This window comes from Streptomyces albiaxialis, from assembly GCF_039530985.1.
Classification (GTDB): Bacteria; Actinomycetota; Actinomycetes; order Streptomycetales; family Streptomycetaceae; genus Streptomyces; species Streptomyces albiaxialis.
On the sequence record NZ_BAAAPE010000021.1, the window covers coordinates 1 to 42006 of the forward strand.

The window sequence follows — 42006 nt, forward strand, 5'->3', positions numbered from 1 at the left end:
GGATCTGCGGCCCCCATGGCCGCACCCCACCAGATTAACTTGACCACCGGGTCAAGTCGCGTGCGGCAAGGAGTACGCCCTGTGTCCCTGGCGCAGACTGCCCAAGCTTCGCGGAAGGGAGCAGCGAAGGTGCCCCGTCAGGGGCGCGGGGAACTGCGCGACCAGCCACGACGGCGGCGTCACCCGGCAACGGCGAGCGGGCCCTACGGCGAGGGCCCGCACACGGCACAGCCGCACCCGGCAGCGGAGAGCGGGCCCCCGGTACTCGTGGGGCCCGCTCGGAGCTCGCGGGAGGGTCAGGAGTTCGCCGAGGCCACTTTCTGGTGGGGGATCCCTTCTCCGGGTTCCATGGGATGGGTCACCGTCTCCTCGTCACGGCGGCCCCTCCCCACATGGTTGAAGACAAGGTTGAGCAGCACGGCGGTGACGCACCCCGTGGAGATCCCGGAGTCGAGGATGATCTTCGCGCTCTCCGGGAACGCGTGGTAGAACTCCGGCGCCGCGATGGGGATGACGCCGACCGCCAGCGACGTGCCGACGATCAGCACGTTGTTGTCCTTGTCCAGGCCCGCCTTCTGCAGCGTCTGGATCCCGCTGGCCGCGACGGAGCCGAACAGCACGACGCCCGCCCCGCCCAGCACCGGCTGCGGAACGCTCGCGATGAGCGCGGCGGCGATCGGACAGAGGCCCATCACGATGAGGATGCCGCCGCCCGCGGCGACCACGAACCGGCTGCGTATGCGCGTCATCGCGACGAGCCCGATGTTCTGCGCGAAGGCGCTGCACATGAAGCCGTTGAAGAAGGGGCTGACGAAGGAGCCCGCGGTGTCGGCGCGCAGGCCCGCGGCGATGGTCTTCTCGTCCGCCGGGCGGTCGACGATCTCGCCGAGCGCGAGCATGTCGGCGGTCGACTCCGTCATGGACACCAGCATGACGACGCACATGGAGATGATCGCGGCGACGGCGAACTGGGGGGCGCCGAAGTGGAAGGGCGTGGGGAAGCCGACGACGTCGGCCTCCTTGAGGGCCGTGAAGTCGGTGATGCCCACCGGTATGGCGATGAGCGTGCCGACCAACAGGCCCAGCAGTACCGCGATCTGCTTGAGGAATCCGCTCGTGAAGCGGCGCAGCAGCAGGACGATCAGGAGGGTGAGGCCCGCCATGCCGATGTTGTTGAAGTCCCCGTAGTCCGGGTCCTTGTCGTTGCCGCCCTGGGCCCAGTTGAAGGCGACGGGCATCAGGGAGATGCCGATCAGGGTGATGACGCTGCCGGTGACGACCGGCGGGAAGAACCGGACCAGTTTGCTGAAGAACGGCGCGACGACGAAGCCGATGGCCGCCGCCACCATCGTGGCCCCGAAGATCACGGGGAGCGCGTCCTCGGGGCCCTCGGACTTGTTGATGGCGAGCATGGGCGCGACGGTCGCGAACGTGACGCCGTTGACGAAGGGGAGGCGGGCGCCGATCTTCCAGACGCCGAGCGTCTGGAGGAGGGTGGCGATGCCCGCCATGAAGAGGCTGGCACCGGTGAGGAACGTGAGTTCGGTGACGGAGAGGCCGACGGCCGCGCCGATCACGAGGGGCGGCGCGACCACCCCGGCATACATCGCCGCGACGTGCTGGAGCCCGGTGGTGAAGAGCTTCAGCGGCGGCATCCCCTGGTCGACAGGGTGTTTCTGCGGTTCTTCCCCACTCCCGTCCGCGTCCGTCGTCGTTCCCTGCGCGGTGAACCTGGGCGTCTTGGCCACTGCGGTCCTCCTGTCGTTTTCCTGTGTCCTGGCGCGGACACGTGAGTTTCGGGAGGTCGTGCGTCGTACGGGCTCACACGCCGTACGAGGTCGTGCCGGTGTGCAGTTGTTGCGCCCATGACATGTGTGCGGAGTGGAGGGGCGGAGAAGACCGGCCGGGAGCCGTCCCTCCCGGCCGGTGGCTCTCAGTGCGCGGCGATACGGGCGAGGCGCCGGGCCTCGTCCCGCGCGTCGCGCGCGATCTCGTCCTCGTCGGCGGTGACCAGGCGGCCGTCCTCCACGACCGGCCTGCCGCCCACGAGGGAGAGGGTGACCGGCGCCGCGGCGCCGAGGACGAGCGCGGCGACCGGGTCGGCGATCGACGAGTGGCCGATGCCGTCGAGCTTCCAGAGCACCAGGTCGGCGAGCTTGCCGGGCTCCAGCGAGCCCGTCTCGTCCGCGCGGCCCAGCACCTGGGCGCCGCCGTGGGTGCCGAGTCGCAGCGCCTGGCGGACGTTCAGGGCGTTCTCCCTGTGGCCGCCGAGGCGGTTGATGAGGAGCGCGTTGCGCAGTTCGGTGTGGAGTTCGCCCGACTCGTTGGAGGCGGTGCCGTCCACGCCGAGGCCGACGGGGACGCCGGCGGCGAGCATGTCGGGGACCCGGGCGATTCCCGCGGCGAGGCGGGCGTTGGAGGACGGGCAGTGCGCGGCGCCGGTCCTCGTCCGGCCGAACGCCTCGATGTCCGCGTCGGTCATGTGGACGCAGTGCGCCATCCACACGTCCTCGCCGAGCCAGCCGGTCGACTCGAAGTAGTCGGTCGGCCCCATGCCGAACAGCTCGTGGCAGAACTTCTCCTCCTCCGCCGTCTCCGAGCCGTGCGTGTGCAGCCGTACGCCCTTGCGGCGGGCCAACTGCGCGCCCTCACGCATCAGTTCGGTGGAGACGGAGAAGGGGGAGCAGGGGGCGACCGCGACGCGCAGCATCGAGTCGAACGAGGGGTCGTGGTGGGTGTCGACGGCCTCCTCGGTCGCGCGCAGCGCGTCCTCGGTGGACTCGACGGCGAAGTCCGGCGGCAGCCCGCCGTCCGACTCGCCCCGGTCCATCGAGCCGCGCGCGGCGGTGAAGCGCACGCCCAGCTCGCGCGCCGCGCGGATCTCGGCACCGAGCAGGTCGCCGCTGCCGCGCGGGAAGACGTAGTGGTGGTCCATCGCGCTCGTCACGCCGCCGCGGGCCATCATCCCGAGGGAGCCGCGCGCCGCCGCGTAGACCATCCGCTCGTCGATGCGGGACCAGGTCGGGTAGAGCGCGACGAGCCAGTCGAAGAGGTTGGAGTCCGTGGCGAGGCCGCGGGTGAGCCACTGGTAGAAGTGATGGTGGGTGTTGATCAGGCCGGGCGTGACGAGGTGTCCCGTGCCGTCGATCCGCCGGGTCACCCCCTCCAGCCCGGCCGGTGCCCTGCCGGGGCCGACCGACTCGATCCGGCTGCCCTGGACGACGACGTGGCCGGAGGCGTGCTCGGTGTCCTCGGCGTCGACGGTCGCGACGGCGCAGTTCTCGATGACGACGCGTGCTGGTGCTGAATCCGCCATGGTGGTCCTCGCTGCGGGTGTGTGTCGGTGGCGGCAGGGTTCCCCTGTCCCGCCCTTTCACCGTTTCGGAGGGGGGTCCGACGGGCGGAGCCCCCGAGAAACGGGAAGGGACGGGACTCCGGCAGGGCTCTTACAGGTTGGTCATGTCCACCGGTATGCGCGGCTCGCACCCGTCACGCAGCACGGTGGCCTCGATCAGGCCGTACGGCCGGTCGGCGGCGTAGTACACGGCGCCGTCCTTGGCCTCGTTCTCGACGCCGCAGTACGAGAGGTCCACCCGGAAGTGGTGCTTGTTCGGCATCGAGAAGCGGATCTCGTCGATCTCGGAGCGGGCGTTGATGACGCGCGAGCCCATCTGGTAGAGCGTCTGCTGGAGCGAGAGCGAGTACGTCTCGGCGAAGGCGTGCAGCATGTGCTTCTTCGCCTGTGCGTAGGACTTCTCCCACTGCGGCGGGCGTTGCTCGTCGCCCGTCCAGTTGTGCCGCCACCAGGAGGAGACCGAGGTGGCGAGGATGCGGTCGTAGTCCTCCTGGAGCGTCGTGTACCTGTCCTTGATGTAGCCCCAGAACTCCGACGCCGTGCTGTTCATGACGGTGAGGTCCTTGAGGCCCGAGAGGACCTCGAACTCCGTGCCGTCGTAGGTGATCTGGGCCGTCCTGGTCTCCTGGCCGTTGCGGACGAAGGAGTGCTTCACCTCGTCGGCGCCGATGAACTTCGAGTTCGCGTCGGAGGTCTCGATGCGCTCCCAGGCGTACTCCTCTACGCGGATGCGCGCGCGGCCGATCGGGGCGCAGGAGTCCACGAAGTGGCGGGCCAGCGCGATGCCGAAGTCCTCGGCCGAGTCGATGCCGTGCTCCTTGGCGAAGGCGAACACCGTGTTCTTGGTGGTGTCGGTCGGCAGGACGTGGGCGTTCGAGCCCGAGTAGTGGACCTCGTCGAGGTCGCCGCTGAGGGCGACCGAGACGTTGAGGTCCTTGATGTGGTGCGTGTCGCCGTCCCGCGTGATCTTGACGACGCGGTTCTCCGCCTTGCCGTACTGGTTCTGGCCGAGAATCGTGGGCATAGGTTGTCAGCTCCCTCGGTACACGGAGTAGCCGAACGGGTTGAGCAGCAGCGGCACGTGATAGTGCTCCCCCGGGGCGACGGCGAACGTGATCGTCACCTCGGGGAAGAACGCGCCGCTGTCCCGTAGCGCGGGGGCGTCCTGCTGTGCCTCGGCTTGCTGGTTGCGCTGTTCGCGCTGTCTGCCAATGAAGTACGGCTCCGTCTCGAAGAGGAGCCGCACGTGCGTGGTGCCTTCCGGCAGCGCCGGAAAGTCCTTGCAGCGCCCGTCCGCGTCGGTCGTGGAGACCCCGTGCTCCACCCACTTGTCCCCGTCTCGCACGGAGAGGCGCACCCCGACGTGCGCGGCCGGGCGGCCGACGCTGGTGTCCAGGATGTGCGTGGACACCGAGGTGCTCGTGTCGCTGCTCGTGGCGCTCATGCCGTGGGTGCTCCTTCCTCCGCGAGCCGGGACAGGCGGATCCGGTTGATCTTGATCAGCTCCTGCCGCACGATCTCCCGCTCCCGTTGCCGGGAGTTGTCGATCCTGTTGCGTACGGCGTCCCTCATCTGCTCGCCGGTCAGGCCGGTGGCGCAGATGAGGAAGACGTGCCCGAACTTCTCCTGGTACGCCAGGTTCAGTTCGAGCATCTCCGCCTTGAGCGCGTCGGACGCTCCGGCCATGCCGCGCTGTTCGCGGCTGGAGGCCGGGTCGCCCGGCTTGGGGCGGCCGATGGGAGGGTGTCCCGCCATCGCCTCGTCGAGGCCCTCGTCGGAGAGTCCGGCGGTGGCCTCGTCGCTCGCACGGAAGAGGTCCTCCGCGGTGCCGTAGGGGCGGTGGGAGAGCAGGGCGCTCCCCCAGGCCCGTGCGGCGCACATCTCGTGGAGTGCGGCGCGAGCGGCACTTTCCTCGGCTGAGTTGAACCAGGAAAGACCTGGCGTGGGGCGCGAAGTCACGGAACCTCCGTGGCCGGTGCTGTTCGGGCTGGGAATAGCTAAGTCCTCGGACAACAACGCGTCAACACTTTGTTGAATGCCAATCGAAGATTTGCTGCCGACATACGGAAAACGAAGACCGCCATCCGGAAGGATGACGGTCCCGTTACGCGGTCATATGCCCGAGTCAGTCACCCTTCGCGGCATTCTCCCGGTTGAGGTAGTTGTAAACGGTGAACCTGGAGACCCCCAGCGCGGCGGCCACCGTCTCCACCCCGTGCCGCACCGAGAACGCGCCCCGCGTCTCCAGGATCCGCACCACGGACTGCTTGGTCCTGCGGTCCAGCTCCGCCAGCGGCACTCCGTGCCGCCGCTCCAGCTCGGCCAGGATGTGATCGAGCGAGTCGGACAGGTGCGGCAGCCGTACGGCGACCACGTCCTCGCCCTCCCAGGCGAGCACCACGTCGTCGCCCCGCGCCTCGTCCGGCGCGACCATCTCGCCGCCCATCGCGTCCACCAGCGGCTTCACGGCCGCGACGAAGGGGTGCCCCGAGCTGCCCGGCATCAGGCCTCGTCCTCCCCGAGCACGTTGACCTGCAAGGAGACGCGCGTCGCGCCCGCCTCCAGCGACTCGCGCAGCAGCCGCTGCACGGCGTCCAGCACGGCCTCGGCCCCGCCCTCGGCCGTATTGCCGAACGGCCCGACGTCCACCGCGTCCAGCGCCGCCCCCTCGACGATCTCCCGGGCCACGAGCGCGTGAGCCGGCGCCTCGTCCAGGTCGAACGGCTCGGTCGTGAACTCCACTCGCAATCGCGTCATGGGCCCACATTAACGAGGGGGCGGAGCCCCGGCGCCGGTCACTCCTCCAGCAGACCCCGCAGGAAGCGCACCGTCTCGTCCGGCTGATGAGCCTCCGCACTGAGACGGTTCATGATCAGCGTGTACTGGTCGACATCGCTCTGCTTGTCCAGATAGACCGCGCTGGTCAGATGCTCCAGATAGACCTTGTCCGGCAGATCCGGGTCGCCGAAGCGCAGGATGGTGAGCGAGGACCCGGCCGCGGCGGCCGTGACGGTGAACGGGGCCACCTGCAGCGTCACGTTCGGCAGCTCCACCATCTTCAGCAGGTGCTCGATCTGGCCGCGCATGACCTCCCGGCCGCCGAACGGACGCCGCAGCGCCGCCTCGTCCACGACCGCCCACAGCTTGGGCGCCTCGGGCCTGGCCAGCAGCCGCTGCCGCTCCATCCGCAGCTTGACCAGCCTGCTGATCCTGCGCGGCGCGGTGTTCGGATACCCCAGCCGACTGACCGCGTACGCGTACTCCTCGGTCTGGAGCAAGCCGGGGATGAACTGCACCTCGTACGACCGGATCATGGAGGCCGCGTCCTCCAGGCCGATGTGCAGCTCGAACCAGTCCTCCAGCACATCGCTGTACTGATGCCACCAGCCGGGCGAGTTGGCCTGCTGGGCCAGGGCGAAATACTCCGCGCGCTCGTCCGGGTCCAGCACCCGGTAGAGCGTCAGCAGGTCGGCGAGGTCGCGCTCCTTGGAGCCGACCTGGCCGCGCTCCAGGCGCGTGATCTTCGCGTGGGAGCCGCGGATCGCCTTGCCCGCCTCCTCGCGGCTGATCTCCAGCTCCTGGCGCAGCCGCCGCAGCTTGGCGCCGAGCACGATGCGCAGCGCCGTCGGGCCCGCCTGCTGGTCCTGGACCGCCAACGGCCGGTGCGCCCGAGGCGAGGGATCGCCACTCGGCTGCGTCATGGCGGTCATGCGTGCTCCCCTGGTTCTGGCGTACCCCCGCCGTACGAAGCTCGGGGGAAGTCTCCACAGTCTGACACCGGCTCACCGGCCGGGTACAGACTACGATTTCGCGCACCGGCGAATCCGGCGGCGAGAATCACGAGATCTGACGAAAGGGCCCGGCAATGGCCACGACCGATGAGAATCTGGGCGAGCGCGATCTCGGGCTCGACCGGCATCACAGCGCGCGGATCTACGACTACTTCCTCGGCGGCAAGACCAACTTCCCCCCGGACCGCGAGGTCGCGGAGAAGCTCCTCGCCGCCTTCCCGGGTTTCCGGAACGCGGCGCGCGCGAACCGCGCGTTCATGCACCGCGCGGCGCGCTTTCTCGTCGAGCGCGGGGTCCGGCAGTTCCTCGACATCGGCACCGGCATCCCCACCTCGCCCAACCTCCACGAGGTGGCGCAGAGCATCGCCCCCGACGCCCGGATCGTCTACGCGGACAACGACCCGATCGTCCTCGCCCACGCCCGCGCCCTGCTGACGGGATCGCCCGAGGGGCGTACGGCGTACGTCGAGGCCGACATCACAGACCCGGACTCGATCCTCACCTCGCGCCAGCTCACCGAGACCATCGACATGTCGCGGCCGGTGGCGCTCTGCCTGGTGGGGCTGATGCACTACATCACCGACGAGAAGGACGCGCACGGCATCGTGGAGCGCCTGATCGACGCCCTCGCGCCCGGTTCGTACGTGGTGCTCTCGCAGTGCACGCCCGACTTCGCGCCCGAGGAGTGGGAGCGGGCCATGGACGTCTACAAGATGGACGGCGGCAGCGCGCAGGTCCGCAGCCGCGAGGAGATCACCCGCTTCTTCGGCGACCTGGAGATGGTCGAGCCCGGCGTCGAGGTCCCCCACCGCTGGCACCCCGACGCCGACACCGGCCAGGTCACCAGCATCGGCGACATGGACGACGCCCTGGTCAGCATGTGGGCGGGGGTCGCGATCAAGCGTTAGGCGGCACCGCCGCACCGAAGACCGGGGTCTGTCGGCCCCGGTCTTCTCTATGTGACACTATTCTGAAACTGAGAATAGTCGGAGAAGCGAGAGAGTCGGGGTGCCGCCGGTGACGGGGACGTCGTCCTGGACACGCGCCGTGCTGCCGCTGTGCCTGCTCGGGGTGCTGGCGGACGAGGAGCGGAGCTACGGGTACGCGCTGCTGGGCCGCCTCACGGACGCCGGGCTGGCGAACGTCAAGGCCGCCACCCTCTATCCGGCGCTGACGCGCCTGGAGGAGGAGGGCTCGGTCGACGTCGAGTGGGGCGCGGGCGAGGGCGGCCCCGGGCGCAAGTACTACCGCATCACCGAGACGGGCCGGGCACGGCTGCGCGACGAGGGCGCCGCTTGGGCGCGGTTCGCCGCCACCGTCGGGACGCTCGTCGGGGAGCACGCGGACGAAGCGGAGGGAAGGTCATGACCGCGAAGGAGACACCGGAGTGGCCGCGCGAGGACGACGCGCGGTGGGCCGCCGAGGTCGAGCTGCGCCTCGTCCTCGACCACGACGCCCCGTCGGGGCTGGCCGACAGACTCCTCCCCGAGGCGCGCGAGGCCGTGCGGGAGGAGGACAGACCCGCCCGCGAACTGTTCGGCGACCCCCGCGCGTACGCCCGTACGCTGGCGCGCGAGCACATCGGCGAGGAGCGGCGCGCGCTGCGCGACGCACGCGGGCTGACCCCCGGCGAGCGCCTCGTCGGCGCCGTCCTCACGCTCGCCTTCCTGGGCACCCTGCTCCCGGTGCTGCGCTGGATCACCGACGGGCTCTGGGCGCGGCCCGGCTGGTCCTCGGTCGCGGGCGGCGCGACGGTCACGGGCGCCGCGCTGCTGGTCGCGCTCGCGGTCACCGCCTGGTCGGCGGGCCGCCGCACGGGCACCTGGGCCTTCGCGGGCGGCGCGGTCGCGCTCGTCGTCGGGGGCGCGGCGGCCATCGTGTCGCTGCCCGAGGAGCCCGTCCTCTCCGTGCCGATGCCGGTGCTGTCGGCACTCGGTGCCGCCGTGGCGGTGGGGGCGCTGCGGTTCCCGGCGCGGATCGCGGACGAGTGGTTCACGCCCGCGTTCGACGCGGCCAGGGAAGGCGGGAGCGGCGAGGACGCGGACGAGCGCTGGCTGCGGCACCTGGAGCATGTGCTGCGCGGCAGGCACGCGCTGCGCGCCGCCGAGGCGCGCGGCCACGCGGAGGAGGCCCGGCAGCATCTCGCGGAGTCCGGGGAGCGCGCGCATGAGGCGTTCGGCTCCCCCGAGGTCTACGCGCTGCGGCTCGCCGACGGCGCGCGCAACCAGGAGCGCACCTCGCGCCGGAAGCTCTACGGCTCGACGCTCACCGGGCTCGCCCTCGTGCTGCTCGTCGCGGGCGAGCTGGGCGACGAGGGCCCGACGTCGTTCGTGTTCTGGTTCTACGTCGTCCTGCTCGTCGTCTGGACCGGCTCCACGGCGCGCATGTGGCAGCGGGCACTGACGGCACGGCGGCGCCCCGCCTGAGTAACCCTCTCCGAGCACGCCCTCGCCGAAGGCCCCGGGAAGACCCCCCGGGGCCTTTTCGCATGCCGGAAGAGGCGGAGAGCCCTTGACAGGCGGGGAGACCACGGAGCAATCTTCCAGTACACAGAATCTTACTTCCGCATTACGGAAATCTAAGAACCCCACGCAGAACTCTGAAGGGAGTGCGGTCGCCGTGCGGTACACCGTCAACGCCTCGATCCTCCTCACCGAACTACCGCTCCTGGAGCGCCCCGCCGCCGCGGCCGCCGCCGGGTTCGGCGCGATCGAGCTGTGGTGGCCGTGGCCCGACGCGCCGGTGCCCGAGCGCGCCGAACTCGACGCGCTGCGCGGCGCGCTGGAGGACGCGGACGTCCGGCTCACGGGCCTCAACTTCTACGCGGGACAGCTTCCGGGCCCGGACCGGGGTGCCCTGTCGATCCCCGGCGAGGAGTCCGAGAAGTTCCGCGCGAACGTCGAGGTGGCGGCCGAGTTCGCCCGCGAGGTCGGCTGCGGCGCGCTCAACGCGCTGTACGGGAACCGGGTCGAGGGCGTCCCCGCCGCGAAGCAGGACGCGCTGGCGCGCGAGAACCTCGCGCTCGCGGCGCGCGCCGCGGACCGCGCGGGCGCGGTGCTGCTCGTCGAGGCGCTCAACGCGCCGGAGTCGCCCCACTGTCCGCTCGTGAGCGCGCCGAGCGCGGTCGAGGTCGTCGACCGGCTCAACGCCGACACCGGCCTGGACAACGCGCGTTTCCTGATGGACCTCTACCACCTGTCCATGAACGGCGAGGACCTGCACGGCGTGATCGACACGTACGCGCCGGTGACGGGGCATGTGCAGATCGCCGACAACCCCGGGCGCGGAGCGCCGGGCACCGGCGGACTCGACTTCTCCGATCTGCTGGGCCGCGTGGAGAAGACGGGCTACGACGGCTGGGTGGGCCTGGAGTACAAGGCGCCGTACGGCGAAGGGTCCGACCCCTTCGCCTGGCTGCCCCGAGCCCGGCGAAAGGGCTGAGGCGCACCCGGCGTTCGAGCCGCACCCGGCGTGGGGGCTGCGCTTGCCAGCCCTGCGCCTCCGCGCAGACCTCCCAAGCACAGGAGGCCTCAGCGGGAGTGCCCCGTCAGGGGCGCGGGGAACTGCGCGGCCGGCCCACCACGCTCCGGCACCCTGCGAAGCACAGCAAGGGGCACCCCCTCATCAGCCCCTCGGCAGAGCGAAAGGCACATGATGACCAGCTACACCCCCGGCAACGCCAGGATCGCCTTCATCGGGCTCGGGATCATGGGCGCGCCCATGGCCCGTAATCTCGTCAAGGCCGGTTACGAGGTCACCGCGTACAACCGCGACAGCGCGAGGGCCGAGGCCTTCGCCAAGGACGGCGGCGACAAGGCGAGCGCCGCGCCCAGCATCGCGGCGGCCGTCCAGGACGCGGACGTCGTCATCACGATGGTCCCCGCCTCCCCGCAGGTCGAGGAGGTGATCCTGCACGACGACGGCGTGCTCGACCACCTCAAGCCGGGCGGCCTCGTGATCGACATGTCGTCCATCACCCCGCAGACCTCGATCGAGGTCGCCGAGGCCGCGAAGGCCAAGGGCGTCAAGGCGCTCGACGCCCCCGTCTCCGGCGGCGAGGCGGGCGCGATCGAGGGCGTTCTCTCGATCATGGTCGGCGGCGACCAGGAGGCGTTCGACGCGGCGCGGCCCGTCTTCGACGCGCTCGGCAAGACTGTCGTGCTGTGCGGGCCGCACGGCGCGGGCCAGACCGTGAAGGCCGCCAACCAGCTCATCGTGGCCGTCAACATCGAGGCCGTCGCCGAGGCCGTGGTCTTCCTGGAGAAGTCCGGCGTCGAGCTGTCCACCGCGCTGGACGTGCTGAACGGGGGCCTCGCCGGGTCCACCGTCCTCACCCGCAAGAAGGACAGCATCCTCGCCGGGAACTTCCAGCCCGGCTTCAAGATCGACCTGCACCACAAGGACATGGGCATCGTGACGGACGCGGCCCGCGCCGTCGGCTCCGCCGTACCGGCGGGCGCGCTCGTGGCCCAACTGGTCGCCGCGCTGCGGGAGCAGGGCGACGGCGGGCTCGACCACTCGGCCCTGGTCCGCGGCGTCCAGCGCCTCTCGGGCGGCACTCCGCCCACGGCCTGACGGCCCCGAACTCCCGGGCGGCGGCGTTGACACTGTCCTGTCGCGCCCATGGCGCCGCCGCCCGGGCCCCTTTCTCCAGAACTCTCCAGGAGCAGTCACCATGCCTCGTATGACCGCTGCCCGCGCGGCAGTCGAGATCCTCAAGCGGGAAGGCGTGGACACCGCGTTCGGCGTGCCGGGTGCGGCGATCAACCCCTTCTACGCGGCGCTGCGCGCCTCCGGCGGCATCGACCACACGCTCGCCCGGCACGTCGAGGGCGCGTCCCACATGGCCGAGGGCTACACCCGCGCCCAGGACGGCAACATCGGTGTGTGCATCGGTACGTCGGGGCCCGCCGGCACCGACATGATCACCGGGCTCTACTCCGCGACCGGCGACTCGATCCCGATCCTGTGCATCACGGGCCAGGCGCCCACCGCGGTGATGCACAAGGAGGACTTCCAGGCCGTCGACATCGCGTCCATCGCCGCGCCGGTCACCAAGAAGGCGACCACCGTGCGGGAGGCCGCGCAGGTGCCGGGCGTCTTCCAGGAGGCGTTCCACCTGATGCGCTCGGGCCGTCCGGGCCCGGTGCTGATCGACCTGCCGCTCGACGTCCAGCAGACGGAGATCGAGTTCGACATCGAGACGTACGAGCCGCTGCCCGTGCACCGGCCCGCCGCCTCGCGCAAGCAGATCGAGAAGGCGCTGGCCATGCTGGGCGCCGCCGAGCGCCCGCTGATCGTCGCCGGGGGCGGCATCATCAACGCGGGCGCCTCCGAACTGCTGGTCGAGTTCGCCGAGCTGACCGGGATCCCGGTGATCCCCACGCTGATGGGCTGGGGCACGATCGCCGACGACCACGCGCTGAACGCGGGCATGGTGGGCCTCCAGACCTCGCACCGGTACGGGAACGCGACGTTCCTGGAGTCGGACTTCGTCCTCGGCATCGGCAACCGCTGGGCCAACCGCCACACCGGCCAGGTCGCGGCGTACACCGAGGGCCGCACCTTCGTGCACGTGGACATCGAGCCGACGCAGATCGGCAAGATCTTCGCGCCGGACTTCGGGATCGTCTCCGACGCGAAGGCCGCGCTCGCCCTCTTCGTGGAGGTCGCGCGCGAGCTGAAGGCGGCCGGGAAGCTGCCGGACCGCTCCGCGTGGGCCGCCTCCGCGCAGGAGCGGAAGGCGACGCTCCAGCGGCGTACGCACTTCGACGACGTGCCGCTGAAGCCGCAGCGGGTGTACGAGGAGATGAACCGCGCGTTCGGCCCCGAGACGCGGTACGTCTCGACCATCGGCCTCTCGCAGATCGCGGGCGCCCAGTTCCTGCACGTCTACCGGCCCCGGCACTGGATCAACTGCGGGCAGGCCGGGCCGCTGGGCTGGACCGTCCCCGCCGCGCTGGGCGTGGCCACCGCCGACCCGTCGGCGAGCGTGGTCGCGCTCTCCGGGGACTACGACTTCCAGTTCATGATCGAGGAGCTGGCGGTCGGCGCACAGCACCGGATCCCGTACGTCCATGTGCTGGTCAACAACTCCTACCTGGGCCTCATCCGGCAGGCGCAGCGCAACTTCGACATGGACTTCCAGGTCAACCTGGAGTTCGAGAACATCAACGCCCCCGAGCTGGGCGCGTACGGAGTGGATCACGTCAAGGTCGTGGAGGGCCTGGGCTGCAAGGCGCTGCGGGTGACCGAGCCGGACGCGCTGCTGCCCGCCTTCGAGGAGGCGAAGAAGCTGGCGGCCGAGCTGCGGGTGCCGGTGGTGGTCGAGGCGATCCTGGAGCGGGTCACCAACATCTCGATGAGCGGCAGCGACCTGGCGAGCGTCAACGAGTTCGAGGAGCTGGCGACCGCGCCGGAGCACGCCCCGACGGCCGTCGCGCCCCTCACGCCCGCCACCTGACCTCCCGCTTCAACAAACCGTTGACGCTCCAGGATGCGGAAAGTATCTTCCGCGTACGCGTATGCCCTACGAAAGGCCCCACTCGATGTCGAAGTCGACACTGACGACCGAGTCCGGCGCACCCGTCGCCGACAACCAGAACTCCGCCTCCGCCGGCATCGGCGGCCCCCTCCTCCTCCAGGACCAGCACCTGCTGGAGAAGCTCGCGCGGTTCAACCGCGAGCGGATACCGGAGCGCGTCGTGCACGCGCGCGGCTCCGGCGCGTACGGCTACTTCGAGGTGACCGACGACGTCACGGCGTACACCCACGCGCACTTCCTGGGCGAGGTCGGGCGCCGCACGGAGACCTTCATCCGCTTCTCGACGGTCGCCGACAACCTGGGCGGGCCCGACGCGGCCCGCGACCCGCGCGGCTTCGCCCTCAAGTTCTACACGGAAGAGGGAAATTACGACCTCGTCGGGAACAACACGCCGGTCTTCTTCATCAAGGACCCGCTGAAGTTCCCCGACTTCATCCACTCCCAGAAGCGCGACCCGTTCACGGGCAGGCAGGAGCCCGACAACGTCTGGGACTTCTGGGCCCACGCGCCCGAGGCGACCCACCAGGTCACCTGGCTGATGGGCGACCGCGGCATCCCCGCCTCGTACCGCCACATGAACGGCTACGGCTCGCACACCTACCAGTGGACGAACGCCGACGGCGAGGCCTTCTTCGTCAAGTACCACTTCAAGACGAACCAGGGCATCCGCTGCCTCTCCAGCGAGCAGGGCGCCGAACTGGCGGGCCAGGACCCCAACTCGCACCAGACGGACCTGCTCCAGTCGATCGAGCGCGGCGTGTACCCGTCCTGGACGCTGTACGTGCAGGTCATGCCCGCGGCCGAGGCGGCCGACTACCGCTTCAACCCCTTCGACCTCACCAAGGTCTGGCCGCACGCGGACTACCCGCTCCAGCGCGTGGGCCGCCTGGTCCTCGACCGCAACCCGGACAACGTCTTCGCCGAGGTCGAGCAGTCCGCGTTCTCCCCGAACAACTTCGTCCCCGGCATCGGCCCCTCCCCGGACAAGATGCTCCAGGGCCGCCTCTTCGCCTACGCCGACGCGCACCGCTACCGGCTGGGCGTCAACCACACCCAGCTCGCGGTCAACGCCCCGAAGGCGACCGAGGCCCGCAACTACGGCCGCGACGGCCTGATGGCCACGAACCCCTACGGCCGCGGGGCCAAGAACTACGAGCCCAACTCCTACGACGGCCCCGCCGAGACCGGCGTCCCCCTCTCCGCACCCCGCCCCGTCACCGGCCACACCGGCACCCACGAGGCCCCGTCCCACACCAAGGACGACGACTTCTTCCAGGCGGGCGAGCTGTACCGGCTGATGTCGGCGGAGGAGCGGTCCCGGCTGATCGCCAACATCGCCGGGGGCCTCTCCCAGGTCACCCGCGACGACGTGGTCGAGAAGAACCTCGCCCACTTCCGCGCCGCCGACCCCGAGTACGGGCGCCGCGTCGAGGAGGCCGTGCAAGAGCTGCGCGAAGGCTGATTGGGAGGTCGGCCCCAGCGCGCCCCCGGCTGGAACGGTCCGCACGATGAGGGGTGACCGTCCCGGCCGGGGGCACACACGCGCATCCGCACCCCCGGCCTCGGCAGAGGGCGGGGGTTCCCCTCTGTTCGCTTCGCAAATGCTCGCGTATCGGGGACGATTGGGGGGCTGGATATGCCCGTCACCCGTGCCAGGAGCCAGGAGCCGAAGAGATGGCAGAGAGCGTGCTCGTGCGCTGTCCCGTATGCCGGCGCGAGCACACGTACACCACGCCCGTCTACCCGTGCACCTGCGGCGCCCCCGTCGCGCTGCCCGTGCTGCGCGCCGGTGTGCCCGTGCAGGTCACGCACCGTACGTGGGCGGGGTCCTGGGTGCGGGTGCGCTGCGGATCCTGCGGCCGTGACGACGAGTGGCCGCAGCCGGAGTTCGGGTGCGACTGCGGGACGGTGCTGAGGCTGCCGGTCGCGGGCGCGGGCGGCGCGGTGCCGCCCAGGTCGCTGCCGGGCGTGCAGGACGCGGCTCCTCCGCCGCGCCCCTCGGCGTCCTCCTCTGTTCCACCCGCCGCGCCCTCGTCCTCGTCCGCCGCGTCCCCGTCCGGCTCCCAGCCCCCGCCCCCGCCTCCCGAGGCGGCGCGGGCACCGCGCACGGCGTCGCGGCGGCCGTCCCTGCCGCCGCTGCGGCGCCCCGCGTTCCGGCCCGTCACGATCCGCACGGCGCAGGACGCGAAGACGGCCGCCGCGCAGTATCTGCGCTGGCTGGGGTTCACGGAGATCCGCGTCACCGAGCGGACGCCCGCCTCCGGCATCGACCTGCGCGGCCCGGAGGTCGTCGCGCACGTCGATCCGACGACCTCGCCGACGGCGCTGCGCGAGATCGAGACGCTCTGGCTGAACGGGCTCAACGAGTCGGCGGTCGCCGTCTGCTTCTCCCTCGCGGGGTACGCGCGCGACGCGCGGGTGCGGGCCGACGAGCTGGCGCTCCCGCTGTTCGTGCTCGACCTGACGGGCACACCGCAGCCCGTCAACGACCCGGCGGACGAGCTGATCCGTTCCACGCCGTAGTCGCGGACAGGGGCACAGGCGGAGGCACAGTCGCGGTCGCGGTCGCGGACAGGGGGTGTCCTCGATCGCCGTTAGCGTCGTCCCATGACGCCGACGACCCTCAGCACCCGGGCGCTCAACCGCGCCACCCTCGCCCGGCAGTACCTGCTCGCGCGGGAGGACGTGGACCCCGCGGCGGCGGTGACGCGTCTCGTCGGGCTGCAGACGCAGATTCCGCACAACCACTACACCGCCCTCTGGTCGCGGCTGGCGGACTTCGATCCCCACGACTTCTCGCGGCGCCTGAACGCACGGGAGTTCGTGCGGATCAGCCTCCAGCGCTCGACGATCCACACCGTGACGGCCCGCGACTGCCTCGCGCTGCGGCCCGTGCTCCAGCCCGCGCAGCGCGGCAGCTTCGGGTCGTTCGCCAAGCGGCTGGCGGCGGCGGGCGTGGACGCGGGGAAGGTGGCGGCGCGCGCGGCCGAGCTGGTCGCCGCCGCCGGGCCGATGACGTTCCATCAGCTCGGCACGCTGCTCGCCGAGGAGTGGCCGGAGGCCGACGCGCAGGCGCTCGGGATGGCGGCCCGGCACCTGCTGCCCATGGTCCAGGTGACGCCGCGCGGGCTGTGGGGCGAGGGCGGGCTCGCCCGGCACACCACCGCGCGGGAGTGGCTGGGCCAGGACCTGGAGCACGAGACCGCGCCCGACGCGCTCGTACTGCGCTACCTCGCCGCGTTCGGGCCCGCCTCCGTCAAGGACGTGCAGATGTGGAGCGGGCTGACGCGGCTGCGCGAGGTCGTCGAGCGGCACCGGGACGAGCTGGTGACGTTCCGGGACCCGCACGGCGTCGAGCTGTTCGACCTGCCGGACGCGCCCCGGCCCGGCCCGGACGCCGAGGCCCCGGCCCGCTTCCTGCCCGAGTACGACAACGTCTTCATCGGCCACCGGGACCGTACGCGCGTGGTCCGCGACGAGGACAGGGCCCGGACCTGGGAGAGCAACCGGCAGTTCCCCGTCTTCCTCTCCGACGGGTTCATCGAGGGCACGTGGCAGCGGGACGGCGGCACGCTCACCCTCTTCCCGTTCCGCGCCCTCTCCCCCGCCGCGCGCCGCGCACTGGAGCGCGAGGCGGGCGCGCTGCTCGCCTTCCAGGCCCCGGGCGAGAACCACGACGTGTGCTGGGCGGGGGCTGGCCAGCGGCCCGCACGCACCTCATGATGGCGCCGGGACGACCTGGGGAGGTACGGATGCCGGAGCTGTCGTACGCGAGCGGGACCGGGGCGGAGCCGCTGACCGGCGACACCATTGGCGCGCGGCTGCGCCGTACGGCCGCGAGGCTGCCGCAGAGCCCGGCGCTGGTGGACGTCGCGGCCGGACGGCGCTGGACGTACGAGGAGTTCGCGCGGGACGTGGACCTGCTCGCGCTCGGGCTGCTCGGCAAGGGCGTGCGGCGCGGCGAGCGCGTCGGGGTCTGGGCGCCGAACTGCGCGGACTGGGTGCTGGTCCAGTTCGCCGCGGCGCGCGTCGGCGCCGTACTGGTGAGCATCAACCCGGCGTTCAGCGTGGGCGAGCTGCGCTACGTCCTCCAGCGCTCCGAGACCGAACTCCTCTTCGCCGCGCGGGACAGAGAACAGCAGGTCGAACAGGTGTGGGAGGACTGCCCCGCGCTGCGCGACGTCTTCCTCGTCGAGCCCGGCGAGAACGCGGGCTGGTCCGAGCCCATGGACCTGGGGCTCCAGATGACGATGACGTACCCGGAGCGGCTGGAGGAGCGCGCGGCGGAGCTGTCCTGCGACGATCCCGTCAGCCTCCAGTACACCTCGGGCACCACCGGCTCCCCCAAGGGCGCGACGCTCTCGCACCACAACATCCTCAACAACGCCCTCGCGATCGGCACCCTCCTCGGCTACGACGAGAACGACCGGATCTGCCTGCCCGTGCCGCTCTTCCACACCTTCGGCATGGTCATGGGCACCCTCGCCGCCGTCGCCACGGGCGCCTGCGCCGTGCTGCCCGCGCCGTCCTTCGACGCGGGCGCCGTGCTGCGCGCCGTACGGGACGAGGAGTGCACCTCGCTCTACGGCGTCCCGACAATGTTCATCTCCGCACTCGGCGCGCTCGACGCCGGTACGGCGGACGTACGGGCCGGGGACCTGGCGTCGCTCCGTACGGGCATCATGGCCGGGGCGACGTGTCCGGTGGAGGTCATGAAGCGGGTGATGTCCGAGATGGGCATGGCGGGCGTCGCGATCTGCTACGGGATGACCGAGACCTCCCCCGTCTCCCTGATGACCCGCGCCGACGACGACCTGGAGCGCCGCACCGCGACCGTCGGCACCGTGATGCCGCACCTCGAAGTCAAGGTCGTCGCCCCGGAGACGGGGCTCACCGTGCCGCGCGGGGAGCGCGGCGAGCTGTGCGTGCGCGGGTACAGCGTGATGCTCGGCTACTGGGAGGACCCGGAGCAGACCGCCGCGTCCATCGACGCCGCGCGCTGGATGCACACCGGGGACCTCGCCGAGATGGGCGACGACGGCTACGTCCGTATCGTCGGCCGCACCAAGGACATGATCATCCGCGGCGGCGAGAACGTCTCCCCGCGCGAGATCGAGGAGCTGCTGCACACCCACCCCAAGATCTCCGACGTCCAGGTCGTCGGCGTCCCGCACGAGCGGCTCGGCGAGGAGATCGCCGCCTGCGTGATCCTCGCGCCCGGCGTGGAGGAGCTGAGCCTGGAGGAGATCGCCGCGTACTGCGAGGGACGCCTCGCCCGCTACAAGATCCCCCGGCACCTCCGCGTGCTCGACGGCTTCCCGCTCACCACCAGCGGCAAGGTGCGCAAGGTCGAACTGCGCGCGACCCTGGCAGCCACGCTCTCGACCAGGCACGATGTGCCCCAGCCAGGCACACAGGAGGAACGATGACCCAGCCAGCACCCGCCGGGGACGCCCCCGGGGACGCCACCGAGGCCTACCGCGCGGCACGCGACACGCTGCTGCGCCACAGGACGGACTACGACGCGGCGCGCGCCGCGTTCTCCTGGCCGCGGACCGAGCACTTCAACTGGGCGCTGGACTGGTTCGACCGGATCGCCGAGGGCAACGACCGCACCGCGCTGCACATCGTCGAGGAGGACGGCCGCGAGGAGCGCGTCAGCTTCGAGGAGATGCGCGTCCGCTCCGACCGCGTGGCGAACTGGCTGCGCGGGCGCGGCGTCCGCGCGGGCGACCGGGTGATCGTGATGCTCGGCAACCAGGTCGAGCTGTGGGAGACGCTGCTCGCCCTGATCAAGCTGCGGGCCGTCGCCATCCCCGCGACCCCGCAGCTCGGCCCCGACGACCTGCGGGACCGCATCACCCGGGGCGCGGCGCGGCACGTGGTCGTACGGGCCGCGGACGCGCCGAAGTTCGCCGACGTGCCCGGCGGCTACACGCGGATCGCGGTGGGCGAGGGCGCCGGGAACGGCTGGCTGTCGTACGCCGACGCGTACGGCGCCGAGGCGGACTTCGAGCCCGACGGGCCCACCCGGGCCGACGACCCGCTCCTCGTCTACTTCACCTCCGGCACCACCGCCCTGCCGAAGATGGTGCGGCACACCCACAGTTCGTACCCGGTGGGGCATCTGGCGACCATGTACTGGATCGGGCTCAAGCCCGGCGACGTGCACCTCAACATCTCCTCGCCCGGCTGGGCCAAGCACGCCTGGTCGAACTTCTTCGCCCCGTGGATCGCCGAGGCGACGATCTTCATCCACAACTACACGCGGTTCGACGCGGCCCGGCTGATGTCCGAGATGGACAGCGCGGGCGTCACCTCCTTCTGCGCGCCGCCGACCGTGTGGCGGATGCTGATCCAGGCCGACCTCTCGCTGCTCCAGCGCGTGCCGCGCGAGGTCGTCGCCGCGGGGGAGCCGCTGAACCCCGAGGTCATCGAGCACGTCCGGCGGGTGTGGGGCGTCACGATCCGCGACGGCTTCGGCCAGACCGAGACCGCCGTCCAGGTCGCCAACACGCCCGGCCAGCCCCTCAAGCCCGGCTCCATGGGCCGCCCCACGCCCGGCTACGAGGTCACGCTCGTCGACCCCGTCACCGGCGAGGCGGGCGTCGAGGAGGGCGAGATCTGCCTCGACCTCTCCCACGCGCCGGTCGGCCTGATGACCGGGTACGAGGGCGACGAGGAGCGGACGGCCGAGGCGATGGCCGACGGCTTCTACCGCACCGGCGACATCGGCGCGCGCGACGCCGACGGCTACCTCACGTATGTGGGGCGGGCCGACGACGTCTTCAAGGCCTCGGACTACAAGATCTCCCCCTTCGAGCTGGAGAGCGTGCTGCTGGAGCACGAGGCGGTGGCCGAGGCGGCGGTCGTCCCCTCGCCGGACCCGGTCCGGCTGGCGGTGCCGAAGGCGTACGTCGTCGTCGCGGAGGGGTGGGAGCCGGGGGCCGGCACGGCCAAGGCGATCTTCGAGCATGCGCGGGCGCGGCTCACGCCCTACAAGCGGGTCCGCGTCCTGGAGTTCGCCGAGTTGCCCAAGACGATCTCCGGCAAGATCCGTCGCGTCCAGCTACGCGAGCACGCCGCCACATCTCCGGGCACGGAATACCGCGAATAGTGCCTCGAGGGTCTCGGCGGCCGGGCCGCACGAAGTACGTCCTGTTCGACGTGGACGGCACGTTGATCGACGCGGTGAGCAACCAGCGCCGGGTCTGGGCGGCCTGGGCGGAGCGGTACGGGCTGGACGCGGACGAGGTCTACGAAGTGGCGCTGCGGACGCGGCCGACGGAGACGTTCGCCCAGGTCGCCGCGGACCGCGATCCGCGTGAGTGCCTGGCCGCGCTGCACGAGCTGGAGGACGAGGATGTGCGCTCCGGCGCCTACGCGGCGTTCGACGGCGCGTCGGAGCTGCTGCACGCTTTGGCGCCGGGGTCCTGGGGGCTGGTGACCTCGAACTACGCGCACCGGGTGCGGGGGCGTTTCGCGCGGACGGGTCTGCCGGTGCCGGACGTGATCGTGGACGCGGCGACCGTCGAGGAGGGCAAGCCCTCTCCCGTTCCCTATCTGCGAGCCGCCGAGCGGCTCGGTGCCGGTCCGGGGGACTGCCTGGTCGTCGAGGACGCGCCGTCCGGAGTGCGGGCGGGGCTCCGGGCCGGGATGACGGTCTGGGGCGTCAACGCCCCCGTCCCGGTGGCCGGCGTGCACCGCCACTTCCCCCAACTCCACGAAGCGACCCCCCACATCCTCGCCTTCACCGCCGCCCCTAACTAATCCCCTCAAGCAGGGCTTGCCCCTTTAGGGGCGCGGGGAACTGCGCGGCAAGCCACGATGCAGGCGCAGCCTGCGATGCACGCGACGGGGCAGCCCGGGCGCAGCCCTCATCGCCGGGCACCCGGCGTCGAGGGGGTACCCCGGGGGCGGTGGCGCTTCGCGGGGGTGAGGCATTATCGAGGCGTGCTCACGGGGACTGAAGGTGACGTTGAACAGGGCGAAGGCCGACGCGGACGGCGCCGGCGCCATCCCGTGCTGGCGTTTCTCGCCGGGCTCTTCCTGCTCGTACTCTCGGTGCCGCTCGCGCTGCGCGGCGCCGATCTCGACGGCCCCTCCCCCGTCCCGCAACTGCTCGCGTTCCTGCCGTGGTTCCTCGTGCCGGCCTGGCTCGCGCTGCTGGCGGCCGCGTTCGCGCGGCGGCCGGTGCTGCTGGTGTGGGCCGTCGCGGTGCTCGGGGCCACGGGCTGGTACCTCCAGCCGTACGGGGACGACGCGCCGTCCGGCGCCAAGGACCGCCCGTCGAAGGTCCGTTTCCGGGTGCTGACGGCGAACCTGGAGTTCGGCGGCGCCACCCCGGCCCTGCTCGACACGCTGCGGCGCGAGCGCCCGCAGATCGTCTCGGTGCAGGAGTGCGACCACACATGCGCGAAGGCGCTGCGCTCGCGCGGGATCCGCGAGGCGTACCCGCACCGGCTGATCACCGGCGGCGACGGGGCCGACGGCTCGGCGCTGCTCAGCGTCTATCCGCTGCGCAGCGAGCGCGAGGTGCCGGGGCGGCTGTCGATGCCGGGGGCGGTCGCGGACGTGCACGGCCGCAGCGTACGGATCCAGGTCGCGCACCCCATGCCGCCCGAGTTGCGCGGGCTGGCCACGTGGCGGCGCGAGCTGGGCGCGCTGCGGGCGTACGCCGAACGGCGCGGCGACCTCCCCACGATCATGGCGGGCGACTTCAACTCGTCGCAGGACCACGCCGCGTTCCGCGCGATCCTCGACACGGGCATGCACGACGCGGCCCGGATGCTCGGCCAGTCCCGCACCCCCACCTGGCCGTCGCTCACGGCCCCGCCGCTGGGCGCGCAGATCGACCACATACTGCTGAGCGAGCCGCTGGTCCCGGTGGACGGCCGTTTCCTCGACTACCCGGGCACGGACCACCGCGCGTTCCTGGCGGACATCAAGCTGTTCTAGCTAGCACGCACCGCGTGGTCAGCGGCTCTCGACCAGGACGGGCTCCTCGCCGAAGGCGAGGCGGGATCCGGGGCGGGCGCGCTCGGTCGCACCGCTCATGCGCAGGACGCGGCGCGCGCCCTTCCCCAGGGTGACCTCGGCGCGGCCCCGCTTCGTCCAGTAGATCCGCAGCGTCGTGTCCCCGCGGGTGAGACGGCAGGTGTACGCGTCCCGCGCGAGGCCCATCCGTACGCCCATGCCGCAGGAGCCCAGCTCGGCGCCGTCCAGCCAGCGCTGGAGGCGTGCGACGCGGCGCGCGGCCTCCGAGGGCGGGCCCTCCAGCCGCTCCAGCACGAGCGGCACCTCGGAGCTGCCCCAACTGTAGAAGTACGTCCGGCGCACGCCGTCGTACCAGGCGTAGAGCCCGGCGAGATAGAAGCGGACCGCGTAGTTCCAGGCGCGGCGGGCGTCCAGGCGGTCGCGGAACGCGACGTCCCGGTCCGGGCCGGTGTTCCAGATGGGGCCGCGGCGCACGCCCTCCTTGTAGAGCAGCTCCCGTACGTGTTCGGTCAGTTCGATGCTCTCCTCCGGCGGTCCGTCGGCACGGCGCGGGGGCAGCTTGAACGCGGCGGCGTCGCAGTGGTGGAACGCGCCCGTGCGTGCGAACTCGCGCAGCAGGGTCTTCCCGCGCTCGGTCCACAGCTCGCCGAAGGACGGGCAGAGCACCGTGGCCTCGGGATCGACGCGTTTGATGATCTTCGAGGCGCGGCGGACCATCTCCGCGAGCCGCTTCATGCTGCCCGCGAAGCTGGGCGGGTGGTTGGGGTAGTCCCACAGCTCGTACGCCTCGATGCGGCCCTCGTACCGCTCGGCCAGCTTGCCGATGAAGCGCTCCCAGTCGGCGAGGTCGTCCGGGGGCGAGGCGACCGCGTCCGCGAAGTCCGACTGCTTCCGGCTCTTCGCGGCCCACGGCGGGGTGCCGCCGATGGTGAACAGCACGGGGAGTTTCTTCTTCTCGGCGGCGTCGACCATCCGTTCCAGGTTGTCCCACTCGTAGTGGCGGCGGCGGGGTTCGAGGGTGGCCCAGCGGCTGTCGCTCTGCCACAGCCGTACGGACCCGGCGCGGAAGCCCGGCATCTCGCCCGTACTCGTGGAGAGGTTCAGCCCGAAGAACGCGGCGGGCACCTTCTCGCCCGTCACGCTCCAGTCGGGGCCGCGCTCGCCCTGCGCGCCCGAGGACACGGAGGGCACGGGGGCGGGCGGGTCGCCGCCCCGGTCGCGGTCGAAGGCGAGGGTGCCGGCCACGGTGGCGAGGACGAAGGCGAGGACCAGGGTGACGACGCGGGCGGCGGTGTGGGCGCGGAGGGACGAAGCGAGCCGGGGCCAGAGCCCGGCGCCGGACTCGGACTCGGCCCCCGGTCCGGGTCCGGGTCCGGGCCCGGACCCGGGCTCGGCGTCCGGTTCCGGTTCCGCTTCGCGTACGGATTCCGTTTGCGACGTGTGCGACGCCTGCGACACCGGCTCGCCCGGTGCCTCGTCGGCGTCCGCGTTCGCCCGCTGCCAGGCGCGGTAGAGGCGGTCGAGGCTCGGGTCGCCGGGGGTCACGCCGCAGGCGCGGGCGATGAGTTCGACGGCGCCGAAGGCAGGGGGAACGGTGCTGCCCTGGCAGTAGCGGTGCACGCTGGAGCGGCTGAGCCCCGAGCGGTGCGCCAGCGCGGAATAGCTCCGTCCGCTTCGCTGTTTCAACTCCTCCAGCAGATCCGCCAGTTCCGATCTGCCCGATTCAGACGCCATCGCACCGTCCCCCACGGCCCTCGTCACCCCCGGCGGGACACGTCCCCGCCGTCCCACCGCACCGGAAAATGGCAGGTGAATCCCGTCTCACCGTCCCGTTATCCCATCTGCCGCCACCTTCTTGCCACGGAATCGACAAACCGTCGAAGATCCGTGCACGCACACATGGCATTTCGGGGGATACATGCTTCGCCTGCACTTCACTGCCGGTGATCTCGCGCGTACACGCGTCGCCGACGGGCCCGATCCGCTCTGGGAGTCCGTCCTCAGCCTGCACAGGCTCCGCGAGACACGTCCGGAACCGCTTCTCTCCGGCTGGCGGGAACACGTCCTGCGCCAGGCCGCCGCTCCGCTTCCGTTTCTGCTGCCGCTCGTTCCGTCGCGCGGCTACTTCCCGGACTTCCTCACGCCCGCCGAAGGCGCGTACGGCTTCGAGACGGGCCTCGACGCACTGCTCTCCACGCCGCACGGCCAGCTCCGCGGCCAGGTCGAGAAGCTCGGCGAGGACCGGCCGCTGACGCCGTGGCTGCGCGCCGTCCGCGAGGGCCGGGCGGCCTCGCTGCACCGGCTCGGCGACGCCCTGCGCGCGTACCAGGACGCGGCGCTCGGCACCTGGTGGCAGCGGATCATGGCCCGCGTCGAGTCCGACCGCACGATGCGCGCCCGTACGCAGTGGGCGCGGGGCACCGAGGCGATGCTGCGGACGTTCGAACCGGTGCTGCGGTGGCGGGCGCCGGTGCTGGAGGCGGAGTACCCCGTCGACCGCGACGTCCATCTGGAGGGCCGGGGGCTGCTGCTGATCCCCTCGTACTTCTGCCGGACCAAGCCGGTGGCCCTGGCCGACCCGTCTCTCCCGCCGACGCTGGTGTACCCGGCGCGCTCCTCGGTCCCACGCGCCCGGCCGCTCACCGAGCTGGGCGGCCGGCACCTGGCCCGCCTGCTCGGGCCGACGCGGGCGGCCGTCCTCCAGTCCCTCGACGGGGACTGCACCACGAGCGAACTGGCCCGGCGCGCCGGGGTCTCGCTCTCCTCGGCCAGCGAGCACGCCTCGGTCCTGCGCGGCGCGGGCCTGGTCTCCAGCAGCCGCCAGCGCAACTCCGTACGCCACGCCCTCACCCCCATAGGGCTCGCCCTCCTCGACGGTCACCCGGGCCTCCCGGACCCGACCGAAAAGGCGTGCGAGGCGTAACGGCCGTAACGCCGGACCGCCGTAACGCCGTCCTCGTGATCTTTCCTGTGGCGGAGGCGACGACGCGCCTACGCCCGGACGACTCGGAACCGACCGTCGAGCACTGCGAGCGGACCGAGGAGAAGCGCAAGGTCGGCGCCGTCGACAAGGCGCTGAGGAACCCCTGGGAGGACCTCCGGGACCTGGTCGTGCCCACCGCCGCGGAGGTCAGGAAGGCGCGGGGCTGCCGGTGAGGGCGGGGTCGTGGTGGATGGGGGTGTGGGCGCCCGTCAGGGGGGCGCCCGTGCCGCCGTGGCGGGCGGCGACGATCTCGGCGGCGATCGAGAGCGCCGTCTCCTCCGGCGTACGGGCGCCCAGGTCCAGGCCGATCGGGGAGCGCAGCAGGCTCAGTTCGGCGTCCGTCAGGCCCGCCTCGCGCAGCCGCGCGAGGCGGTCGAGGTGGGTGCGGCGCGAGCCCATGGCGCCCACGTACGCGAGCGGCATCCGCAGCGCCCGTTCCAGCAGCGGGACGTCGAACTTCGCGTCGTGGGTGAGGACGCAGACGACCGTACGGGCGTCCAGCGCGTCCGCCTGGGACTCCAGGTAGCGGTGCGGCCAGTCGACCACGATCTCGTCCGCCTCCGGGAAGCGGTCCGGCGTGGCGAAGACGGGGCGCGCGTCACACACCGTGACGTGGTGGCCGAGGAACTTCCCGGCCCGCGCCAGCGCCGCCGCGAAGTCGATCGCGCCGAACACCAGCATGCGGGGCGGCGGCACCGAGGATTCGACGAGGAGCCGCACGGGGCGGCCGCAGCGGCTGCCCTCCTCGCCGATGCCGACCGTGGCGGTGCGCCCCGCGTCGAGCAGGGCGCGGGCCTCCGCCGCGGCCGTCGCGTCCAGCATGGGGTGGCCGCCGAGCGTGCCGTCCACCCCGCCGTCCGTACGGACGTGGAGCGCGGCCCCCAGGAGTTCCCGGGGGCCGTCCACCACGCGGGCGACCGCCGACGCCTCGCCGGCCGCCGCCGCGGCCAGCGCGGACTCGGCGACGGCGCGGGCCGCCGTGCCCGCCCGGAGCGGCGTCACCAGGATGTCGATGACGCCGCCGCAGGTGAGGCCGACGGCGAAGGCGTCCTCGTCGCTGTACCCGAAGCGCTCGCGGCGCGCGGCCCCGGACTCCAGGGCCTCCTGGCACAGCTCGTAGACGGCGCCTTCCACGCAGCCGCCGGAGACGCTGCCCACCACCTCGCCCGCCGTGTCCACGGCGAGCGCCGCGCCGGGCTGCCGGGGAGCGCTGCCGCTCACGTCGACGACCGTGGCGACGGCGAAGTCCCGGCCCTCCCCGCACCAGCGGGTCAGCTCCTCGGCGATGTCCAGCATCCGTTGCTCCTTACTTTGCGCCCAGCCAGCCCTCGATGGGACTCAGCGCGAAGTAGATCAGGAATACTCCCGCCAGCACCCACATCAGCCAGCCCGGCTCGCGCCAGCGCCCCTGCACCGCCTTGATGAGGACGTAGGCGACGACTCCGGCCGCGATGCCCGCCGTGATCGAGTACGCGAAGGGCATCAGCACCGTCGTCAGGAAGACCGGGATCGAGACCGCGGGGTCCGTCCAGTCGATGTGCATCGCGTTCGTCATCATCATGGCACCGATGACGACGAGCGCGGCGGCCGCGACCTGCGGCGGGATCACCTGGGCCAGCGGTGTGAGGAAGAGGCACAGGGTGAAGCCCAGTCCGGTGACGACGCTGGCCAGGCCCGTTCGGGCGCCGTCGCCGACACCCGCCGTCGACTCGACGAAGACGGTCTGGCCCGAGGCCCCGGCGAAGCCGCCGACGACCCCGCCCGCGCCGTCGATGGCGAGGGCCTTGTTCAGGCCGGGCATCTTGCCCTGCTCGTCGGCGAGCCCGGCCTGCTGGCCGATGCCGATGATGGTACCGATCGCGTCGAAGAACCCGGCGAGGACGAGCGTGAAGACGATGACGCCGACGGTGATCGCGCCCACGTCCCCGATGCCCTTGAACGAGACCTCGCCGAACAGCCCGAAGTCCGGGGAGGAGACGAGGGACCCGGAGATCTCGGGCGCGTTCCTGCCGCCCCAGTCCTTCTTCGTCAGGTCCGCGAACTGGTGCACCAGCGCCGCCAGCACGGTTCCGCCGACGATGCCGATGAGGATCGCTCCCGGCACCTTGCGCACCTGGAGCGCGAAGATCAGCAGCACGGTGAACGAGAAGCACAGCACGGGCCAGCCGGTGAGCTGGTCGGCGGTGCCGAGCTGGATGGGCTTCTCGCCGGGTACGCCGCCGGGCCCCGGCATCGAGGTCACGAACCCGGCCTGGACGAGGCCGATGAGGCAGACGAAGAGCCCGATGCCCATGGTGATGGCGTGCTTCAGGGCCAGCGGTATCGCGTTCATGATGAGTTCGCGGAGACCGGTGACGACGAGCAGGATGATCACGGCGCCGTAGATCAGGCACATGGCCATCGCGTTGCCCCAGGTCATCTCCGGGGCGACTTGGAAGGCCATCACCGCCGAGACGCTGAGTCCGGCCGCGAGGGCGAGGGGCACGTTGCCGACGATGCCCATCACGATCGTCGTCGCGGCGGCGGCGAACGCGGTCGCCGTCGTGAGCTGCCCGCCGTCCAGCTTGTGCCCCGCGACGTCGGGGACCGACAGGATGACGGGGTTGAGCAGGATGATGTACGCCATCGCCATGAACGTGGTGATGCCGCCACGCACCTCGCGGCCGTACGTCGAGCCTCTGTCGGAGATGTGGAAGTACCTGTCGAGCCAGCCGCGTCCGGCCGGGACGCGGGAGCCGTGGCCCGCGTCCTCCGGGGACGTGACCGGCTCAGCCTTGTACTGGGTCATGTGTGCTGACTCCCAAGTTTCAGAGGGGGTTGGGGACCACACGACCCGGGGGACGGCCCGAGATTCGTGCGCATACGAGCTACAGGTCAGACCTCCACGATGTGTTCGGGACGGACGGGGACCCGCCGGAGGGCGAGGCCCGTCGCCGCGCGGACCGCGGCCATGACCGCGGGGGTGGACGAGAGGGTGGGGGCCTCTCCGGCGCCCCGGAGCCCGTACGGGGCGTGCTCGTCCGCCAGCTCCAGCACGTCCACGGGCATGGTGGGCGTGTCGAGGACGGTGGGGATCAGATAGTCGGTGAAGGACGGGTTGCGGACCTTCGCCTCCGGGTCGACCACGATCTCCTCCATCACGGCGAGGCCGAGGCCCTGCACGGAGCCGCCCTGGATCTGGCCCACGACGGCGTCGGGGTTCATGGCCCTGCCGACGTCCTGGGCGCACGCCAGCTCGACGACCTTGACGAGGCCCAGCTCGGTGTCGACCTCCACGACGGCGCGGTGCGCGGCGAACGAGTACTGGACGTGCCCGAAGCCCTGGCCCGTGCGGAGGTCGAAGGGCTCGGTGGGGCGGTGCCGCCACTCGTCGGTCGCCTCGACCGGCTCGTCGCCGAGCACCTCGGCCAGCGGGGCGAGGACCTCGCCGCCGTCGGTGACGACCTTGCCGCCCTCCAGCCGGAGCCCGGCCCGCTGCCACGCGGGGTGGAAGGTGCCGAAGCGGGCGCGCCCGCGCTCCAGGACCTTCTCCCGCACCAGCTCGCACACGTGCTTGACGGCGCCGCCGGTGACGTACGTCTGGCGCGAGGCCGACGTCGATCCGGCGGAGCCGACGGTGGTGTCGGCGGGGTGGATGGTGACCTGGGTGACGCCCAGTTCGGTGCGGGCGATCTGCTGGTGGACGGTGACGCCGCCCTGGCCGACCTCGGCGGCGGCCGTGTGGACGAGCGCGACGGGCTCGCCGCCGACGACCTCCAGGCGGACGCGGGCCGTCGAGTAGTCGTCGAAGCCCTCGGAGAAGCCGACGTTCTTGATGCCGACCGCGTAGCCGACGCCGCGCACGACGCCCTCGCCGTGGGTGGTGTTGGACAGCCCGCCGGGCAGCGCCCGTACGTCCGCGTCGCCGCCGCCGGTCTCCCACTGGCGTTCCGGCGGCAGCGGCAGGGCCTTGACGCGGCGCAGGATCTCCGCGACCGGCGCCGGGGAGTCGACCTCCTGCCCGGTGGGCATCACGGTGCCCTGCGACATCGCGTTGCGCCGACGGAGTTCGACCGGGTCCATGCCGAGTTCGGCGGCGAGCCGGTCCATCTGCGCCTCGTACGCGAAGCAGGCCTGGACCGCGCCGAAGCCGCGCATGGCGCCACAGGGCGGGTTGTTGGTGTAGAGCGCGAGGGCCTCGATCTCGACGTCGTCGATGACGTACGGGCCCGCGCTGAGGGAGGCCGCGTTGCCGACGACCGCCGGGGACGCGGAGGCGTAGGCGCCGCCGTCGAGGACGATGCGGCACCGCATGTGGGTGAGCTTGCCGTCCCGCGTCGCACCGTGCTCGTACCGGAGCCTGGCGGGGTGGCGGTGGACGTGCCCGAAGAAGGACTCGAAGCGGTTGTAGACCATCTTCACGGGCTTGCCGGTGCGCAGCGCGAGCAGGCAGGCGTGGATCTGCATCGATAGGTCCTCGCGCCCGCCGAACGCGCCGCCGACGCCCGAGAGCGTCATCCGCACCTTCTCCTCGGGCAGCCCGAGGACGGGCGCGATCTGCTTGCGGTCGGAGTGCAGCCACTGGGTGGCGATGTAGAGGTCCACGCCGCCGTCCTCGGCCGGGACGGCGAGCCCCGACTCGGGGCCGAGGAACGCCTGGTCCTGCATCCCGACCTCGTACTCGCCCGACACGATCACATCGGCGCGCTCCGCCGCCGCGTCCGCGTCGCCGCGCACGACGGGCTGGCGGTGGACGATGTTGGGGTGCGGGACGTGGGCGGCGTGGTCATCCGTCCGTCCCTCGTGGAGCACCGGCGCGTCCTCGGCGACCGCGCTCTCCTCGTCGTGCACGACGGGCAGTTCGCGGTACTCGACGCGGATCTTCGCGGCGGCGCGCCGCGCCGTCTCGGGGTGGTCGGCGGCGACGAGCGCGACGGGCTCGCCGTGGTGCCGCACCCGGCCGTGGGCGAGCGCGGGGGTGTCCTTGATCTCCAGGCCGTAGTTCTTCGTGGCGGCCGGGAGGTCGTCGTGGGTGAGGACGGCGTGCACGCCCGCCTGCCTGAGCGCCTCGGAGACGTCGACGGAGACGATCTCGGCGTGCGCGTGCGGGCTGCGCAGGGTGCAGCCCCACAGCATGTCCTCGTGCCACATGTCCGAGGAGTACGCGAACTCGCCGGTGACCTTGAGCGTGCCGTCGGGGCGGGGCGCGTCCTCGCCGATACGGCCGCCGGTGCGGCTGGGCCGGAAGGTCTGTGCCGTCATCGGGCCGCCTCCCCCGCCTCTGTGCGGGCCGCCGCGAGCCGTACGGCGTCCAGGATCTTCTCGTAGCCGGTGCAGCGGCACAGGTTGCCGGAGAGCGCCTCGCGGATGTCGGCGTCGGACGGGTGCGGGTTGTGCTCGATCAGTTCGTCGGCGGCGACGAGCAGCCCTGGGGTGCAGAAGCCGCACTGGACGGCGCCCGCGTCGAGGAAGGCCTGCTGTACGGGCGCGAGTTCGCCCGTTCCGCCGTCCCGCTCCCGGGCGTACTCCGGCAGGCCCTCGACGGTGACGACCTCGCGGCCCTCGGCCTGTCCCGCGGCGACGAGGCAGGCGCAGACGGACTCGCCGTCGAGGCGGACCGTGCAGGAGCCGCACTCGCCCTGCTCGCAGGCGTTCTTGGAGCCGGGCAGGCCGAGGCGCTCGCGCAGCACGTACAGCAGGGACTCGCCCTCCCATACGTCGTCGGCCTCGTGCCGGCGTCCGTTGACGGTGAAGGTCACGCGCATCGGGTGCTCCTCTCCGCGTACGCGCCCCAGGTCCAGCCGAGGGTGCGGCGGGCCATGACGCCGACGGCTCGGCGGCGGTAGGCGGCGCTGCCGCGTACGTCGTCGATGGGGTCGCAGGCCCCCGAGCACAGCTCGGCGAACCGCCGGGCCACGGACGGCGCGGGCGGCCTGCCGCTCTCCCAGTGGCCGCCCTCCTCCAGCGCCGCGCCGAGGAAGTCCTCGGCGGCGCGGGCGCGCAGCGGCGTCGGCGCGGCGGAGCCGAGGCCCGTGCGCACGGTCCGGGTCTCCGGGTGCAGCGCCAGGCCGAAGGCGCAGACGGCGATGACCATCGCGTTGCGCGTGCCGACCTTCGAGAACTGCTGCGGCCCGTCGGCCTTCCTGATGTGGACGGCCCTGATCAGCTCGTCCTCGGCGAGCGCGTTGCGCTTCACGCCCGTGTAGAAGTCCTCGACGGACAGGAACCGGGTGCCCCGCACCGACTCCGCCTCGACCTCGGCGCCCGCTGCGAGCAGCGCGGGGTGCGAGTCCCCTGCGGGGGAGGCGGCGCCGAGGTTGCCGCCGACGCTGCCGCGGTTCCGGATCTGCGGCGAGCCGACGGTGTGCGAAGCCAGTGCGAGGCCCGGCAGCTCCGCGGCGAGGCACTCGATGATCTTCGTGTACGGGACGGAGGCCCCCAGCCGGACCGTCTCCTCCCCCACCTCCCACTCGTACAGATCGCGCACCCGGTTCAGGTCCATCAGGTGCGTGGGCCGGCGGTGGTCGAAGTTGATCTCGACCATGACGTCGGTACCGCCCGCGAGGGGCACGGCGGAGGGGTGCTCGGCCTTGGCGGCGAGCGCCTCCTCCCAGGTGCGCGGTCGAAGGAACTCCATGGTGTCTCTTCTCGCTGGCTCGGTGGTGGTGCGGGACGCGACGAGGGATGCCGCTCAGTAGACAGACACGTACCCCGCGCGGTGCAGTCACCGAAAACATGAAGCGTTTGGCTGGTCGGGCATCGGGTCTTGTAGATTCGAACGAACGCCGGGTACCACTGCCCACACGGCTTCCTCCGGTTCCTCCGGCCCCGCACCCCCTCTCACGACAGAAAGATCGGCGGCGACGACGCGATGCGGCTGCGCGCACTCCTGGAGAACGACGACCTGGGCCTGCGGCTCCTCGGCGGCGAGGACGAGCTGGACCGTGCCGTGCGCGGCGTCATGACCACCGACCTGCGCGACCCCAGCCGATATCTCTCCGGCGGCGAGCTGGTCCTCTCGGGCCTGGCCTGGCGCCACGCGCCCGAGGACTCCGAGCCCTTCGTCCGCATCCTCGCCGCCGCCGGTGTCGCCGGGCTCGCGGCGGGCACGGCCGAGCTGGGGCCGGTCCCCGAGGACCTGGTGACGGCCTGCGCGCGGCACCGGCTGCCGCTGTTCTCGGTGACGGAGGCGGTGGCCTTCGCGACGATCACCGAGCACGTGGTGCGGCAGGTCTCCACCGAGCGCGCGGGCGACCTCGCGGCCGTGGTCGACCGGCACCGCCGCCTGATGTCCTCCGGGCCCGGCGGGGGCGGCCCCGACGTCGTCCTGGACCTGCTCGGCTCGGACCTGGACCTGCCCGCGTGGGTGCTCTCGCCGACCGGCCGCCAGGTCGCGGGCCCCAGCGAGGGCCCCGCCCTGCCGCCCGCCGTCGGCGCCCGGCTCGCGGGCGAGCACCTCGCGGCCGTACGGACGGGACGGCGCACCCCGCACCGGGTCACCGCCGACGGCACGACGTACTCGCTCTTCCCGGTGCGTGGCAACGGCTCCGCCGACCCGCGCGAGACGGTGCTCTCCGACTGGCTGCTGGCCGTCGCCGCCGACACGGGCGACTGGCCCGCCGAGCGCCTGGACCTGCTCCAGGGCGTCACCCAGCTCATCGCCGTCGAACGCGACCGCCGCGACGCGGCCCGTACGGTCCGGCGCCGCCTCGCCCGCGAGGTCCTGGAGCTGGTCCAGACGGGCGCGCCGCCCGCCGAGATCGCCGCCCGGCTGCGCGTCGCGGCCCCCGTCCTGCTGCCCGGCCTGGGCACGGCCCCGCACTGGCAGGTCGTCGTGGCCCGCGTCGAGTGGCAGCCGTCCGGCCCGGCCGCCGGGGGCACGGAACTGGACGGCGGCGCCATCGCCCAGTCCCTCCTGGAGGAGGTCCTCGTCGGGCCCGGCGCCGAGGGCTCCGACCACATCGCCGTCGCCCACCTGGACGGGGAGGCGGTGGCCCTGGTCCCGCTCCCGGCGTGCGCCGACGAGGACTGCGGCGACCCCGCCGGGTCCTCCGCGAGCGCCACCGGCCTGGACACGGCGGGCCTGCTGGCCATCGTCCGCGACCCCATGGAACGCGGCCTCGCGGACGACGGGCGGCTCACCCTCGGCGTCAGCGCCGCCGTCCACTCGGCGGAGGGGCTGCGCGGCGCGCTGGAGGAGGCGCGCCACGCCCGCCGCGTCGCCGCGGCCCGCCCCGGCGCGGTGAGCGCCGCCGGGCACGAGGAGCTGGCGTCGCACGTCCTGCTGCTGCCCTTCGTCCCCGACGACGTCCGCCGCGCCTTCACGGCCCGCCTGCTGGATCCGCTCCGCGAGTACGACAGCAAGCATCGCGCCGAACTCGTCCCCACGCTGGAGGCGTTCCTCTCCGCCGACGGCTCCTGGACGCGCTGCGCCGCGCGCCTCCACCTCCACGTCAATACGCTCCGCTACCGGGTCAGCCGTATCGAGCAGCTCACCGGCCGCGACCTCTCCCGCCTGGAAGACAAGCTGGACTTCTTCCTGGCCCTCCGCATGAGCTGACCCCTGCGGGTACGCCGAGTGCCGCGCAGGTGCGGGACGAACTCGTGGGGGTGGAGCGGAGATTTCGTGGGGCGGAGCGATGAGAAACGGTGGGGGCGGCGGTCTACTTCTCGGAGCCTATTCACCGAGGAGACCTCATGAGCGCCGAGCCCGCGACCCACACGCTGGAACTGTCCGACGTGACCCTGCGTTACGACGTCCGGGGTGACCTGGAGGACGCCGGACCGGACAGCCCGCCGCTGATGCTGATCGGTTCGCCGATGGACGCGGCCGGCTTCGTGTCCCTGGCCGGGCACTTCGCCGACCGGGTCGTCGTCACGTACGACCCGCGCGGGACCGGGCGTTCGACGCTGACCGGGAGCGCCGCGGCGGACGCCGCGAAGGGCGTCGCCGAGTGGTCGCCGGACGACCACGCCGAGGATCTGCGCCGGGTGATCGAGGCGCTCGGCACCGGCCCCGTCGACCTGTTCGCGAGCAGCGGCGGCGCCGTGAACGCGCTGGCGCTCATCGCGCGCCACCCCGGTCTCGTCCGGATCGCCGTCGCGCACGAGCCGCCGCTGGCGCGGACCGTGCCGGACAGCGCGCAGGCGCTCGCCGCCGTCGAGGACATCCACGCGACGTACCGGCGCGAGGGCATGGGCCCGGCCATGGCCAAGTTCATCGCGCTCAGCATCCAGCAGGGCCCGCTGCCGGACACGTACGCGGAGCAGCCCGCGCCGGACCCCGCCGCCTTCGGGCTGCCGGTCGAGGACGACGGCACGCGGGACGATCCGCTGCTCAGCCAGAACATCCGCGGCTGCTGCTGCTACGCACCGGACTTCGCCGCGCTCTCCGCCGCGTCCACGCGGCTCGTCGTCGCGGCGGGCAAGGAGTCGGAGGGCGAGCTGGCCGCCCGCGCCGGGGCGGCCGTCGCGGAGCGCCTCGGCCTCCCGCTCGCGGTCTTCCCCAGCCACCACGGGGGCTTCCTGGGCGGCGAGTACGGGCAGCAGGGCGAGCCGGAGGCGTTCGCCGCGCGCCTGCGGGAGGTGCTGGCCGAGCACGCCGACTGACCGTACGCGCCGGTCCGTCCCCGTCCCTCCCCCTCGTCGGGTCCGCCCGGCGAGGGGGCACTTGTTTCACCGTACATGTAAATGCATCATGCACGCATGAGTGCGCCGCGCGGAAAGGCCGCGAGCCCCTTCAAGCAGCCCAAGGCCGTCTGGGTGGTGGCCTTCGCCTGCGTGATCTCGTTCATGGGCATCGGCCTCGTCGACCCGATCCTCCCCGCCCTGGCCGAGAACCTGGACGCCACGCCCAGCCAGGTCTCCCTCCTCTTCAGCAGCTATCTGATCGTGACGGCCGTGGCGATGCTGATCGTCGGCTGGTTCTCCAGCCGCTTCGGCGCCAAACCCACCCTCGTCACCGGCCTCTCCGTCATCGTCGTCTTCTCCGCACTCGCCGGGGCCTCCGGCTCGATCAACGGCATCGTCGGCTTCCGCGCCGGGTGGGGCCTGGGCAACGCGCTGTTCATCGCGACCTCCCTCGCCGTCATCGTCGCCTCGGCGAGCGGCGGCATCGGCGGCGCGATCATCCTCTACGAGACGGCGCTCGGCCTCGGCATCGCCGTGGGCCCGCTGCTCGGCGGCGAGCTGGGCGCGATGAGCTGGCGCGGCCCGTTCTTCGGCGTCGCCGTGCTGATGGCGATCGCGCTCGTCGCCACGCTCGCGTTCGTCCCGTCCCTCCCGAAGCCCGAACGCCGTACGTCACCGATCGCCCCGCTCAAGGCGCTGCGCCACCGCGGGCTGCTGACGATGGGCATCATGGCGCTGCTCTACAACTGGGGCTTCTTCACGATGCTCGGGTACGCGCCGTACCCGATGGAACTGGACGCCCATCAGCTCGGGCTCGTCTTCACCGCGTGGGGCCTGCTGGTGGCGGCCTTCAGCGTCTTCTTCGCCCCGCGCCTCCAGGCCCGCTGGGGCACGGCGCCCGTGCTCTACGCGAACCTGCTCGGGCTCGGCGTCGTGATGGCCGTGATCGCCGCGGGCGTGGACACGCCGTCGACGGTGATCGTGGCGGTCATCGTCTCCGGCGCGTTCATCGGCATCAACAACACGCTCACCACCCAGGCCGTCATGCTCGTCTCGCCGGTCGAACGTCCGGTGGCCTCCTCCGCGTACGGCTTCCTGCGCTTCATCGGCGGCGGCCTCGCCCCGTACGTCGCGGGCAAGCTCGCCGACGCGACCGACCTCGGCGTTCCCTTCTACCTCGGCGCGGCGACCTTCCTCCTCGCGATCCCCGTACTGGCCAGCGGGCACGGACTGCTGCGCCGCGCGGAGGAACGCCCGGAGCAGGGGCCGCCCGTCGGGCCCTCCCTCACCCCGGTCGGTGAGGCGGCACCGGCCACCGGGGCGAAGCCGCCGGTCCTCGTCGCCGTCGGCGCCCACGAGCGCGCCGAGGGCATCGTGGACGCGGCGGCGCGGCTGGCCCGTGACACGGACAGCCCGCTGGAGGTCGTCCACGTCCAGCAGACCGCCGTCGTCGAGGAACAGGCCGTCGAGACCGAGGAGTCCGACGCGGCGCGCGCCGCCGTCACCGCCCACCTCGACCGGCTCGCCGCGCGCGGTGTCCCCGCGACCGGGCAGATCCTCACCAGCGTCGGCGACCACGCCGCCGCGGGGCGCGCCCTGGCGCGGCACGCCGCGGACGTGCGTGCCCGTACGGTCGCCGTCGGCCGCTCGCCGCGCGGCCCCGTCGCCCAGTTCGCGGACGGCGGCTTCACCGCGGCGCTCACGCACGCCGCGCCCTGCGACGTCCTCCTCATCGACCCGTCCGAGGCCCCCCGCCCCCTCACCCCGAAGACCCTCCCCCTCCTCCGCACCCCGTCCTGACGGCCGGGAGGGGCCACGAAAGGGCGCCCCGTCAGGGGCGCGGGGAACTGCGCGAGCGACCGCTCACGACTCGCGGCCTGCGACAGGCGGGAGGGCGCAGCCCCTGCCCAGCAGCCATGGAAGAGGGCGACCAAGATCCGCCGGAACGCTCTAGGGTGCTCCCGTGTCCGTCGTCGAGCTGGCCCTGCTGTCGCGTGTCGCGTGGCGCGGTCAGGAGATCACCGCGCCACGTCTCCGCGGCCTGCTCGCCCTGCTCGCGGAGGAGCCGCGTGCCGGGTGCGGCACCGGGCGGCTGGTGGAGGGGCTGTGGCCGGACGCGGGGCGGGACGCGTTGCCGGAACGGCCGAACAAGGCCCTGCAGATCCTCGTCTCCCGGGCACGGGCGCTGCTCGGCGCCGAGGCCGTCGTACGCACGCCGAACGGCTACCGGCTCGCCCTCGCCGAGGACCGGGTCGACAGCTCCGCGCTCCTCCTGCGCGCCGCCGCCTGCGCGGAGCGGGCCAGGGCCGGGGACCACGCGGCAGCGCTGGCCGAGGCCGAGGAGGGGCTCGCGCTGTGGGACGGGCCGGTGGACGGAGGCGGCCGAGACGGCGGCGACGGCTGCGGCGACAGAGACGGAGACGAGACCGACGGGCCCGTGGGCGCGCTGCGTGCCGCGCGTACGCCCGTACGGGACGCGCTCGTGCGGGCGCGGGCGCTCGCGCTCGCGGAGCTGGGGCGGTACGCGGAGGCGGCCGGGCCGCTCGCCGGCGTCGCCGCCGCGCACCCGCGCGACGAGGAGGTGCTGGCCGGGTTGCTGCGCGCCGAGGCGGCGACGCGGGGCCCGTCCGCGGCGCTGACGCGGTACGAGGCGTACCGCCGCGAGCTGCGCGAAGCGCTCGGCACGGAGCCGGGTGCCGGGCTCCGTGCCGTCCAGCGCGAACTGCTGCGCGACGAGCCGCCCGTGGCCCGGCACGGCGTGCCGCACGAGCCGAATCCGCTGCTGGGGCGGGACGCGGACATCGCCGCGGTCGAGGAGCTGCTGCGCGCCTCGCGCGCCGTCACCGTCGTCGGCACCGGCGGCCTCGGCAAGACGCGCCTCGCGCACGCCGTCAGCCGCCGGGCCGGGCGGCGGGCCGTCCACTTCGTGCCGCTCGCCGGGGTCACGGCGGACGGGGACGTGGCCGCCGAGGTGGCCTCCGCGCTCGGCGCGGGAGAGGGACGGGGCGCGCGGCCCGGCGCGCTGGCCGGGCGTGCGCCGGGCGACCCGGTGGCGGCCGTGCGGAGCGCGCTCGGTCCGGGTCCCGCGCTGCTGGTGCTGGACAACTGCGAGCACGTGGTGGCGGGCGCGGCGGCGCTGGTCCGGGCGCTGGTCTCGGCCTCCGCCTCCGAGGAGCTGCGGGTCCTCGCCACCAGCCGGGCCCCGCTGGGCCTCACCTCGGAGGCGGTGTACGCGCTGCCCGGGCTCGGGCCCGGCACCACCGCCGAGCTGTTCGTCCAGCGGGCGCGGGCGGCGCGGCCCGGCGTCGAACTGCCGCCGGACGCGGTCGCCGAGGTGTGCGGCCACCTCGACGGGCTGCCGCTCGCCGTGGAGCTGGCGGCGGCGCGCGTACGGGCCCTGTCCGTGCCGGAGATCGCCCGGCGGCTCGCCGACCGGTTCGCGCTGCTGCGCGGCGGCCCGCGCGACGTGCCGGAGCGGCACCGGACGCTGCACGCGGTCGTCGAGTGGAGCTGGAACCTCCTCGCGGAGGACGCCAGGGCGGCGCTGCGCACGCTGTCCGCCTTCCCCGGCGGCTTCTCCGGCGAGGCCGCCGCGCACATGCTGGGCGGGGACGCGCTGCCCCTGCTGGAGCAGGCGGCCGACCAGTCGCTGCTCACCGTCGCCGACGGCCCGTCCGGGAGCGTGCGGTACCGGATGCTGGAGACCGTACGGGAGTTCGGCGCGGCCCGGCGTGCCGAGGCGGGCGAGGACGAGGAGGCCGTCGCCCGGTTCCTCGCCTGGGCACGGGAGTTCGGGCTCGCGCACTACGACGTGCTCGTGGGCCCCGATCCGCTCGCCGCGTGGGAGCGGATCAGGGCCGAGCAGGACAACCTCGTACTGGCCCTGCGGCACGCCCGGGCCCGTACGGACGGCGCGTCCCTCGCCTCCGTCACCGCCGTCCTCGCCGCCCTGTGGTCCACGGACCTCGACTACCCGCGCCTCGTCGCGCTCGCCGCCGACACCGGCCCGCCGCTCTCGCACTACCGTCCGGAGCCCGCGTACGTCGAGGCGGCGCGCGCCGCCGCCGTACTGTGCACCGCGAGCCTCTTCATGGACCACGGCCCGCGCGCGACGCGGCAGCTCGTCACCCTCCGGCGGCTGCCCCCGGCCCCGCCCGACACCCCGGCGCGCGCCACCGCGAAGGTGCTCGCCGCGATCCCCGAGATGCGCCCGCCCGGCTACGAGGTGCTGCACGCGCTCTGCGCCGACGCGCACCCCCTCGTCGCGGGCATCGCCGAGTGCGTCGCGACGTACATCTGGACGTACGAGCACGCGCCCGGCCGCGCCCTCGCCGCCGCCCGCCGGATGGTCGCCGCGCTGGAGCCCGTCGACATCCCGGCCCTCCGGGTCATGGCCCACGCCCGCATGAGCGAGCTGTGCCTCCAGAGGGCGCGCGGCGACGACGCGTACGCCCATCTCCAGGCGGCACACGCCCTGTTGCCCCGGCTCGGCGAAGAGCACGACTACAGCGGCATCCACCAGGGCCTCGCCCTCGCCTGCCTCCAGCGCGGCGACCCCGACGAGGCCGAGCGCTGGCTGCGCCACGCGGAGGGCACCGCCGCCGCGCAGACGGGCGCCTTCTACAGCCCCGACCCCGGCGCGCGCGCCGAGATCGCCCTCGCCCGCGGCCGTACGGAGACCGGGCTCCGGCTCTGGCGCGAGGCCGTCGAACGGCTACGCGGCGGCTCGTTGCTCGACCCCTGGGCCCTGGGCATCCAGTCGGCGGCGGTCACGGCCCACGCCCACGCCGGGCGCACCGACCTCGTCCAGCCCACGATCGACGCCCTACGGCTACATCTGCGCGCCCTGCTCTCCCCCGGCGCCGCCACGCCCCTCCCCGTCCTCGGCACCGTCCTGCACGCCCTGGGCACGGCCGGCCTCCCCTCCGGCGACACCGCCCCCGTACGCATGCTCGCCCTCGCCGAACACCTCCACCCGCCCCGCGAGTTCCACCCCACGATGTCCGCCACCCGAGCCCGCCGAGCGGCCCGCGCCGCCGACCCCGACGCCTACACCACCGCCCACGCGGAGTACGCCCTCCTCACCCCCGACGCCCTCCACGAAGCGGCCCGCGCCCTGCTCCCTACGCCGGACGCCCCTTGAGCGCCCCGCCGTTGGCCGGCCCGGTCATGTGGGCGTCGCGCGTTGGCCGCAGAGGCGGGCGGCCCGTCCGCCTCGCCGACGGTCACCGCGCGGTTGAGCCGTACGACCGGGCTGTCGGTCAGCCGTACCAGCTCGTCGTACCACTCCACGATCTGCGCCCAGTCCGTCTCCTCCGCCCGCCGCGCGTCGGCGTGCAGCGCGGTGCGGGCGGCGCGGCGGGCGTGGTGGAGCAGCATCAGCGTGAGCAGCCCCGCGACCTCGGGGTGGTCGAGCGCGGCGGCGAGCTGCCGGGCGCGGTGGATGGCCTCGACGGCGAGATCGGTGGTCAGCCCGCCGACGGCGCCCAGCATGAGCGCGACCGCCGACGACGGCCACACGCGGAGCGCCTCGGCCGGCGTGTCCTGCACCTCGGTGCGGGTGCGGCCCATTCTGGCCGCGTTTCACACCGGGGACGGAGCGGGACGCGGGTTCTCGACATCCCCGCCGGAATTCCCGCCGGAATTCCCGCCGGAATTTTTTCTCAGCGCGGTTCGCGGTCGAACAGCGACCTCGACCAGAGGTAGCCGAGGGCCGCGAGGGCGGCGCACCAGGCGAGGGCGAGCCAGCCGTCGTTGCCGATGCCGGTGCCCAGGAGGAGGCCGCGCAGGGTCTCGATGGCCGGGGTGAAGGGCTGGTATTCGGCGACCGGCCGGAACCAGCCCGGCATCGCGTCGACCGGCACGAACGCGCTGGAGAGGAAGGGCAGGACGATCAGCGGCGTCGCGTTGTTCCCCGCCGCCTCGGGGTTCGCGCTGACCAGGCCCAGGCCGACCGCGACCCAGGTGAGCGCGAGGGCGACCAGCGCGAGCAGCACGAGCGCCGCGAGCCACTCCAGAGGCGTGGCGCCGGTCGAACGGAAGCCGATCGCGACCGCCACCGCGCCCACGACGATCACACTGAGGACCGAGCGCAGCACGCTCCCGAGCACGTGTCCGATGAGGACCGAGCCCCGGTGGATCGCCATCGTCCGGAACCGCGCCACGATGCCCTCGGTCATGTCGAGCGCGACGGACACGGCCGTACCGACGAGCGTGCCGCCGATGGTCATCAGCAGGATGCCGGGCACGAGATACGCGATGTACGCGGCACGGTCGGCGTCGCCGCCGCCCATGCCCGCGCTCATCGTGTCGCCGAAGATGTAGACGAAGAGCAGCAGCAGGACGATCGGCGTCAGCAGGACGTTCAGGGTGAGGGACGGGTAGCGCCGGGCGTGCAGGAGGTTGCGGCGCAGCATCGTGGACGAGTCGCGTACGGCGAGGGCGAGGTTGCTCATCGGACTGCCTCCTTGGGTCCGCCGCCGGTCAGGGCGAAGAACACATCGTCGAGATCGGGGGTGTGCACGGTCAGCTCGTCCGCCTCGACGCCCGCGGCGTCCAGCCAGTCGAGGACGGCGCGCAGCTCGCGCTGGCTGCCGTCGCTGGGGACCCGCACCGTCAGCGCCTCGTCGTGCCGCGTCACGTCGCGCAGCGCGCTCGCCGCCGCGCGGTAGGCGGCGGGGTCGGCGAACCGCAGCCTGATGTGCCCGCCGGGAATCGTCCGCTTCAG

34 protein-coding genes and 2 pseudogenes are annotated in these 42006 nt (G+C 72.8%); 19 read left to right on the plus strand and 17 right to left on the minus strand.

Features of this window, described 5'->3' with window-relative positions; genetic code table 11:
• Positions 1–296: 296 nt before the first annotated feature.
• The 8 genes from ABD343_RS34765 to ABD343_RS34800 all read right to left on the minus strand — a co-directional run bounded on the left by ABD343_RS34765 (position 297) and on the right by ABD343_RS34800 (position 7065).
• Entirely contained in the window at positions 297–1748 is a 1452-nt protein-coding gene (locus ABD343_RS34765) for a nucleobase:cation symporter-2 family protein (RefSeq protein ID WP_425578352.1), read from the minus strand.
• Positions 1749–1933: 185 nt separating this feature from the next.
• Positions 1934–3316 carry an 8-oxoguanine deaminase gene (locus ABD343_RS34770; RefSeq protein WP_344534136.1) on the minus strand — a complete coding sequence of 461 codons (1383 nt, stop codon included), beginning with the start codon at positions 3314–3316 and terminating at the stop codon, positions 1934–1936.
• A 130-nt stretch (positions 3317–3446) separates the two neighbouring features.
• Positions 3447–4379 (minus strand): factor-independent urate hydroxylase, encoded by a 933-nt coding sequence (pucL, locus tag ABD343_RS34775; RefSeq protein WP_344534137.1) that lies wholly within the window; start codon positions 4377–4379, stop codon positions 3447–3449.
• A 6-nt stretch (positions 4380–4385) separates the two neighbouring features.
• Positions 4386–4799, minus strand: coding sequence for a hydroxyisourate hydrolase (gene uraH, locus ABD343_RS34780; RefSeq protein WP_344534138.1), 414 nt, complete (start codon positions 4797–4799; stop codon positions 4386–4388).
• On the minus strand, positions 4796–5314 hold the full coding sequence (gene uraD / locus ABD343_RS34785; RefSeq protein ID WP_344534139.1) for a 2-oxo-4-hydroxy-4-carboxy-5-ureidoimidazoline decarboxylase: 519 nt from the start codon (positions 5312–5314) through the stop codon (positions 4796–4798). The genes uraH and uraD overlap by 4 nt, the downstream gene beginning before the upstream one ends.
• 166 nt (positions 5315–5480) lie before the next feature.
• Positions 5481–5858: a helix-turn-helix domain-containing protein gene (locus ABD343_RS34790; protein ID WP_344534140.1), complete on the minus strand. Its 378-nt coding sequence runs from the start codon at positions 5856–5858 to the stop codon at positions 5481–5483.
• Positions 5858–6112 carry a YkoF family thiamine-binding protein gene (locus ABD343_RS34795; protein ID WP_344534141.1) on the minus strand — a complete coding sequence of 85 codons (255 nt, stop codon included), beginning with the start codon at positions 6110–6112 and terminating at the stop codon, positions 5858–5860. The genes ABD343_RS34790 and ABD343_RS34795 overlap by 1 nt, the downstream gene beginning before the upstream one ends.
• Positions 6113–6150: 38 nt before the next feature.
• Positions 6151–7065 (minus strand): helix-turn-helix domain-containing protein, encoded by a 915-nt coding sequence (locus tag ABD343_RS34800; protein ID WP_344534142.1) that lies wholly within the window; start codon positions 7063–7065, stop codon positions 6151–6153.
• Between the two features lie 155 nt (positions 7066–7220).
• Here ABD343_RS34800 and ABD343_RS34805 point away from each other — a divergent pair, with 155 nt between their 5' ends.
• The 13 genes from ABD343_RS34805 to ABD343_RS34865 all read left to right on the plus strand — a co-directional run bounded on the left by ABD343_RS34805 (position 7221) and on the right by ABD343_RS34865 (position 22648).
• The gene (locus tag ABD343_RS34805; protein WP_344534143.1) at positions 7221–8054 is read left to right on the plus strand and encodes an SAM-dependent methyltransferase; all 834 of its coding nucleotides are present in this window, start codon (positions 7221–7223) and stop codon (positions 8052–8054) included.
• 109 nt (positions 8055–8163) lie between these two features.
• On the plus strand, positions 8164–8514 hold the full coding sequence (locus ABD343_RS34810; RefSeq protein WP_344534144.1) for a PadR family transcriptional regulator: 351 nt from the start codon (positions 8164–8166) through the stop codon (positions 8512–8514).
• A complete protein-coding gene (locus ABD343_RS34815) occupies positions 8511–9572 on the plus strand; it encodes a VIT1/CCC1 transporter family protein (protein WP_344534145.1) in 1062 nt (353 codons plus the stop codon). Before ABD343_RS34810 ends, ABD343_RS34815 begins: the two co-directional genes overlap by 4 nt.
• 193 nt (positions 9573–9765) lie before the next feature.
• Positions 9766–10587 (plus strand): TIM barrel protein, encoded by an 822-nt coding sequence (locus ABD343_RS34820; protein ID WP_344534146.1) that lies wholly within the window; start codon positions 9766–9768, stop codon positions 10585–10587.
• 210 nt (positions 10588–10797) lie between these two features.
• Positions 10798–11721 (plus strand): 2-hydroxy-3-oxopropionate reductase, encoded by a 924-nt coding sequence (locus ABD343_RS34825; protein ID WP_344534147.1) that lies wholly within the window; start codon positions 10798–10800, stop codon positions 11719–11721.
• Between the two features lie 100 nt (positions 11722–11821).
• Entirely contained in the window at positions 11822–13609 is a 1788-nt protein-coding gene (gcl, locus tag ABD343_RS34830; protein ID WP_344534148.1) for a glyoxylate carboligase, read from the plus strand.
• Positions 13610–13694: 85 nt separating this feature from the next.
• A complete protein-coding gene (locus ABD343_RS34835) occupies positions 13695–15152 on the plus strand; it encodes a catalase (protein ID WP_344534149.1) in 1458 nt (485 codons plus the stop codon).
• A 212-nt stretch (positions 15153–15364) separates the two neighbouring features.
• Positions 15365–16213 (plus strand): hypothetical protein, encoded by an 849-nt coding sequence (locus tag ABD343_RS34840; protein ID WP_344534150.1) that lies wholly within the window; start codon positions 15365–15367, stop codon positions 16211–16213.
• An 84-nt stretch (positions 16214–16297) separates the two neighbouring features.
• Complete coding sequence (locus tag ABD343_RS34845) at positions 16298–17413, plus strand: winged helix DNA-binding domain-containing protein (RefSeq protein ID WP_344534151.1); 1116 nt, start codon at positions 16298–16300, stop codon at positions 17411–17413.
• A 29-nt stretch (positions 17414–17442) separates the two neighbouring features.
• Positions 17443–19119: an AMP-binding protein gene (locus ABD343_RS34850; RefSeq protein WP_344534152.1), complete on the plus strand. Its 1677-nt coding sequence runs from the start codon at positions 17443–17445 to the stop codon at positions 19117–19119.
• Positions 19116–20807: an AMP-binding protein gene (locus ABD343_RS34855; RefSeq protein ID WP_344534153.1), complete on the plus strand. Its 1692-nt coding sequence runs from the start codon at positions 19116–19118 to the stop codon at positions 20805–20807. Before ABD343_RS34850 ends, ABD343_RS34855 begins: the two co-directional genes overlap by 4 nt.
• The gene (locus ABD343_RS34860; RefSeq protein ID WP_344534154.1) at positions 20807–21460 is read left to right on the plus strand and encodes an HAD family hydrolase; all 654 of its coding nucleotides are present in this window, start codon (positions 20807–20809) and stop codon (positions 21458–21460) included. The genes ABD343_RS34855 and ABD343_RS34860 overlap by 1 nt, the downstream gene beginning before the upstream one ends.
• Positions 21461–21712: 252 nt before the next feature.
• Complete coding sequence (locus ABD343_RS34865) at positions 21713–22648, plus strand: endonuclease/exonuclease/phosphatase family protein (RefSeq protein ID WP_344534155.1); 936 nt, start codon at positions 21713–21715, stop codon at positions 22646–22648.
• An 18-nt stretch (positions 22649–22666) separates the two neighbouring features.
• Here ABD343_RS34865 and ABD343_RS34870 read toward each other — a convergent pair whose 3' ends face one another.
• Positions 22667–24421, minus strand: a complete 1755-nt coding sequence (locus ABD343_RS34870) for a helix-turn-helix domain-containing protein (protein ID WP_344534156.1) — start codon at positions 24419–24421, stop codon at positions 22667–22669.
• A gap of 184 nt (positions 24422–24605) precedes the next feature.
• Between ABD343_RS34870 and ABD343_RS34875 the strand changes: the two genes are divergently transcribed.
• Together ABD343_RS34875 and ABD343_RS34880 are read left to right on the plus strand one after the other, a co-directional pair.
• Positions 24606–25610 carry an ArsR/SmtB family transcription factor gene (locus ABD343_RS34875; protein ID WP_344534157.1) on the plus strand — a complete coding sequence of 335 codons (1005 nt, stop codon included), beginning with the start codon at positions 24606–24608 and terminating at the stop codon, positions 25608–25610.
• Between the two features lie 35 nt (positions 25611–25645).
• Positions 25646–25843: a hypothetical protein gene (locus ABD343_RS34880; protein WP_344534158.1), complete on the plus strand. Its 198-nt coding sequence runs from the start codon at positions 25646–25648 to the stop codon at positions 25841–25843.
• Here the strand turns inward: ABD343_RS34880 and ABD343_RS34885 are convergent.
• From ABD343_RS34885 to ABD343_RS34905, 5 genes are all read right to left on the minus strand, one after another.
• On the minus strand, positions 25818–26966 hold the full coding sequence (locus ABD343_RS34885; protein WP_344534159.1) for an XdhC family protein: 1149 nt from the start codon (positions 26964–26966) through the stop codon (positions 25818–25820). The two genes, ABD343_RS34880 and ABD343_RS34885, sit on opposite strands and share 26 nt — an antisense overlap.
• Before the next feature lie 10 nt (positions 26967–26976).
• Entirely contained in the window at positions 26977–28458 is a 1482-nt protein-coding gene (locus ABD343_RS34890; RefSeq protein WP_344534160.1) for an NCS2 family permease, read from the minus strand.
• 86 nt (positions 28459–28544) lie between these two features.
• Positions 28545–30911 carry a xanthine dehydrogenase subunit D gene (gene pucD / locus ABD343_RS34895; protein WP_344534161.1) on the minus strand — a complete coding sequence of 789 codons (2367 nt, stop codon included), beginning with the start codon at positions 30909–30911 and terminating at the stop codon, positions 28545–28547.
• Positions 30908–31414, minus strand: a complete 507-nt coding sequence (locus ABD343_RS34900) for a (2Fe-2S)-binding protein (RefSeq protein WP_344534162.1) — start codon at positions 31412–31414, stop codon at positions 30908–30910. The genes pucD and ABD343_RS34900 overlap by 4 nt, the downstream gene beginning before the upstream one ends.
• Positions 31405–32286: an FAD binding domain-containing protein gene (locus ABD343_RS34905; RefSeq protein WP_344534163.1), complete on the minus strand. Its 882-nt coding sequence runs from the start codon at positions 32284–32286 to the stop codon at positions 31405–31407. The genes ABD343_RS34900 and ABD343_RS34905 overlap by 10 nt, the downstream gene beginning before the upstream one ends.
• 234 nt (positions 32287–32520) lie before the next feature.
• On the opposite strand from ABD343_RS34905, the gene ABD343_RS34910 reads away from it, so the two are divergent.
• From ABD343_RS34910 to ABD343_RS34925, 4 genes are all read left to right on the plus strand, one after another.
• Positions 32521–34209, plus strand: a complete 1689-nt coding sequence (locus ABD343_RS34910) for a PucR family transcriptional regulator (protein ID WP_344534164.1) — start codon at positions 32521–32523, stop codon at positions 34207–34209.
• Between the two features lie 137 nt (positions 34210–34346).
• The gene (locus tag ABD343_RS34915) at positions 34347–35258 is read left to right on the plus strand and encodes an alpha/beta fold hydrolase (protein WP_344534165.1); all 912 of its coding nucleotides are present in this window, start codon (positions 34347–34349) and stop codon (positions 35256–35258) included.
• Between the two features lie 96 nt (positions 35259–35354).
• On the plus strand, positions 35355–37079 hold the full coding sequence (locus ABD343_RS34920; RefSeq protein ID WP_344534166.1) for an MFS transporter: 1725 nt from the start codon (positions 35355–35357) through the stop codon (positions 37077–37079).
• Positions 37080–37242: 163 nt separating this feature from the next.
• Positions 37243–40422, plus strand: coding sequence for an ATP-binding protein (locus tag ABD343_RS34925; protein WP_344534167.1), 3180 nt, complete (start codon positions 37243–37245; stop codon positions 40420–40422).
• Here ABD343_RS34925 and ABD343_RS41075 read toward each other — a convergent pair.
• The 3 genes and pseudogenes from ABD343_RS41075 to ABD343_RS34940 all read right to left on the minus strand — a co-directional run.
• Positions 40329–40742 (minus strand): annotated as a pseudogene (locus ABD343_RS41075) (DUF6596 domain-containing protein); the annotation flags it as partial. The gene ABD343_RS34925 and the pseudogene ABD343_RS41075 sit on opposite strands and share 94 nt — an antisense overlap.
• A gap of 200 nt (positions 40743–40942) precedes the next feature.
• Positions 40943–41734 carry an ABC transporter permease gene (locus ABD343_RS34935; protein ID WP_344534168.1) on the minus strand — a complete coding sequence of 264 codons (792 nt, stop codon included), beginning with the start codon at positions 41732–41734 and terminating at the stop codon, positions 40943–40945.
• Positions 41731–42006, minus strand: a pseudogene (locus tag ABD343_RS34940) (ABC transporter); the annotation flags it as partial. The gene ABD343_RS34935 and the pseudogene ABD343_RS34940, both read right to left, overlap by 4 nt.

Coding starts and splice junctions, on each gene's coding strand:
- ABD343_RS34790 (WP_344534140.1), bottom strand. CDS start 5,858: ATGCCGGGCAGCTCGGGGCACCCCTTCGTCGCGGCCGTGAAGCCGCTG.
- ABD343_RS34825 (WP_344534147.1), top strand. CDS start 10,798: ATGATGACCAGCTACACCCCCGGCAACGCCAGGATCGCCTTCATCGGG.
- ABD343_RS34840 (WP_344534150.1), top strand. CDS start 15,365: ATGGCAGAGAGCGTGCTCGTGCGCTGTCCCGTATGCCGGCGCGAGCAC.
- ABD343_RS34845 (WP_344534151.1), top strand. CDS start 16,298: ATGACGCCGACGACCCTCAGCACCCGGGCGCTCAACCGCGCCACCCTC.
- ABD343_RS34905 (WP_344534163.1), bottom strand. CDS start 32,286: ATGGAGTTCCTTCGACCGCGCACCTGGGAGGAGGCGCTCGCCGCCAAG.
- ABD343_RS34815 (WP_344534145.1), top strand. CDS start 8,511: ATGACCGCGAAGGAGACACCGGAGTGGCCGCGCGAGGACGACGCGCGG.
- pucL (WP_344534137.1), bottom strand. CDS start 4,379: ATGCCCACGATTCTCGGCCAGAACCAGTACGGCAAGGCGGAGAACCGC.
- ABD343_RS34920 (WP_344534166.1), top strand. CDS start 35,355: ATGAGTGCGCCGCGCGGAAAGGCCGCGAGCCCCTTCAAGCAGCCCAAG.
- ABD343_RS34770 (WP_344534136.1), bottom strand. CDS start 3,316: ATGGCGGATTCAGCACCAGCACGCGTCGTCATCGAGAACTGCGCCGTC.
- gcl (WP_344534148.1), top strand. CDS start 11,822: ATGCCTCGTATGACCGCTGCCCGCGCGGCAGTCGAGATCCTCAAGCGG.
- ABD343_RS34870 (WP_344534156.1), bottom strand. CDS start 24,421: ATGGCGTCTGAATCGGGCAGATCGGAACTGGCGGATCTGCTGGAGGAG.
- ABD343_RS34935 (WP_344534168.1), bottom strand. CDS start 41,734: ATGAGCAACCTCGCCCTCGCCGTACGCGACTCGTCCACGATGCTGCGC.
- ABD343_RS34890 (WP_344534160.1), bottom strand. CDS start 28,458: ATGACCCAGTACAAGGCTGAGCCGGTCACGTCCCCGGAGGACGCGGGC.
- ABD343_RS34805 (WP_344534143.1), top strand. CDS start 7,221: ATGGCCACGACCGATGAGAATCTGGGCGAGCGCGATCTCGGGCTCGAC.
- pucD (WP_344534161.1), bottom strand. CDS start 30,911: ATGACGGCACAGACCTTCCGGCCCAGCCGCACCGGCGGCCGTATCGGC.
- ABD343_RS34900 (WP_344534162.1), bottom strand. CDS start 31,414: ATGCGCGTGACCTTCACCGTCAACGGACGCCGGCACGAGGCCGACGAC.
- uraH (WP_344534138.1), bottom strand. CDS start 4,799: ATGAGCGCCACGAGCAGCGACACGAGCACCTCGGTGTCCACGCACATC.
- ABD343_RS34835 (WP_344534149.1), top strand. CDS start 13,695: ATGTCGAAGTCGACACTGACGACCGAGTCCGGCGCACCCGTCGCCGAC.
- ABD343_RS34885 (WP_344534159.1), bottom strand. CDS start 26,966: ATGCTGGACATCGCCGAGGAGCTGACCCGCTGGTGCGGGGAGGGCCGG.
- ABD343_RS34850 (WP_344534152.1), top strand. CDS start 17,443: ATGCCGGAGCTGTCGTACGCGAGCGGGACCGGGGCGGAGCCGCTGACC.
- ABD343_RS34915 (WP_344534165.1), top strand. CDS start 34,347: ATGAGCGCCGAGCCCGCGACCCACACGCTGGAACTGTCCGACGTGACC.
- ABD343_RS34800 (WP_344534142.1), bottom strand. CDS start 7,065: ATGACCGCCATGACGCAGCCGAGTGGCGATCCCTCGCCTCGGGCGCAC.
- ABD343_RS34855 (WP_344534153.1), top strand. CDS start 19,116: ATGACCCAGCCAGCACCCGCCGGGGACGCCCCCGGGGACGCCACCGAG.
- ABD343_RS34795 (WP_344534141.1), bottom strand. CDS start 6,112: ATGACGCGATTGCGAGTGGAGTTCACGACCGAGCCGTTCGACCTGGAC.
- ABD343_RS34910 (WP_344534164.1), top strand. CDS start 32,521: ATGCGGCTGCGCGCACTCCTGGAGAACGACGACCTGGGCCTGCGGCTC.
- ABD343_RS34875 (WP_344534157.1), top strand. CDS start 24,606: ATGCTTCGCCTGCACTTCACTGCCGGTGATCTCGCGCGTACACGCGTC.